Here is a 57671-nt window from a genome sequence, read left to right as displayed (position 1 = left end):
CCATGTGGTGGTTGGTGCCACCATCGGCCACCACGAAGCTCTCCCCCATGGAGTCCTTCACATAGCGGGCCCGGACGATGTACGTGCCCGCCGTAGCCGTCAGGAACCGGCCCAGCTCCATGATCATCCGGCAGTGGGGGTTGCGCGCGGAGAAGGAAGACAGGACTTCCGCCAGTCCGGTCTCCAACGCGGCGAGGTCCAGGTCCTCCTCGTTGTCGAAGTAGGCAACGCCGAGCCCGCCGCCGAAGTCCACGGTTTCCAGGGGAAAGCCGAGTCGTCCGGCCAGATCCTCCGCGGTGGCGAGGATCTGCCGGGTGTTGTGGACGACGTCCTCGTGGTTCAGAATCCGTGTCCCCATGTAGGCGTGCACCCCCTGCACTCGGATGCTGCGCAGGGCTGCGAGTCGGTGCTTGGAGTCACGCAGTTCGGCCTCGTCGATGCCGAACTGCCGGGGCTTGCCTCCCATGGCCAGTCCTGACCCCTTGCTGCCGAAGGCGGGGTTCACTCGCAGGAGCACCGGGAACGCGTCACGGCCGGCCGTTGCCAGCAGCGAGTCCAGCAGGTCGAGTTCGTCCAGCGACTCGCAGACAACTGCGCGAATTCCGGCCTCTACACAAGCGGCGAGTTCCTGTTCGTCCTTGCCGGGACCGAGGAAGATGATGTCCCGGGGCGCGACCCCGGCTCGTAGGGCGGTGACCAGCTCGGCATAGGAGGAGACCTCGGCCCCGCTGCCCAACGAGTTCAACAGTGCACAGACACTGATGTTGGGGTTGGCTTTGAGTGAGTAGAAAACATCGACATTCGCGGGGAGCGCGCCGCGCAGCTTGCGGTACGTGGCTTCCAGGATGTCCGCGTCGTAGATGAACAGCGGGGTGCCGAATTCCTCGGCGAGCGCTGACACCGCATTTCCCTGGATGTGAGCCTTCGAGGTATTCATGAAATCACTGCCATCCGCCGTCGTCGAGCCAGAGGTGCAGAACTCGCTTCAGTGCGAGTGAGTCGTCCGGGGTGGATATCTGGTCTCTCATCACTCACCTCTCTCGCTGGTTCGTCAGCCAGCTGTCTCGATTCTGTGAGCTTCAGCGAGGCGAAGGAAGAGATTTCGGGTGGACTGAATCGGACCTGACCTATTGAGGCCCGTAGCCGGATTCGATGTCCGACCGGTTCGGATCGTAGGGAACGAGAGGCACTTCAGCGCGTCGCAGGCGCCATTCGGCCAGCACGGGGCACGCGGCGGCAGCGCGTTCCCAGAGCCACCGCGCGGTCGTCTCGGCCTCGTTCAGGGAGGCGACGCGGAGGAAGAGCCCGGCGACGGGGTGAGGCCGTGCCCGCGGGTGCACGCTGACGTGTTCGAGAACGTCCGGTGCGGTGGCTTCGAGTACCTGCCTGATCTCCGTCGGCAGGGAGGCATCGCCCGGGGGAACAAGAGTGAGATGGACGAGGTACATGAGGTAACTGTCCCTCGGCCGCCCGTCGACCAGCGACCGTACGGACCATCAAGGCCGGAAGAGTCCTCGCGCGGCCGCGTGCACGCCGGCCTGGAAACGGCTTCGCGCGCCGAGGTGGCCCATGAGTTTCGTTGCAAGGCGGCGTGCCGTGCGAGCCGACACACCCAACCGCGCCGCGACGGACTCGTCGGTGTGCCCAAGGGACAACAGCCGCAGGGCTTCCATCTGCTGAGGGCTCAGCCCCTGTTCACCGGCGGGTGGGGCGGTCGCACTCATCGGCTGGGCGGACTGCCAGACGCTCTCGAACAGGGCGTACAGCGACGAGACCACTCCTGCCGTCCGCAGGACCACCGCTCCGGAGGCGGTGTCGTCGGGATCGGTGGCCACGACGGCTATCCTCCGGTCACAGATGATCAAGCGGTTCGGTAACGAGGGGACCGTACGAATTCGCCCGCCGAGCGCGGCCAGCCGATCCGCGTGCGCCACCGTGACAGGGTCGTTGCGGGCACTGTCCAGATACACCGTGCGCATCTGCACACCGTGCTCCAGCAGGTCCTCGGCGAGCGGCCGCGAGCTGCGCACATTGGCCGCCGTCTGGGCTCCGCCGGGAGCGAATGTCAGCAGCTCGTTCTCAACGCCGTCGTACAGGGTCGCCAGGTGATCCCGGACGGAGTCGACCCCCTTCAGGAAGAGCAACTCGTCTCTGAATGCTTCCTGAGTGAATTCCGATTTGATCTGTACGACGGCTGCCTGAGCCTCCTGCACGCGCTGCTGCTGCGCGGCGAGTTCGGCTCGTTGCCTGGCCAGCAGAATATCTACGGCGAGATGCGGGTCGACCGCGTGCAGATTCCGGGGGTCTTCGGAGGAATGCTGTACCAGAGCCAGTTCGCTGAGAGTGTCGAGTGCCTTCAGTACCGCCTGCTCGGTGAGGCGTAGGCGGCACCTCAGATCGGCCACACCGTCCTGCGGATGCGCGAGCATCTCGCGGTAGACCACCTCGGCCGTGGCGTCCATTCCCAGGACGTCGAACATGCGAAACACCTCTCAAACAGTCCGGCGGGCGGGCGGAAACCGGCGGGGGCACGCGCCGCTGGCTCATCCGTTACCGTGGTTGTCCTCCGACTCGGCGGACGCGCTCGTCAAGGGTGTGGAGGTGACGGCACTCAGGTGGACGGTCTCGGGCACGGCGGTGCCGGCAGAACTCGTGATTCCCCCGGCGAGAGCTCCGAGAGCAAGGGCAGCGGCGGCGATCGGAGTGGCGCGCATGAGTGAACTCCCTTGAAAGACGGATCTGTTCGACGCCGCTGATGCTGCCGATCCGTCTTCCTGGCTCGTTCCCCTCCTGACACCCGCCCGTTCCCCGCGCCGTGAGCCGCCCGGCGCACCCGGCTCACCGTGCCTTTTCCGGCACCTTCATGAGAGAGAAGAGGTTGTCCGCCGCTGCGCGGTGCTCCCGGGCCAGCTGCGCGTCCCCTTGAGCCTCCGCCGTACGGGCGAGGCCCCACAGCGCGCACGCCTCGTCATAGCGCAGCTCCATACGGCAGGCGATCTCATGAGCCAGAAGCTGGTGCTCCTTCGCCGTGTCCAGGTCACTCCGTGCGTACCTAACGCGCCCGACCGAGAGGTGCACGGCGGCCCGGTGGATGTCGCCGGTACTGCTGGTGGCTTTGGCGAGTGCGTGGTCGGAGCTGTCCGCCGCCGCCTCCAGCTCGCCCATGCGCACCAGTACGTCGGCCCTGCGGGCGAGGACGAGCGGCAACTCCGCGAGCATGTTCATGCGGCGGCACCGCTCCAGTGCCGCGTCGGTCCGAGCGAGCGCCTCCTCGAAGCGGCCCAGGCCCTCGATCGCCTGGGAGAGATAGCTCAGCGCGGACACGGAGAGCTGAACCTCCTTGATCGAGTCGAAGATGGCCACCGCCCGCTCCGCCGACTCCACCGCCTCTTCGAACCGCCCGAGCCGCACCTGAATCAGGCTCAGCATGCTGAGCGAAGAACCGTCGAGCCGGGTGAAACCGAGCTCCTGGGCACGTTTGCTGGCCTCCTGGCTCAGCAGCAGTGCGCGCTCCAGCTCCCCCATGCTGTTGTACGCCTGCCCGAGGCGGGCCCGGCACTCCGTCTCGCTGTGCTCGTCCTCCATCTGCCGGGACAGGTCGACGGCTTCCTCGAGGCGGGCGACCGCGACGCTCAGCTGCCCCAGCCGCCACTTGCCCATGGCCAGGTTCATCAGGTTCAGCCGGGCCAGCGACCGGTCGCCGAGCCGAGCGGACGCCTGGACACCCTTCTCCAGCGCTACGTTGGCACTGGCGTCGTAGCCGCGAATGCTGGAGTGGAAGCCCAACTCGCGTGGCAGTCGCGCGGCATGCCACAGCAGCCCTTCGTCGTAAGCGGCGTCCACCGCCGCCAGCAGACTCTCGCGGTGCTGGTCGAGCCACTGGAGCGCCCTGTCCTTGTGGCCGAAATCGCTGCGGGGCGTGCCTTCCTCGTCGGTTCTTCCGACGCGGCGCCGCCCGGGAAACAGTGTGTCGCATGCGAGTTCCGCGGTGCGCAGGTAGTGGTCGAGCAGTCGCTCCGTCGCCTGCCCGTCCTCCGGTGCCCGCTCACCCTGCGCGACCCGCTGGACGAAGCTGCGCACCAGGTCGTGCAGGGCGTACACCCCTGGCTCCCTGGCCTCGAGGAGACGGATGTCGACCAGTTCTTCCAGTACGTCCTCGGCCGTCAGGGCGTCGGTGTCCAGGAGCGCGGCGGCTTCGTCGGCGTCCAGATAGCGTCCCGGGTGGTGGCCCAGAAGCCGGAAGGCGGTTCGCTGCTCGAGCGGCATGGACTGGTACGACAGCAGCAGTGCACTCGCGACTCCCCTCCCTTCGCTGGAGAGTTCGTCCAGACGCCGGTTGTGGTCCCGCAGCCGCTCGACGAGTCGCTGGACGGTCCAGCGCGGACGGTTCGCCAGACGCGCTGCCGCGATCCTGACCGCCAGCGGGAGCCCGCCGCACAGCCGCAGGAGCTCACGGGCTGCGTCCGGCTCCCTCTCGACGCGTTCGGCACCGAGGGTGTTACGCAGGATCTGGTGGCTGTCCAGCTCCGGAAGGGCGCCCACGGAGAGCCACTCGGCGCCGTCCAGCCCCGTCAGTCGCGGGCGGCTGGTGATCAGGACCAGGCTGTCGCAGAAGGCGGGGATCAACTCCCGCACCTGCTCGGACGAGGCGGCGTTGTCCAGTACGACGAGCATCTGGCGGCCCCGCATGTAGGACTGCCACCGCGCGGCCCGTCCCGCCGGTACCGTCGGGATCTCCTCGCTGGGAATGCCGGCGGCCGCGAGCAGATCGCCCTGTGCCTGAAACGGGCTGAGCGGCGTCTGGCCCGGCGTGAAGCCGTGCAGGTCGATGAAGAGATTGCCGTGCGGGTACTGCTCGGCCAGTTGGTGCGCTGCCCGGACGGCGAGGGTCGTCTTGCCGCCGCCGCCCATGCCGTCGAGGGCCAGGACCGTCGGCGAGCCCTCCTGGGAGCGGCGGGCCGTCCGGCAGATCCACTGCAGCTCGGAGCTGCGGCCGGAGAAGTCGGGCACGTCGAACGGCAGTGCGTGCGGAGCCTTGGTCTCCTGGTGCGCGGCGGCAGGGGCCGCGGCGCGCTCCGGGCGGGAGATCGACGGGTCCTGGCGCAGGATACGTTCGTGGAGTCCGGTCAGCTCTGCGCCGGGGTCGATGCCCAGCTCGTCGGCGAGTTGCTCTCGAGCTCGGTTGAACTCGTCCAGGGCGGCGGCCTGTTGCCCGGAACGGTAGAGGGCGAGCATGAGCCGGCTGCGCAGCGTCTCGCGCAGGGGGTGCTCGTCGACCAGGGCACGCAGCTCGCCCGTGATCCCGGCGGCCTCGCCCGTGTCCAGGAGCAGACCGTAGAGCTGCTCTGCGGCGGTGAGCCGCTGCTCCTCCAGCGCGGTCGAAGCGGCGTCGACCACACGGCCGCCGGACCCGGAAAGCACCGGCCCCCGCCACAGCGCCAGCAATTCCCGGAACCGCGCGACCGCCTGCTCCTGCTCTCTCGCGTCCAGTGACGTCCTCGCCTGACCCAACAGCTGCTGGAAGCGGAGTAGATCGAGTTCTTCGGTGTCGACGACCGCCCGGTACCCTGACCCGTCGGTGACGATGAGGTGGTGGCCGTGCGGAATGCGGCTGCGCAGCTTGGCAACGGTCTTGCGCACCTGGTGCTCGGCGCTGTCCGGCGGTTCTTCCTGCCAAGCGGCCTCGATCAGGCGGGAGATGGGCACGACGCGCCCGGCTTCCAGGAGCAGCATCACGAGGACGCGTTGCTGCAGCGCACCGTTGAGGGGCAGGAGTTCGCCTTCGACGCTGACTTCCAGAGACCCCAGTACTGCGAACTTCGGTCGGCTACCCGCGTAGCCCTGAATGTTCTCTGTCGTCACGGCCCGCACCCTGCCTTCTCCCGTCAGCGGTGGGAATCAGACCGAAAAATTAGATCACCCTTGCGGAGCATGCGCCAGGGACGATCGGGCCGTCCCCTCCCTGTGGCTTTCGCGTGCCCCGGGAGGGGGGCATGGCCGCCCGGCGCGCTTCAGTGCACTGCCTACCGGAGTTGGGCGACCAGGTCACCTCGGGCCTTGGCGATCCGCTCGCGGGTGAGCTCCGGGGTGTCCCCCTCCACGACCACATAGGCGCGCCGTGCGCGGGGATCGCCGACAGGAGCGACCAAGTCGCCGACGGCGTAAGGGAATCGGGCGCCGCGCACCCACGGGGTCACGGCGATGTCCTCCATGCCGGTGAGCGTCTCCAACTGCCCTTCGGGCAGCAGGAAGAAGCCGATCTCCGCGTACTGGTACGCGTCCGGCACGATCGGGTGGTGGCCCAGGAGGCCGGAGAGGACCGCCGCCTCCAGGTCGAATCCGCGCGCGATCTCGCAGAGCAGGGGGATGCCGTCGGCACCCAGGTACGGGCGACAGGACACGATCCGCGGCCCCTGGGGCAGCAGCGCCACCATCGTGTGGGCGGGGCCGGAACGGTACCCGCTCGCCGTCAGCCGTTCCTGAACCGCCGCCTCGATGGTGCGGCGTTCGAAACAGGTCAACGGCGCCGGATGGAGGTAGCCCGTTACGTGGAAGTGCGGTGGTCCCGTGGTGCGTTGAGCCGTCATTCCCACCACGTTGTGGTTCCCGTTCACGGTCAGGGTCTCGACGCCTACTCTGGGAGCCGATGCGGGTTCCTGTCCGTCCCCTTCGAGGAACCGGAGGCGTTCGTACACCGCCGGCGGGTTCGCGGACAGACCCAACTGCCATGCCTCCCGGACCACCGACCGGGCGGGGTCGCCGTGTCCGCCGTGCAGCACGGCGTCGATGCCATGGCGTCGCGCAGTCCTCGCGATGGTCTCGCGCAGCCCGGCCTCGTCGGAGAAATCGGTGAGCAGCAGCTCTTCGGAGACCTCTTCGACACGAGGCGCGAAGTCGGCCTCCAGCTGCGACGGATCCCATATCGACCAGATGCGGAACCCCAACTCGGAGCCCTTTCGCACAAGTCGGTGGCTAGGCATCACCAGGAGCAGCTTGAGCTGCGAATTTCTCGGGAAGTGATCACGCATAAACGCCACCATATGGTACGGCCTTCCTGTCCTGTTCCCATTCTCTTCCTCGATACGAGTCGGCAGGACCCGGTGAGCGAGATACGCAGGGGTAACGGGGAAGGAGGCGGCGTAATGCGCACTTGCGGATGAGCTTTTCGATGATGCGCAGGGGGTTGAGGTTTCCCCCGTACAAGTGATGGTGGTCAGGGGGCAGGGCTTGAGCTCTTGCGCTTGTTGGCGAGGAAGCGCTCCTTCTTCTCGCGGTTCCCGCACGTGTTCATCTCGCACCATCTGCGTGTGCGGCCTCGGCTGGTGTCGAAGAACGCGGCCCGGCATGTGGGCGATGCGCACAAGGCGATCTTCCCGGATCGCTCTCCCGCGATGATGCTGATCGCATCGGCGGCGACCACGCTGAGAGCGTCTTCCACGGAACCAGAACTCAGCCGCCACCCCCAGCTGCCCTCGGGCGTCAGGACCGGCGAGGCCTGGCCGTGGGTACTGCAGTCATTGATCACCTGGATGGCCGGGGCGGGAAGGGGGGCCTGCTTCGCGACGGCGGTGGCAGCCGCGTGAATCGACTCCCGCAGTTCTCGAGCGTGGTTGAGCTGGGACTCGGTGCAGGAGTCGACCGCGAGCCCGTATACGGCCAACCAGTCCACGAGTCGGGATGGCACGGGAATGCGCTCCACCGGCTCGCCGCAACGCTCCGTCAGAGTCGCCGTGAAGCTGGTCGCCAGCACCTTGCCAAGGCGAAACTCGGGTATGTATACGACGGACATGGAACCACCTTAGCTGGTTTCGTTGCTCAGGGCAAGCGCGATGGAACCGGCATGGGGTGTTCTGTGGGCCGGGGATGCGGTGCCGGCGCGGGTGCACCGGCACCGGCGAGTCGAGACTTCGAGCGTCTCTCCGCCACGGGCCTCAATAGGCCAGGACCGCTTCAGTCCACCCGCCCTCTCTTCCTTCGCGGTGTGACAGCTCGCAGCATCGAGACAGCTGGAGAACGAACCGGCGAGAGGGGCCGGCGATGCAGGACCCGGGTCGTCCAGCTCTCGCATCGCCGACGCGCCTCGAGAACCAGGCCCGGGCATGGGTGAACCCAGCTGCCACTACCCGCGAAGGAGATCGACACATGAGCACCACTGTGCGCCCCGACCTGTATCCGACTCGAATCCTCGGTGAGCCCGTCCCCCGGCCGCGGACCGATCCGACGGTGTGGGGAGAGGCTCAGGGCCCGCTCAGCAGCGAGCAGTTGAATCAGTACGAGTCCAGTGGCTACCTGGTCCTCGACGACCTGCTGTCCGTGCAGGAGGTGGAGATCTTCCTTGCCGAACTGCAGCGACTTGGCGAGGATCCGGTGCTGTGCGCGAGTGAGCGCGTGATTCTGGAGCCGGATTCTGATCAGGTGCGGTCCGTTTTCGAGGTCGAGAAGGTCAGCGAACTCTTTGCCGAACTGCTTCGGTCCCCCCGGCTCACCGACATCGCTCGACAGGTTCTCGACTCGGATGTGTACATCCACCAGAGCCGGGTCAACTACAAGCCCGGCTTCGGCGGTGCTCCGTTCCACTGGCACTCTGATTTCGAAACCTGGCATTCCGAGGACGGCATGCCCCGGCCGCGTGCGTTCAGTGTTTCGATTTCGCTGACCGAGAATCACCCGTTCAACGGGCCGCTCATGGTCATTCCGGGTACCCACAAGTCGTTCATTCCCACGGTGGGGGAGACGCCGCAGGACTACCACAAGGAGTCGCTCCGTGTGGCCAGTCCCTCTGTCGGCTCCCCGGACCGGCGGCACCTGAGGCGAATGGCCGAGGAGCATGGGATCGAGCAGATCACCGGTCCTGCCGGATCCGCAGTGATGTTCGACTCGAACCTGCTTCACGGTTCCAACGGGAACCTCTCGCCCTTCGCGCGTTCCAACATCTTCATTGTGTACAACAGCGTGGAGAACACACTGGAGGCCCCGTTCTCCGCACCCAAGCCGCGTCCGCAGCACCTCAGCAACCGCGAGTTTCCGTCCACTTGAGCGACGTGGTCGGCGGCGACGGACCGTCAGCGCCGGCTTCTCCGATGTGACGCGCGGCGACATCGACGACTCCGCGGGTGGGTCAGGACCTGCTCGTCCTGACCCACCCGCGGCGTGTGCCCGGCCCAGCTCGCCGCCGGCTCCGAGACCGCACGCGAAGGCCGTTCTCGTCCTTCACCTCGGAGAACGAGCAGGACCACCCGGCCGGTTGCTCCTGAAGTAGAGCCATGGTAGAACCTTCTCAGGTGGTTCGAACCGTCTTAGGTGGTTCTTTCTTCACTCATCACAGATCGCCTACCAAGACGAGGTCTGCCATGTCCGGAAGCACCCTTTCGCCAGTGCGGCCCACTGTGTCCAAGAGGGTTCTTTTTCCACTTCTCTTAGTTCCCATGTTCCTCGGCGGTGTGGACTCCACGCTGTTCAACTCGATCGCCTATGACCTGCCCGTACTGACCGATTCTTGGCGTCTGTGGTTCATCGACGGATACACGATCGCCCTCGCCTCATGTGTTGTCCTCGGGTCCCGCCTGGGTGCGCGGATGGGCCCCGGCGTGACATTGGCGATCGGGCTTTTCGTGTTCGCGGTCGCGGGTGCTGCTCCGGCGCTACTGGATTCACCGACGTCATGGACGGCGACTCGGTTCGTGCAGGGCTTCGGGTACGCGCTGATCGTTTCCAGCGTTGCCTCGGTCATCGGCGGGCTGCCGAACACCGCGGAGCGCACGCTGGGTTACTCCCTGTGGATCACCACGTACAGCATCGGAGCCGGCGCGGGACCACTGCTCGGCCGGGCGATCGTTGATATCGGCGCATACAATCTGCTGTTCTGGTTGCCGGCTGCGATCGCTCTGTTCTGCGGCTGGCTTGCGGCGCTGCTGCTGCGCGACATCGATCTGGGGCAGGCCGCGTCCACGAAGATCGACGTCGCTTCCTCACTCCTGGCTTTCCTTGGCTTCGGGCTCTTCGTGGCAGGTCTGCAAAGTCATGGCGAGGCACTTGGGCGCGTGCTGGCGACCCTCGCCGGTTGCGGCATCCTGGCAGTGTTCTGCCTGCGTCAACTCCGCTCCCGGGACCCGCTCATCGATGTGCGAATGCTGCCCTTCTCCCGGCTGGGTGCCTGTTCGCTGGCGCTCGTCTCCGGTTCGGCGTGCTACACCGGATCGGTCTTCCTTTTCAGCTCGGAGGCCGACTCCCTGCTGTCCATTCTGCCGGTTTCTGTTCTGGCATTGTGGGTGTCGCTCGGAGGGTTCGCCTTCCATAAACTGCAGGCCCGGTTCTCTCCCGTGCACATGTTGCAGGTCAGCTTGGCCACGTGCGCTCTCGGTCTCGTCGTAGCCGCCTTTGTCGGCCTGTGGCCCGCCAGCTTCCTGATCGGCCTGGGAGTGGGGGTCTCCATGGCGTCCGGAGACGCGTACCTGCTCGGGAGCGTTCCATCCAGGGACGTCGCACGCGCCGCAGCCCTCCAGGAGACCAGCCTCGCAGTGGGTGCGGCTCTGGGAGTGGCCGGGTTCGGCGGCACTTTCGCCGCTACCGGTTCCGTCGGCGTAACGTCCGTCATGACAGCACTTCTCGTCGCCGTGGTCGTGTGGACTCTTCGCTACAACCGCGGTGTTCTCACGGCGTAGTCGGACCAGTCTCGCGATGCCTCGTTCGACCGGCGCCCGCGCCGCTGACAGGGCCCGGTTGGCCGTCTGCTGTGTCGTGGTGAGGTCCCGGCCGGGAAGCCGTCCGATCGGGGTGGTCACCCAAGCGCAGGCGCCGAGGTACGCGCGGTCGGCAGGAACGGGAACACGACGAGGAGCCTCGTGCGTTGTGCGACGCCACCTCCTCCCCCGGTCAGCAGCCGCTCTGAGAAGGCTCGATGTCTACGGGGCAACGTGGACCCGGAGCTCACCGCACCGTCAGGCCGCGCCGCGGGGCATCGGCCCCGCGCACCAGCCCCGACACCGACAGCGCGCCCGGGCCGAAGAAGACCAGCAGCAGGAAGCCCCAGCAGAACAGGGCCGGCGACAGGCCGCCGTTCTGGAGGGGGAAGAGGCCGTCCTGCTGGTGTTCGGTGAAGTAGGCGAAGGCCATGATGCCGGAGCTGAGGAACGCCGCGCTGCGGGTGGCGACGCCGAGGAGGACGAGGGCCCCGCAGACCAGCTCGATCACCCCGGCGTACCAGAACGGCCAGTCGCCCACCGGGCTGCTCTCCCGGTCCAGGACCCCGAAGACCGTGGCGGCGCCCTCGCTGGCGAACAGCAGACCGAGGACGATGCGGAACAGCCCGAGGACGAGGGGCTGGTGGTCCGTCAGTCGGTCGCTCAGGGGCGGCGCGGATCTCATGGGCGGGTACTCCTCGAATCGGTCGCGGCGGCGTTGCGGGAGAGGGAGCAGGACGATCGGGCGACAGCCCTGCTCCACGCTCCCTAACGTGCGCGCGGCGCGGCCCGTTCAAGGGAGCGGCCGTGTGTTTCGCCCCTACGCGTACCGCAGTTCCCCCGGACCCACCGACCGCCCCAGCAGCGGCAGGGCCGTTGCCGCGGACAGGAGACAGAGGGCGTAGACGGCCGGGGGGACCAGGAAGGCCGTGAGCGGGAGGGAGCCGGTGCTGCCGAGGCTGGCGTACCAGGTGCCGATCGCCGTGCCGCCCGCGCCGGCCAGGAGGAGGGCGGGGGCGAGTGGGAGGGCCGTCTCCAGGAGCAGGGCACGGCGCAGGACCGTGCGCGGCACGCCCGCGGCGACCTGCGCGGCCAGGGCGCGGCGGCGGGTGGACAGGGACTCCGCGGTGCCGACCGCGAGGCCGGAGAGGGTGATCGCGAGCGCGACGAGGACCGCGGCTCCGGTGAGGTCCAGGCCGGTGGTGTAGAAGTCCGTGTCCGCCGCGAACGGCGGGTCGGCCCGCAGCCGGACGAGCATCGCGTGGCGGATGCACAGGAACGCCGTGCCCGCGGCGGTCACCAGCAGCACCGCCGCATGGGTGCGGGACGCCGCCCACGGGTCGTCGCGCAGCCGTTCCGCCGCGATCAGCGTCGCCGGGCGTCCGGTGCGCGCCGCCAGCAGCCGCCCGGTGAGCCAGGAGACGGCCCCGGCCAGCCACACCGCACCCGCGCCGACGGCCAGGACCAGGCCGAACACGGTCAGCGGGCCCTCCGCCCGGTCCCGGTTGCCGGAACCGGCGGCCGTACTGGTCACCGCCGGCACCGCCGCCACCGCCAGCACCAGCAGCCCGGCCAGGAACAGCCGCCCCGGCCCGCGACCCGTCGCCGGCCGCACCCGGCGCACCCGGCCCAGCGGGGACGCCACCACCCGGCGCAGGGCGAGGGCACCCGCCAGCGCGCCGAGCGCCGGGACCAGCACGGCCACCAGGGTGATGCCCGTCCAGGTCAGCGCGGTCGGCCTGCTCCACAGCCGCAGCAGGAGCAGCACCGAGAAGACCGTCGTCACGGCCGACCCGGCCAGACAGGCCAGCCCCGTCTCCAGTGCCGCGATCCGCCGCACCTGCCACGGCGTCGCCCCGGCCAGCCGCAGTCCCGCGAGCCGCCGGTCGCGGTGGACGGCGCCGATCCGGGCGCACTGGCCGAGGAAGCCCAGTACCGGGACCAGCAACAGCAGCAGGCCGGTGATCACCCCCGCCCGGGTACCGGGCTCGTCCAGCAGGCCGTGGGCGAGCGACACCGACCAGCGGCCGCGCACCGAGGCGAGCGTCACCGCCGCCAGCGCGAAGCCCGTCGCGAGACCCGCGCCCGCCGCGGTGAGCGCGATCCGCCACCACTCCCGCCGGTCCGAGCCGCGCACCAGCTGCCAGGCCAGCCGGGCGTCCGACCGCAGCCCCGCGCTCATGCCGTCACCTCCTGCGCCGCCACGATCCCGTCCCGCAGCCGCACCTCACGGTCGGCGTACGCCGCCACCTGGGCGTCGTGCGTGACCAGCAGCACCGCCGTGTCCGACTCGCGGGCCGTGTGCGCCAGCGCCGTCATCACCTGCTCGCTCGCCAGCGAGTCCAGCGCACCGGTCGGCTCGTCCGCGAACACCGCCTTCGGGCCGGTGACCAGGGCCCGGGCCAGCGCCGCCCGCTGCGCCTGACCCCCGCTCATCTCGCCCGGCCGCAGCTCCTGCTGCCCGCGCACCCCGAACCGCTCCAGCCACTGCCCGGCCCGCTCCCGCGCCTCGGCCCGCCCGGTGCCCGCCAGCATCAGCGGCAGCGCCACGTTGTCCAGCGCGGTCAGCTCCGGGATCAGCTGACCGAACTGGAACACCACGCCGAAGTCGGTGCGGCGCAGCTCGCTCAGCCGCTTCTCCGGCAGTGCGTCCAGCCGCTCCCCGTCGTAGGTCACCGCCCCCGCGTCCGGCCGGACCATCCCGGCCAGGCAGTGCAGCAGCGTCGACTTGCCACTGCCGCTCGCGCCGGTCAGGGCGAGGATCTCGCCGCGGTGCAGTTCGACGGAGGCGCCGCGCAGGGCCTCCGACCGGCCGTACGTCTTCACCAGGCCGCGGCCCGCGAGCAGCGGCCGGCCCGGCACGCGTCCCGTCGGGTCCGTGGTGTTCGTGGTGTTCGTGTCCGCGTCGCTCATGTCCGCGTCGTTCGCGTTCCCGTTGCTCACGTCCTCGTTGCTCATGTCCCCGTTTCTCATGCTGCTTCGACCTCCGCGGTCAGGGTGGTGAGCCGGGCCGCCGTCGTGGTCATCCAACGGAGGTCGGCGTCCAGGTGGTTGAGTGCGTAGTCGGCCGAGAGCACGGTGGCCGGGTCCGCCCCGGGGGCCGTCTTGACCGCGGTCAGCTCCCTCATCCGCTCCATGTGGGCCGAGCGCTGGGCGTGCAGGTAGGCGGCGGGATCGCCGCCGGACAGGATCGAGACGACGACCTTGGCGAAGAGCTCGTTCGCCACGAACGGCGCGGGTGGTGCGATCTCCGCGGCCCACCGCGCCATTTCGCACCCCCCTTCCTCCGTCGCGCGGTACGTCGTCCGCTCCGGGCCGCCGTCGGCCTCCGTGCCCTCGATCTCCGCCAGGCCGTCCCGGACCAGGCGTTGCAGGGTCGTGTAGACCTGCCCGTAGGCCAGCGGACGGGCCTGCGGGAAGCGTTCGTCGTGGCGTCGCTTGAGGTCGTAGCCATGGCTGGGCCCCGAGGCGAGCAGCCCCAGCAGGATGTGACGGGTGCTCATGGCCCCATTATGCACTCAGGATATGTACTGAGTGCATAGTCGGGCGAGGGGAGGCGCGAGGAGCCGGCGGCACAGGCACCCCGCCCGGATCCTCGCTCACTCCGCGACCGCGTAGGCCTCCACCGACCACAGCGAGTACCCGAACCGCGTCGCCCGCTTCTCGCCCTGCACGCGTACGAACTTCACGTCCCGCGCGTCCATCCGGACCGACTCCCGGCCGCCCCGGCCGTCCCGCACGGACGCCGCCGTGCGCCAGCGGCGGCCGTCCTCCGACACCTGGATCCGGTACGCCGACGCATACGCCTCCTGCCAGCGCAGCACGACCTGCCCCAACCGCACCGGCCGCGCCAGCTCCACCTGCCACCAGGCGCCGTCCTCCGCCGGGGACGACCAGCGCGTCTCCGCGTCGCCGTCGCTCGCCGCCGACGCCGGGAAGTCGGGCGTCTCGTCGGCCGATGAGGTCGCGGTTCCGCCGCGGGCCAGGTCCGGCCCCGCGGTGCGCGGGAAGGCGCGGACCGTCAGCGCGCGCGTCGCGTCCCCGAACGACAGCCGTACGTCGTACGACCGCGCCGGTGTCCCCGGTGCCACCCTCACCTCGACCGGTACGTCCACCTCCTGGCCGCGCGGCAGGGTCAACGGGTCCTCGGGCACCCGCACGTCCACGCCCTCGGGAGCCTCGGCGGTGAGCCTGCCCCGCACGTCCTCCGGGCGCTGGGAGCCCAGCCGGACCGTCAGCCGTTCGCTGCCGCCGATCTCGGTGTCCGTCTCGGTGCGGGCCGGCTCCAGCGAGGCGCCCGCCGCGTCCGCGAACCACGGCACCACATGCCGCAGCCGGCCCGGGTCGGTGCCGGTGACCCGGACGGCGTCCGCCCGGGCCCCGGCGGCGCCCGGCGCCACCTCCGTCGCCCCGCTCGCGTCCAGCGCCCCGGTCCGGCGCCAGCCCTCGCCGGGCACATGCACCTCGACCTCGCCGCGCGTCCCGGGTTCGGCGAGCACCGTCACCGCGGACAGCGCACGCGCGCGCGGGAAGCGGACCGTGCGGCCGTCCTCCGCCTCGCCCGCGCTCGCCGCCGGCTCCCGGTCCAGTCCCGCCCAGGCCGCGTACGCCTTCTGCGCCCGCTGCAGAAACGGGTCCAGCACACCCTTGCCGACCGTCACCCGCGCCGACGCCAGCCGCTCCCGCTGCGCGCCCAGGCTCCGGTACGCCGTCCAGGCCGCGGCCGCGTCACCCGCGCGCTGGGCCCGCAGCATCTCCAGCGCGGTCCGGCCGGCGTCGCCGTACCCGGCCAACTGCCGCGACCACGGGGCGACCTCGGCGCCGAGTGCGCCGGACGCACCGGGCGCACTGGACGCACCGGGCGCACTGGACGCACCGGGCGCACCGGACGCACCGGACGTCAGTCGTCCCGGCAGCTCGCGCAGCACGGCGAACTCCTCGGCCAGCCGCTGCTCCGCCGTGCCGGCGCCCGCGCCGGCCTCCCGATCACCGGAGGCCCGTCCGTCGGGCCCCTGCCCGTCAGCCGTCCGCCCGTCAGCCGTCCGCCCGTCGGAGGTCTGTCCTGCGTGCTCCCGCCAGAACGCCTTCAGCAGCGGTCGCAGATACGCCGACTCCTCGGCGCCCAGCACCGACGACGCGTCGTTGCCGGCCAGCGCCGTGAGCGCCTCCTCGCGGCGCCGGTCCCCGTCCGCGAGGGCGTCGATCGCGGCCCGCCAGGACTCCTGCGGCCGGTAGGCGCGCGGGTTCCAGGCGTAGTCGGCCGAGGTGAACAGCGGGATCCGGGACGCCTCCGGCTGCTCCATCGCGTTGGCGAGCAGCGCGGCGGAGCCGGTGGCCACGGCGGGTTCGCGGCCCTGGTAGGGGCCGAGAAAGAGCCGGCCGGGCGCGTAGTCGTTGACCGGGTAGTTGTCCACGGTCACCAGAGGGTGCCCGAAGACCTTCCGAGCCTCGGCGAACTCCCGCCCGGTGATGGTCCGCGGCACCACGCCCACCCCGGTCCAGGCCACCTGCACGGATCCGTCCAGCGCCGTGGCCAGCGCCCGCCGGTAGTCGGTCGCGCCGTCCTGGTAGTACTCGGTCGGCATCACCGTCACGTCGGCGGCCTCCGGGTAGCGCTCGGCGAGGTGCCGGGCCACCGCGTTCGCCACCCGCGCCTGCGCCCGCGCCGCCGCCCCGGGACCCGACCCGAACCGCTCGGCGTCCGCCGCGCAGTGCCACTCGCTGTAGCTGACGTCCTGGAACTGCAGCTGGAACGCCCGGAAGCCCAGCGCCCGCATCGCGTCCAGCTTCCGCGTCAGAGCCCGTACGTCGTCGTCCGAGGAGAAACACATCGCCTGCCCCGGCGCCACCGCCCAGGCGAGCGTGACGTGGTTGCGCCGGGCCCGCTCGGCCAGCTCGCGGAACCGGGCCCGCTGGTCCGCCGGATAGGGCTCGCGCCAGCGCGCCTGCCGGTGGAGGTCGTCGCCCGGCGCGTACAGATAGCGGTTCTGTTTGGTGCGGCCCAGGAAGTCCAGCTGCTCAAGCCGCTGCCGGTGGGTCCAGGGGGTGCCGTAGAACCCCTCGGCGATGCCGCGGACAGCGGTGCCCGGCCAGTCCCGTACGGTCACGGCCGGGATGGTGCGGTCGGCGCGGATCAGCTGGCGCAGCGTCTGCACCGCGTGGAACAGCCCGTCCTGGCCCGCGCCGGTCAGCGTGATCGTGGTGACCGTGTCGCGTTCGACGGTCAGCCGGTAGCCGCCGGAGGGCAGGCCCTGCCGGGTGTCACCCAGGGGGCGCTCGGTGTCCATGCGCACCACCAGCGCCCCGGCGGGCGCCCCTTCGCCCGCCGCCGGGGTGGTGATCCGGCCGACGCCCGCCCCGCCGAGCAGCGCGCGCAGCGCCTCGACGGCGTACGGATCGGCTCCCGCGCCGAGGAACAGCGCGGCCTCCTCCGGAACCGGAACCGGGGCGCCGTCCACCCGCAGGGACTGCGGACGCGGCCAGACCGCGACCTCCGCCTCCGCCGACTCACCCGTCTCGGCCGCCGTCTCCGTCGTCCCGGTGGTGCCCGGCGACGGCGGTACGGACGGCGCCGACGGAGCCGCCGCGGCCGGTGCGCCGCCCAGTGCACCCGCCAGCATGGCCAGAGCGAGGGCCGCCGCCCCCTTCCTGCGCCGTGACTGCACGGCCCCCTCCTGATCGCTCGACTTCCGGCATCCCGTCCCGGCGGTCAAGTCCGGGTAACAGAGTCATCACAGAGAGGTCGAGCCCACCACTCGTCCACCGAACGTGTCAACGACGGTGCCTCCAGTGACGGAATTGCCCTGATCCGCCGAGCCGATACCGGGGAAGAATGTGAGCAGGAGCACGTTGTCCGCTCGGTTACGTCTGCCCTCGCGTCCGCTGGGTAGGGCTGCAACGGACCGCAGAAGCCGTGCTCGACAAGGAGACCCCGTGACTGCAACGGCATATCGTCCGCTTCCGGCTCCGTCCAAACCCGTGGCGGAGCCGTCCGCCGACACCGACAGTATCGACATGTGCGCGTTCAGCGCCGAGAGCACCTGCGCCGAGGCGCCGCTCACCAGCGAGCCGCCGCTGCCCGACGCCGAGCCCCTCACCAGCGAGTCGCCGTTCGCCGACGCGATGCCGCTGACCAGCGAGTCCTCGCCCGAACTCACGGCGGTCGTGCCGGAGCAGGGCGCCCCCTCCTTCGAGGTCCCGGAACCCACCAGGCCCTAGACGACTGCTGCGAGGTCGTAGATGACCGCTGCCCGGCCGGCCGAGCCCCTTGGCGAGGATCTGTCCCGGCTCGCCGCACTGCACGGCGTCGCCACCTCCTACAGTCCCTCCCCGGACCGCACCGTGGCGGCCTCGGCCACCGCGGTCACCCTCGCTCTGGCTGCCCTCGGCGTCGACGCCGGCAGCCCGCGGGCCGTGCGCGCCGCGCTCACCGCGCGCGAAGCGGAACTACGCGCCCGCCTGCTGCCGCCCACCGTGGTCCGCTGGAGCGGGGGCGGCGCCCCGGCCCCTTGGGCCGCACTGCCTGACGGCACCCGGCTGCGCATCGACACCGAACAGGGCGACACCTGGCGGGGCGAGATCGCGCAGGGCGAGATCGTGCGGGGTGAGGTCGCCCCTGACGACACCGCGCCGGACCGGACCGCGCGGGGCGGCACGGCGACGCGCGAGGTCGCGCAGGGCGCCACCCGCGCCGTCCGCCCTGGCGGCCCCGGCGACCTCCCGCCCGGCGTGCACCGGCTCACCGCCACCGCACCCGACGGCCGCACCGCCCACTGCCACCTCGTCGTCGCCCCGCCCCGGCTGCCCGGCCCGCCCGGACGCTCGTACGGGCTGCTCGTCCAGCTCTACTCGCTCCTCTCCCGCCGCTCCTGGGGCATGGGCGACCTCGGCGACCTCGCCGAGCTGACCGCCTGGGCCGGGCGCACTCTCGGCGCCGGGTTCGTCCAGGTCAACCCGCTGCACGCAGCCGTACCCGGCGCCCCCACCGACCCCTCGCCGTACCGGCCCTCCTCCCGCCGGTTCCCCGACCCCGTCCATCTGCGGATCGAGGACGTCCCCGAGTTCGCCTACCTCGACGAGCCCGGCCGCGACCGCGTGCGCACCCTGCTGGAGCGGGCCGGGCGGCTGCGCGGTGCGGTACTGGAGAAGGGCGCCCTCATCGACCGGGACGCGGTGTGGGAGCTGAAGCGCGAGGCGCTGGAAGTGCTCCACGCGGTGCCGCTCGGCCCCGGCCGCCGAGCCGCCTACTGCGACTACCTCGCCGAGCAGGGCCGGGCCCTGGAGGACCACGCCACCTGGTGCGCGCTCGCCGAGGCGCACGGCTCCGACCGGCACCAGTGGCCGGACGGACTGCAGGATCCGCGCTCGCGCGCGACCGACCGGGCCCGCGCCCGGCTCATGGACCGGGTCGACTTCCACTGCTGGCTGGCCTGGCTGACCGAGTCCCAGCTCAGCGCGGCCCAGTACACCGCCCGCACGTCCGGCATGCCGATCGGCGTCGTGCACGACCTCGCCGTAGGCGTGCACCCCGGTGGCGCCGACGCCTGGGCGCAGCGCGACCACTTCGCCGCCGGCATGTCGGTGGGCGCCCCGCCGGACGCCTTCAACGCCCGCGGCCAGGACTGGGGGCTGCCGCCCTGGCGCCCCGACCGGCTCGCCGAGTCCGGCTACGCCCCCTTCCGCGACCTGCTGCGCACCCTGTTCCGCTACGCCGGTGCGCTGCGCATCGACCATGTGATGGGCCTGTTCCGGCTCTGGTGGGTCCCGCAGGGCCACCCGCCCACCGGGGGCACCTACGTCCGGTACGACGCCGAGGCCATGCTCGCGATCCTGGTCCTGGAGGCCTCCCGCGCCGGGGCCGTGGTGATCGGCGAGGACCTCGGCACCGTCGAGCCAGGGGTGCGCGACGCACTGCGCGAGCGCGGAGTGCTCGGCACCTCGGTGCTGTGGTTCGAGCGGGACTGGGAGGGCGACGGGCGCCCGCTCCCCCCGGACCGCTGGCGCGCCGACTGCCTGGCCACCGCCACCACCCACGACCTGCCGCCCACCGCCGCCCGCCTCACCGGCGGCCACGTCGACCTCCGCGACGGCCTCGGACTGCTCGCCCGCCCGGTCGAGGCGGAGCGGGCGGAGGCCGCCGCGGACACGGGGGAGTGGCTCGCCCTGCTCGCCCGGCTCGGCCTGCTGCGCGGCACCGGCGGCGGGGCCGACACCGCCGCCGAGGAGGCCGGGATCCGGGCCCTCCACCGCTATCTGCTGGCCACCCCCGCCCGCCTGGTCGGCATCTGGCTGCCCGACGCGGTCGGCGACCGCCGCCCGCAGAACCTCCCCGGCACCTGGGACCAGTACCCGAACTGGCGACTGCCGATCGCCGACGCCGAGGACCGCCCGGTCACGCTGGAGGAACTGGCCGCCTCACCACGGCTGCGCGCGCTGCTGGACGCGGTACGCGCGGACGCCGGCCGCTGAGCACCCGAGCGCTCGTACGGCACCCCGGACGCGCGCCCCCCGCGGGCGTTCGCTACCTTGTGGACCGTGGACAAGAAGAACGCCCTGCGCGCCGGCACCCTGGCGGCCGGTACGACGCTGATGATGCTGCTCATGTCGTCCCCCGCGCTCGCGCTGACCCGCGACGACGGTGACGACCCCGGCACCGGCCTGAGCGTCATCGAGACGCTGGGTCTGTTCGTGTTCGCCCCGATCGTGCTGTTCCTGGTCATCGCGGGCATCACCATGGTCCTCGACCGCTCCAAGCCGGAGCACCGGGTGACCACCCGCCCCACCGGGAGCAAGGCTCCGGTCAAGGCCGACGCGAAGGTCTGACCGGACGCCAGCCTTCCGGCTCCGGGAGTCCCGCACTTCACCGAGGGCGCCGACCCCGCCGCACGTACGCGCATCCGCCGTACGTGGGCGAGGCCGGCGCCCTCGGTGTTGTTCCCGGCAGGTCAGACTGTTCAGGTCAACTGAACAAACAGCTCGAAAAGATTCGATGGACGTGACAGGTGCCCCGCTGCGACGGTGGATCCACGGCGATCACCGACCCGCGAAAGGACCTCTGTGCCCGCAGTCCACGACCGGCCCACCACCCCCGCAGCCACCCCCGAGGCCCCACCCGCAACGAACCCCGGGACCTCTCCCGCAGCCACTCCGGGGACCGCTTCGGCGGCCACCCCGGGGACCCCTCCCGCGACCAGCGCCGCGGCCGGTTCCGACGTGCCACCCGCCCGGAGGGCGGGGGCTCCTCGGCGGCCCGTCGCCCTCGGTCTCGTGCTCGCCGCCCTCGCCACCCTCGTCTGGTCCGGCAGCTTCGTCACCTCCCGCGCCCTCGGCGACAGCGTGCCGCCCGTCCAGCACGCGTTCTGGCGCTGGGTGATCGCGCTGGCCGCCGTCGCCCCGTTCGGCGCCCGGCAGGCCTGGCGGCAACGGGCCCTGATCCGCCGTCACCCCGGCTTCGTGCTCCTCGCCTCCCTGCTCGGCGTGGCCGCCTACAACACCCTCGTCAACCAGGCCGGGGTCACGACGTCCGCCGCCAACATGGGCGTGATCATGGCCGCCGCGCCGGTGCTGATGGCGCTGTACGAACGGGCGAACGGCACCCGGCTCGGAGTGCGCCGGACCGCGGGGCTGGTCACCGCCTGCGCCGGAGTGCTGCTGCTGGTCGGCGGCGGGGCGGCGGTCACGCCCGGCGACCTGTGGATGATCGCCGCCGCCTGCTGCTTCGCCGGCTACAGCGCGCTGCTGCGCCGCCGGCCGGCCGGACTGGGCGGCGCCGCCTTCCTGTTCACGACCTTTCTGCTCGGCACGGTCATGCTGCTGCCCGCGCAGGGCGTCAGCCTCGCGGTCGAAGGCGGCTTCACCCCGGCCCCCGGCACCGTGCTGCCCCTCCTCTATGTCGGCATCGCCTCGTCCGCCCTGGCCTTCTTCGCCTGGAACCGGGCGATCGCCCTGATCGGTGCGGCCCGCGCGGGCATCGTCTACTACCTCCAGCCCGTCTGTGTCGCCCTGCTGTCCTGGGCGCTGCTCGCCGAGCCGGCGGGCTGGGCACAGGCCGGCTGCACAGCCCTGATCCTGGGCGGCGTCGTCCTCGGCGCGGGGGCGCGCGGGTGACGGCCGGGCCACGCGGCTGAGCGCTCCGCCGGAAGTGCCGCGCCGGAAGCGCCGCGCTGTGCCGTTGCTCGTCCGCGGCGCCGTCGTGGCTGGTCGCGCAGTTCCCCGCGCCCTTCAGGGCGCTGCCGAACCGCAGCGGACTTCGCCCGACCTGCTTGGATTGCCGCCATGGCCGCCGAGTGGGACATCCGGAAACTGCAGATCCTGCGGACGCTGCGGGAGCGCGGCACGGTGACCGCGACAGCCGAGGCGCTGCGGATGACGCCGTCGGCGGTCTCCCAGCAGCTGTCCAACCTCTCCAGACAGCTCGGCGTGGAGCTGCTCCAGGCGCAGGGCCGCCGGGTCCGCCTGACGGACGCGGCCCGGCTGGTGCTGCGGCACGCCGAAGCCGTCTTCGAGCAACTGGAGCGGGCGGACGCCGAGTTGGCCGCGTACGTGCACGGCGAGGCCGGTGAGGTCCGGGTCGGCGCCTTCTCCACCGCCGTACCCGCGCTGGTCGTGCCGGCCGTGACGGCGCTGCGGGCCGGCCATCCGGCGGTGTCGGTGCGGGTGCGGGAGGCGGAGGCGCAGGAGGCGTACGAGCTGCTGGCGGCCGGTGAGGTGGATCTCGCCCTGTCGCTGGCCGCCCAGGCGCCGACCGCGGCCGACCCGCGCTTCACCCGGGTACCGCTGCTCGCCGACCCGCTGGACGTCGCCCTGCCCCGCGGCCACCCGCTGGCATCCGCGGAGGGGCTGCGGCTGGCCGATCTCGCCGCCGAGCCGTGGATCTTCGGCGGGAGCGGGCCCTGGTCCGACATCACGCGCGCGGCATGCGAGGCGGCCGGGTTCCGCCCGCACCAGGGACATGCGGCGGCCGGCTGGACTGCGATCCTGGCGATGGTCGAGGCCGGTATGGGCGTCGCCCTCGTCCCCCGGATGGCGGCGGCACGCCGCGACGGCGTGACGATGCGCGAACTCGCCGCCGACCGCCCGGTGCGGCACGTGGTGGCAGCGGTACGCAAGGGCGCCGGGGACGGCCCGGCGGTGGGCCGGGTACTGGACGCCCTGCGCACGGCGGCGGATGCGTAGACCCCACGAACAGCGGACGCGCAGGCCCCGCCGACAGGAAGCTCGCCGCGGACGAGAACCCCGCGGACAGGAGAGCCCCGTAGAGAGGGGAGCCCGCGGAGAGAGAGGGGGGAAGCCCGTTGACAGGGGAGCCCGCCGTGGAGTGAGGGGCAGAGGGGGAGCCCCGTGGACAGGGCAGCCCGCCGCTGAGAGGGGCCCGCGGAGAGGGGGAGCCTCGTGGACAAGAGGGCCCGCGGAGAGAGGGAGCCCCGTGCACAGGGGAACCCGCCCGCTGAGAGCGGGCCCGCGGAGCGGGGGAGCCCAGCGGACAGGAGAGCCTGCGGCGAGAGGAGCCGCCCGGGACAGGAGAGCCTGCGGAGAGAGGAGCCGCCCGGGACAGGAGAGCCTGCGGAGAGAGGGGCCGCCCGGGACAGGCACCCCCCCCGGGACAGGCACCCCCCCGGGACAGGCGCCCCCGGGACAGGCGACTCCCGGGACAAGCGGCCCGAGGGACAGGCACCCCCGGGACAAGCGGCCCGAGGGAACGGGGGTGCCCCACGCGGACGCAGGAGCAGCCCCTCCCCGCGGACGAGGGAACGCCCCCCGGCGGACCGGGGAGCCGGGCCGGGGCACCCGGCGCCACACGGCACCGGGCGCCCCGCGGAAGCGGCTACGCAGCCGCCGCGTCCGCGGCCTGCGCCCGCAGCGCCCGCTCCACGCCCGACCGGGACTCGGAGACGAGGCGGCGCAGCGCCGCGCTCGGCTCGGCGTCCGCCAGCCAGGCGTCCGTCCGGTCCAGCGTCGCCTGCGCCACCTGCACCGACGGGTACAGACCCACCGCGATCTGCTGGGCGATCTCGTGCGACCGGGACTCCCAGACGCCCTTGAGCACCTCGAAGTACCGCTGCGTGTACGGCGCCAGCAGCTCCCGCTGGTCGGTCTGGACGAAGCCGGAGATCACCGCCTCCTGCACCGCGTTGGGCAGCTTGTCGGACTCCACGACCGACGCCCAGGCCTCCGCCTTGGCCTCCTCGGTCGGCCGCGCCGCCCGGGCCGTGGCGGCGTGCCGCTCACCCGCGGCCGTCTTGTCCCGCTCGTACTCGCCGGCGATCTCCGCCTCGTCGAACCGGCCCACCGCTGCGAGCCGCTGCACCAACGCCCAGCGCAGCTCGGTGTCCACGGCCAGGCCCTCGATCTCCTGGGAACCGTCCAGCAGCCCCTCCAGCAGGTCCAGCTGCTCCGGCGTCCGGGCCGTCGCCGCGAAGGCCCTCGCCCACGCCAGCTGGTGGTCGCCGCCCGGTGCGGCGGCGCGCAGGTGGGCCAGCGTCGCCTCGGTCCAGCGGGTGAGCAGCGCCTCGCGGGCGGACGGGGCGGCGTACAGGTCGATGGCGAGCTTGACCTGACGCTGCAGCGACTGGACGACTCCGATGTCCGACTCCTTGCCGATGCCGGACAGCACCAGCGAGAGGTAGTCGCGGGCGGGCAGCTCCGCGTCCCGGGTCATGTCCCAGGCGGACGCCCAGCACAGGGCCCGCGGCAGGGACTGCTCGAAGTCGCCGAGGTGCTCGGTGACGAACGCCAGGGACTGCTCGTCGAGGCGGACCTTGGCGTAGGAGAGGTCGTCGTCGTTGAGCAGGACCACCGCCGGGCGGGGCTTGCCGACCAGCTGCGGCACGTCCGTCAGCTCGCCGTCGACGTCCAGCTCGATGCGCTCGCCGCGCACCAGCCTGCCGTCCGCGTCGAGGTCGTAGCAGCCGATGGCGACGCGGTGGGGCCGCAGGGTGGGCTCACCCTTGGCACCGGCGGGGAGCGCCGGGGCCTCCTGGCGGACGGCGAAGGAGGCGATGTTCCCGTCGGAGTCCGTGTCGACGACCGGGCGCAGGACGTTGATGCCGGCCGTCTCCAGCCACGCCTTCGACCAGGTCTTCAGGTCCCGCCCGGAGGTCTCCTCCAGCGCGCCCAGCAGATCGGACAGCCGGGTGTTGCCGTACGCGTGCCGCTTGAAGTACGCCTGCACGCCGCGGAAGAACTCGTCCTCGCCGACGTAGGCGACGAGCTGCTTCAGCACGGAGGCGCCCTTGGCGTACGTGATGCCGTCGAAGTTGACGAGCACGTCGTCCAGGTCGCTGATGTCCGCCATGATCGGGTGGGTGGACGGCAGCTGGTCCTGGCGGTACGCCCACGTCTTCATGGAGTTGGCGAACGTCGTCCACGAGTGCGGCCAGCGCGAGCCCGGCGCCGCCGCCTGGCAGGCGATCGACGTGTACGTGGCGAACGACTCGTTCAGCCACAGGTCGTTCCACCACTCCATGGTGACCAGGTCGCCGAACCACATGTGGGCCAGCTCGTGCAGGATGGTCTCCGCGCGGACCTCGTACGCCGCGTCGGTCACCTTGGACCGGAAGACGTACTGGTCACGGATGGTGACCGCGCCCGCGTTCTCCATCGCGCCCGCGTTGAACTCCGGTACGAACAGCTGGTCGTACTTCGCGAACGGGTAGGCGTAGTCGAACTTCTCCTGGAACCACGCGAAGCCCTGCCGTGTCACCTCGAAGATCGCGTCGGAGTCCAGGTACTCGGCGAGGGAGGGCCGGCAGTAGATGCCGAGCGGCACGGACTGCCCGTCCTGCTCGTACACGCTGTGAACGGAGTGGTACGGGCCGACGATCAGCGCCGTGATGTACGTCGAGATCCGCGGCGTCGGCGCGAAGGCCCAGACGTTGTCCTTGGGCTCGGGCGTGGGCGAGTTGGAGATGACCGTCCAGCCCTCGGGCGCCTTCACGGTGAACTGGAAGGTCGCCTTCAGATCCGGCTGCTCGAAGCTCGCGAACACCCGGCGGGCGTCCGGCACCTCGAACTGCGTGTACAGGTACGCCTGGTCGTCGACCGGGTCGACGAACTTGTGCAGCCCCTCGCCGGTGTTGGTGTAGGCGCAGTCGGCGACGACCCGCAGGACGTTGCGGCCCGGCAGCAGCCCGGGCAGCGCGATCCGGGAGTCCGCGAACACGTCGCCGGGGTTCAGGGAGTCACCGTTGAGGGTGACCTCGTGGACGGTCGGAGCCACCAGGTCGATGAAGGACTCCGCGCCGCTCTCCCCCTCGCTCCCGCCTCCGTTCTCCGCCACGTCGAAGCGCACGGTGGTCACGGACCGGAAGGTGTCGCCCTCCTGCGCGCCGGAGAGATCGAGGTCGATCTCGTACGAGTCAACGGTGAGCAGCTTCGCCCGCTGCTGCGCCTCTTCGCGAGTCAGGTTTGTGCCAGGCACGCGGTCATCTCCTCGTTATGTGTGGGTTGCGCCATCCTTCCACGGCGGGCGGGGGGAAAGCGATGTCCGTCGCTGCCGCCTGGGACGCAGCAAACCGGGGAGCGTGCGGCCCCGGTGCCGTACGCACCGTTGCGCCGCCGGGCCGCGGCGACCTGCACCGATCCCGGGGCATACGCCGCTGCTCCACCGACGGTCGGATCCTCGGCGGACGCCTGGCGGAGCCGGCCTCGGCGGCGGTCCCGGGTGGCCTTCGACGACGCCCTCGCTGAAGCCTTCGACGGCCCGGACATGGTGGTCGTCCATGTCCGGGCCGTCGAGTACGGCGGCTTCCTGTACGAGGTACCCAGGCCCCGGTGACCGGGCCGTCTCCGCGCCGTCTGGCGGCGGTGCGCCGGGTCAGAGGCCGGCGCAGATGTCGCGGGCCTCGGCCAGCTTCTTCTGCACTTCCGCATCGACCTCGAAGACCTGGCGGTGGCGGTTGAAGGCCCGGGTGACGGCCTCGGCGAGCGGCTCGTAGGACGAGTCGCCCGCGGCGGCGGACTCGGACAGGCTGTAGGCGCCGGCGAATCGTCGCATCGCCTGGTCGCCCGCCGTGCCCTCCGTCGCGAGCTCCGACTCGTCCAGGCCGGCCAGGGCGCTGCATGCACCCCTGGCGTCGGCCTCGGTGCCGCCCTCGGGGGACGAGCCGCCGGACAGCGCCCACGCTGCCCCTACGCCCCCGCCGCCCACCAGCAGTCCGGCCAGCAGAGCGGTCACCAGCGGACCTCGGCCGCGGGCGGGCGCGGACGACGGAACCGGGGCCGCGGGCGGTGGGACGGGGGCCTGGGACGGCGGCTGCATCTGCATGGACACGACCATAGCGAGCACGCGACCGCCCGCCACGGCCGGTCGTGGGCCCCTTGTGGTCGGGAGGCCCTCATGGTCGCGTGGCCCTCACGGTTGCGTGGCCCTGGCGGTCGTGTGGCCCTCACGGTCGTGTGACCCTAGCGGCCTGGGGCCCTTTACGAGCCGCTCAGCCCTTCAGCTCCTCGGCCACCAGCTCCGCGATCTGCACCGCGTTCAGGGCCGCGCCCTTGCGGAGGTTGTCGCTGGAGAGGAACAGGGCCAGGCCGTTGTCGACGGTCTCGTCCTTGCGGATGCGGCCGACGTAGGAGGCGTCCTGGCCGGCGGCCTGCAGCGGGGTGGGCACGTCGGTGACGACCACGCCCGGGGCCCCGGACAGCAGCTCCTTGGCCCGCTCCACGCTGATCGGGCGGGCGAACCGGGCATTGACCTGCAGGGAGTGGCCGGTGAAGACGGGCACGCGCACACAGGTGCCGGAGACCTTCAGTTCGGGGATCTCCAGGATCTTGCGGGACTCGTGGCGGAGCTTCTGCTCCTCGTCGGTCTCGTCCAGACCGTCGTCGACGATCGAGCCGGCCATCGGCAGCACGTTGTACGCGATCGGCGCCACGTACTTCTCCGGCTGTGGGAAGGTCGCCGCCGCACCGTCATGGGTGAGCTTCGGCGCGTCCTCGCCGACCTTCCTGACCTGCTCGAACAGCTCGTCGACACCGGCGAGACCGGAGCCGGACACGGCCTGGTAGGTGGCGACCACCAGTGCCTCCAGACCCGCCTCGGCGTGCAGCGGGCGCAGCACCGGCATCGCGGCCATCGTGGTGCAGTTCGGGTTGGCGATGATGCCCTTGGGGCGGTCGGCGATCGCATGCGGGTTCACCTCGGAGACCACCAGCGGCACCTCCGGGTGCCGGCGCCAGGCCGAGGAGTTGTCGATCACGACCGGGCCCTGCGCGGCGACCTTCTCGGCCATCGCCTTCGAGGTCGCGCCGCCCGCGGAGAACAGCACGATGTCCAGCCCGGAGTAGTCGGCGGTCGCCGCGTCCTCCACCGTCACGCCGTCCAGGTCCCGGCCCGCGGAGCGGGCGGACGCGAACAGACGCAGCTCGTCGACCGGGAAGTTGCGCTCCGTGAGAATCCTGCGCATGACCGTGCCCACCTGACCGGTGGCTCCGACGATTCCGACCCTCACGACGACTCCCTTTCGTGACTTGCGTGTGCCCGCCCGGTGCGGCTCAGGCATTTCCATCATGCGGCCATCCCCGGTCCACCTGTCCAATTCTTTGCCGGGTGAGCCCGAGGACTGGGACGCGGCGGCCGGGGCGGCGGTTGCGGTCCCTGCGCCCGCCACCCCGCACGGCTGCAGGAAATCACCCGTACCGGGCCCCGCGCCGCAAGCTGTGCTGCCTCGGTCCCTGCCCCCGTCCGACCGGCCCACACGCGGTGTGACGTATGCCTCGATCCGGCCGGCGGACCCCGCGGCGGGCGTCGGCGGGCGTCGGCGAACGTTTCGGCGCCCTCCGGCGTCATAGGGGAGACGTGCCGAGGGGAGGGGTGGCTCGTGCTGCGCAGAAAGGCCCGCAGGGGCGGGGCGGAGACGGCGAAGGCGCCGGGGGATCCGCTGGACGCGGTCCAGGAGCGCCGGGTCCGGGCGGTGCTCGCCCTGGGCGGAGTACCGCAGGCGGACCTGCCGGACGGGGTACAGCAGGTCCGCCTGCGGTTGCTGGAGCGGGCCGCGACCGGGCGGGACGCACCGCGCGACGTCTCCGCGTGGGCCGCGGTCGTCGCCTCCAACCTGGCCATGGACTGGCACCGCGCCAAGCGCCGCCAGGAGCGGCTCGGCGAGCGCCTGGCCGCGCTGCGCCAGACCGAGCACCCCTCCGGCGAGGAGACCAGCGTGCTCTCCCTCGCCGTCGCCCAGGGCCTGGACGAGCTGCCCGCCGCCCAGCGGCAGGTCGTCGTCCTGCGCTTCTACGCCGACCTGCCGGTGCGCGGCATCGCCGAACAGCTCGGGGTCCCGGAGGGCACGGTCAAGAGCAGGCTGCACACGGCGGTACGGGCGCTGCGCACCCGGCTGCACGAGGACGAGGTGGTGTGACATGGCCGCCGAGCGGGAGCAGAACGCCCGTCACGAGCGGGACGCGCGTTGCGAGCAGGATGCCCGTCGTGAGCAGCATGACCGGCGTGAGCAGCATGACCGGCGTGAGCAGGACGGCGGTCCGGGCGGGGCGGTGCTTGAGGGGGCCGTGCCCGGTGGGGCGGATACGGACGCGCTGATGGCCGCGATCACCGGTGAGCCGGCGGCCACCGGGGCCGGTGCGGACGTCGCCGTGGCCGCCGAGCACCGGGCGGCGGCGGCCGACGTGGCGCTGCTGCGGGAGCAGCTGCAGCTGCTCGGGGACGCGCTGGCCGACCCCGTGGAACCTGTGTCCGCGCCCGCGCCCGGGCTCGTGTCCGCGCCCGTGTCCGGGCTCGTGCCCGAACCGGCGCACGGGACGGCAGCGGCACCGGCACGGGCCGTTCGCCCACGCCTCCGCACCGGGACCCGCAACCGCACTCGCACCCGCCCGTTCTCCGTCGCCCTCGGCGTCCTCGCCGTGGCCTGTGCCGGTGCCCTGGTCGCGGGCCTGGGCTGGCTGGCGGTGCAGGCAGGGACCGGGGGCGGCGAGGACACGGCGAGCAGCAGTGCGGAGAAGGGCGTCGCACCGGACGCGGGAGTATCCGGCGACACCGGCGACACCGGCGCGGGATCCGGCGACCCGGAGGACTCGGGCGGCTCCGGCGTCGCCTTCGGCAGTCCCCGCTATCTCGCGTGCGCCGCCGTGGTGGCCGAGGGCACGGTGACCGGCGCGGAGCCGGTGCGCGGTGCCTCCGGCGCCGGGGTGCACCGGATCACCCTCGAGATCACCCGCGGGTACAAGCCGGACCCGCCGGACCCCTCCGACCCCTCCGACCCCTCCGACCCGTCCGCCCCGGGCGGTGCGCGGCGCATCACGTTCCTGCTGGACGACACCACCGCCCGGCTCGGCACCGGCGACGCCGCCCTGGTGGGCATCCCGCAGGTCGGCGGCACCCCGGACACGGTGATCGTCGGCGAGCGCGCCATCGCCCCCGAGCGGGCCCGGATCCTCGCCGCACTGCCCGAGTCCCGCACCCTCACCTGCGACTGAGCGCCGCGGCCGGAGCGGGGGAAGGCGAAGGGCGGGCGCCCCGCACGGCTCGGAAGAGCCGGGAGAGCGCCCGCCCCGGTACTGCGGCCAGGTGCCGTGGAGCTGCTACGGCACGACCTTCTCGATCGCCACACTGCCGGTGCCCGCGACCGTGCCGCGCGCGTTGACCAGCTGGACCTGTCCGAAGAACGCGCGGCCCTCCGGCGCGGCGGCCCGCACGGTGACGCTCGCCGAGACCGTCGCGGACTCGCCCTTGTCCAGCTGCACGGGCGCCGACCCGTCCACCGTGACCGTGCCGAGGGAACCGGCGAAGTACACGTCCCGGTAGTCGTACGCCGTGCTGCCGGCCGGGACCCCGTAGCCGTAGACCTCGACCGTGTACGTGCCGGCGGCCGGCTCGGGCACGGACACGGACTCCTCGGAGTCGCCGTCGGCGGACTGCCCGACCACGTTGCCGTCCTGGTCGAAGACGGTCAGGTCGAGGTCGGCGGCGGTGTCCGAGACGCCTCCGATGGCGACGTCCAGGGACTCGGCGCCCTCCGGCACCACGACGGTGGTGGTCCGGGTCTCGCCCTGCCCGATCGACGGACGGTCCGACTTGGCCGAGCCCAGCGGACCGCCGGCCAGCTTGCCGTCGATCGCGCCGAACTCGTTGGTCACCGTCCAGGAGGCGTCGACCGGCGTGCCCACCTTCGCCTCCGGCACCGTCACGACCTCCGGCTCGAACGCGGCGCCGAGAACGGTGACATCGAGCTCGTACCGGTTGAACAGCAGCGGCGAGGTGCGCCGCGACTCGACCTCGATCTCCCACACGCCGGGCTGCGGGTCGGCGTAGGCGCGCACGTCGGGCCGGCAGCCGTTGCCGTCGAGGTAGTTGTTGTAGCAGTACGGCGTGGAGGTGGTGTCGACCGGAACGCCGTACGGATGGATGGAGATGAACCGGGTCTGGCTCTTGCCGAGCAGCCCGCCGATCGCCACCTCCAGCGTCTTCGCGCCCTCGGGGACGGTCACGAAGTACGACTCGGTGCTGTTGCGCTCCACCCAGTTGCGGACGGAGAAGCCGCGGTCCAGCGACGCGGACGCCACGACCGTGGTCAGCACCTGCTTGTCGACGCCCTCGGTGCGCGGGTCGTCGACCTCCAGGATCGCGCTCTTGATGCCCTCGGAACGCGGCTTGGCCTGCACCTTGACGGTCACCGGCTCGTTCAGCGGCAGCCGCACCTCGTCGGATCCGACGATCCGGAAGGTCCGGCCGGCGTTGTTCGCGAAGTGCAGCTGGTGCCGGATCGCCCGGTCCGCACCGGAGGTACGGGTGAGGGTGATCTCGTACGTCTTCTTCTGACCCGCTTTCAGGCCGCCCTCGCGGTCGTACAGACCGGTGCCGTACCCGGGCGTCTCCAGGTACTCCTCGATGGCGGTGTCCACCGGCGCCTTGACCGTGTACTCGTGCGCGGTGGCGCCCTTGCGGATCGCCTTCCAGGCGTCGGGCACGTTGATCAGGCCCGCGCCCTCCTCGTACGCCTGCACGCCCCGGATGTGGTCGGCGGTGGAGGTCAGCGCCGTGCGCAGGGTCGCCGGGGTGAGGTCCATGCCCTTCTGCTTCGCCGCCGACAGCAGCAGCGCGGCGGCACCGGCGGCCTGCGGGGACGCCATCGAGGTGCCCTGCAGCATGCCGTAGCCTGCGGGCAGGTCGTAGCCCGCCTCGGGGACCGCGGCGCCGGGCGCCCAGGTCTGGATGGTGTTGATCGCGGCGCCGGGCGCCACCAGCGTCGGGGTGAACCCGCCGTCCTCACGCGGACCGCGCGAGGAGAACGGCATCATCTGGTTCTTCTTCCACACCACGGAGCCGTAGTTGGCGGCCCAGGTCTCGCGGGAGACGGACGCGCCGACCGAGATCACCTTGTCGGCCAGCGACGGGTCGCCGATGGTGTTGGCGCCCGGGCCCGAGTTGCCCGCGGAGATCACCAGCTGCACGCCGTAGGTGTCGATGAGCCGCGTGTACAGCTCGGCGCGCGCGTTGTTGCCGTCGTTGAGCGCGGGGAGGCCGCCGATCGACATGTTGACGATGTCGACGCCGCGGTTGACGACCAGGTCGATCATGCCCTCGGTGAGCGCGACGTTGGTGCAGCCGCCGCTCCAGGTGCAGGCGCGGGAGGAGACGATCTTCGCGCCGGGCGCAGCACCGTCCATCCGCCCGCCGAACAGGCCGTTGGCGGCGGTGATACCGGCGACGTGCGAGCCGTGCGAGCCCTCGATGACACCGATGTTGACGAAGTCGGCCTGGTCGCCCGCGCCGTTGTACACGACGTCCTTGCGGATCTCGACGACGAACGGCTGCCGCTCGGCCACGTCGGTGGCCGGGTCGTCGGTGCCGAAGTAGCCGATCTGGAAGCCGTCCTTGTACGGCTTCATCGGCGTGTCGTCGGTGAAGTCGTTGTTGTCGTTGAGGTCGACGCGGACCGTGCCGGCCGCCGCGTCGTACAGCACGCCCCAGACGTCGGTGGTGTCGCCGTCCCGGTTGGCGTCGCCGCCCGCGTCGCCGCCGACGGTGTACGACTCCCGGAACGCGTTGATCCGGTAGGAGCCCTCGGGTGCCGTCCAGGACTCGCCGCCGTAGGTGAACGTGGGCCCGGAGACGGAGGTGAGCATCGGCCGCCAGGTACGGTCGCCGTCGACGACCGGGTCGGTGGCGGTAACCCAGTCGACGATCTTCCGCTCGCCGGTGGTGGTCTTCTGCAGCGCCGGGTGCGCGAGGTCGACGCCGGAGTCGAGGATGCCGATGGTGATCCCGCGGCCGTCGGCCTTCGGGTTCTTCCGGACGAAGTCGACGGCGCCCGTCTCGTGGGACGGGTTGTACGGGTTCTCGGCGGGGGTGTGCCGGCCCGGCCCGCCGTACCGGCCCTTGGCACCGGCCTTCGGCGCGCCCTCGGCGGTGTCCGCGGCGGGCGTCGGGTCGTCCAGCGGGATCTCCTCGCGCAGGTCGATGCCGTGCACCGAGGAGAGCTTGGCGGCGGCGGCGATGGCCGCGTCCGCGCGCTCGGTGGGGACGGTGGCCCGGACGTACCCGAGCTTGTCGTGGGTCAGGCCCACGGCGCCGCCCGGAACCGCGTCCAGTTCCTTGGCCACCTGCTCGGTGTCACCCGGCTTCGTCGCGACCATCATCGTGACGCTCTTCTCGCCGCCGGCCTTGGCCTCGGCGAGCAGTTCGGCATCGTCCGGACCGAGCTTGTCGTGCGCCGACTTGGCCTTGTCGTCGGCCGGTGCGGTGTTGGCGGCCGGCGTACCGCCGGCGGCGGGACCGTCGGCGGCGAAAACCACGGGAACCGGCCCGGCCGCGGCCAGCGCGGCGACGAGCCCCGCGGCCACGGCTATGCGGGCCGCGCGTCTCGCGCCCGGTATCGGTTCGCTCTGGGGGGTGGGGTTCATCGACATCCCTTGTACGTAGGGAACGAATGAGGACGACCGGGGCCGACCGGCCCTGGCCGCGGAAGTCCGGAATGCGATCCCGGACGACCGCTCAGCCTGACGCAAGGGGGCGATGTTTGTGGAGAGTTGATCGAGGCGGGTTCAGTGCATGGCGTACTTCCGCCATACGCCACGGGGGACGTTCCGGGCAGGCTGTGACAATCCTGTGGGCGGTGGGGAGAGTTCCGCTTCACCGGTCAATGGCGTGGGCCGCTGGAGGTGTTGGTGTTTGCAGTGGTGCCCGCATAGTGATCTCGCGGTGTCGCGACGGTTGCCCAAGCGTGATCGCGCCACGTACAACCCCCGCCAAACGTAATGATCACCACATCACCTTCCTGTGGTTGGCATGTTGTTGTCCGTTTCCTGCCCGTTGACCTGCCGTTCTGCCGAGGCTTGGGTTGCTGGCGGCAATTCCTGTGAGCTTTCTGGGTGGGTGTGGCGGAGATGTGGATCCGGTCGAGGGGTGGGGACTCTGCGGCGTCCGGAGCGGACGGCGGCACCGGAGGACAGGACCGCCCGGACCGCCCGGACCGCCCGGACCGAAGACGGTCCCGGCGGCGGACCGCCGGGCTGACCGCGGCGGTCTGCGCCGCGGTGGTCGCCACACTGGTGCCCGGCCCGGTGGCCCTCGCTACCGACCCGGAGCCCGCCACGGCGCCGTTGTCGGAGGGGCAGCAGGCGCTGGAGGAGGCACAGAGGACCGGCCGGCAGGTCGAGGTGACCCGCGAACGCACCGAGCGCACCACGGTGTTCGCCAACCCGGACGGCGCCACCTTCACCCTGGAGGAGTCGTCCGTCCCGGTCCGCGCCCCGGCCCCCGGTGGCGGTTGGCAGGCACCGGACGCGACGCTGGTGAAGCGGTCGGACGGCACGGTCGGCCCGAAGGGCGCGGCCGTGGAGATGACGTTCTCCGGCGGCGGGGACGAGGACCCGCTGGCCAGGATCGAGGACGAGGGCCGGTCCCTCGCCCTGGACTGGCCGGGCAAGCTGCCCGTTCCGACGCTGGACGGCCCCAGCGCCACGTACCCCGACGTCCTGCCGGACGTCGACCTGAAGCTCACCGCGACGCCGGAGAGCTTCCAGCACGTGCTGGTGGTCAAGACGCCCGAGGCGGCGGCCAGTCAGGACCTCGAGAAGCTCACCTTCGGCCTGAAGACGGAGCACCTCCACGTTCAGGAGGGCGCCGTGGGCAACCTCGCCGCGGTCGACGGCAACGGCGCCACCGTGTTCCGGGCGCCGCCGGCCCGGATGTGGGACTCGGCGGGACAGGACGACACCGGTGGTCCTCAGCCGCAGATGGTCACGACGGCGGCGACCGGGGACGGCGCCGCCACCGACGGCCCGGTGGATCCGGCGGACCCGGCGGACCCGGTGGACCCGGCGGATCCGGCGGACCCGGCCGAGACCGCGCCGTCCGGCTCTGGCCTGGAACCGGGCCAGGGCGACACGGTGACCCGTATGGACGTCGAGGTCGGGGACGACTCGCTGTCGGTCGTCCCGGACGCGGTGATGCTCACCACCACCGACGAGTCGGTGTTCCCGCTCTTCATCGATCCGACCGTGAGCTGGAGCGAGTCGGAACGCACCCTGCTGCGCAGCGACGGCTACGAGTCCTACGGCTGGGGCAACGGGGACGACAACCGGGGCAAGGGCGTGGGCAAGTGCGGCACCTGGAACGGCTACAAGTGCGGTCCGGGGTATGTGCAGCGCCTGTACTTCGAGTTCTCCCCGGCCAGCCTGAAGGGCAAGAAGATCCTGGACGCCACGTTCCGGGTGACGGAGTCGTGGGCGTTCCAGTGCAAGGCGCGCGTGGTGGACCTGGTGCGCACGAACAACATCTCCTCGTCCACGACGTGGTCGTCGCGGCCGAAGGAGCTGGACTGGATGGTCGACCGGTCCGTGTCGGCCGGACGCGGTTCGCTGTGCGACCCGGACTCGCCGGTTGCGGCGATCGAGTTCAACGACAATCCGGGGGAACCCAACGAGAACCTCACCCCCACCGTACGGGACTTCGCGGCCGGCAAGTTCTCCCGGCTGACCCTGCAGCTCCGGGCCAACAACGAGTCGGACACCTCCGCGTGGAAGCGGTTCCGGAACGACGCGGTGCTCGCAGTGGACTTCGTCGGGCTCCCGGACAAGCCCACCGACGTCGGCCTGCAGGGCGGCGGCAGCAGCAGCGCGCCGGTGTGTGAGCCCAACGCGAGCGACCCGGCGATCGTGTCGGACCCCACGCCGACGCTGAAGGCTACGGCGCAGACGGAGTCGGGCGGCGCGGACGAGGCCCAGCTGCGGGTCTACTTCGACATCGACGTGCAGAACGCCGATCAGACCTGGACCGACGTCACCCCGCCGGCCAGTGGCTCGCTCAGCCCCACCACCGGCTACGTCGGTGACGATCGCGCCCTGTCCATGAACTGGTCCAAGCTGACGGACGGCAAGCTGTACCGGTACCACGCGTGGACGTGGTCGTACTACGGCTCCAACCACCTGAGCAGCGCGGCCTCCGACGGCTTCTGCTACTTCCGGGTCGACTCCGAGCCGCCCAGGCCACCGCAGATCACCATCGACGGTCCGTACACCGAGTGCACCGCAGACGCCTGTGTGGCCGGCGGCGGGCCGGACGTGACGGCGACGCTGAGGTTCAAGCCCGCAGCCGGGGACACGAACACCGCCTACCAGTACAAGCTGTCGTCCGGTGCCGCATGGTCGGCCGAACTGACGGGCGCGACGGCCACGGCGGAGATCACGCCCACTCGTGGCGGTCTGTACCGGGTGTACGTCCGCGCGAAGGACAAGCTCGGCTGGGGCGGGCAGTCCGTCACCGACTTCCTGGTCGACTCCGGTGACGAGCCCGTCGGGAAGTGGCACTTCGACGAGGAGTCCGGGGTGGCGGTCGACTCGGCCACCGTCGACGGCCGCGACGACGCGACCCTCTTCGGGGGAGCGGCACGGGACGACCGCGGACGCCGCGGTGTGATCACCCACGACGCCGACGGCACTCTGCTGGGGACGCCCGTCACGGACCAGGGCCTGGCGCTGAACGGAACGACGGACTACGCGGCCACCAGCACCGCTGTGGTGGACACCCGTGCCTCGTACACGGTCTCCGCCTGGGCCGTGCTCGAGCCGGGCGTCGCGCGCAACCAGACCGTGCTGGGCCAGGACGGCGACGTCTACAGCGGCTTTTACCTCACCTACCGGGAGGCGGACAAGACCTGGACGCTGAGCACCTCGCCCAAGGACGCCACGGACGGCAACATCGGCGAGCAGAAGGTGACGGCCACCCAGCCGGCCGCACGCGGGGTCTGGACGCATCTCGCGGCGGTGTACGACGCCGAGGACCAGCAGATCCGCCTGTACGTGAACGGTCGGCTGCAGGGCAGTGACACCGTCTCCGCGGTGTGGGCGGCCGAGGGGCCGATGCAGATCGGCAGGGTGTGGTGGCGCGGCAACTACACCGACTACTTCGCCGGTTCCATCGACGAGGTCACCGCCTGGCAGCAGGCCCTGTCCGACGACCAGATCGCCGACGAGGCCCAGCCGATGAACTCACCGAACCGCGCCGCGGTGGAACTCGTCGCGGACTGGGCGGCCGAGCGGGGGAGCGGCACCACGGTCCCCGACACCATCTCCGGCTACGGCCGGTCCCTGTCCCTGACGGGCGGTGCGGCACTGGACGGCGAGGCGATGGTCTTCGACGGGACGGACGACGCGGCCACGGCGTCCGGGCCGGTGGTCGACGACACCGGCTCTTTCACGGTCACGACGCTGGCCGCGCTGGACTCGGAGAAGCTCGCCGCCAAGCCGGTCGGCTACACCGGCCAGGTCGTGGGCCAGCGGACGGCCGACGGGTCGGCCTGGGGCATCTGGTACGAGCGGACCGGCAGCACCACCGTCTTCGACGAGGAGACGCTGGAGGACAAGACCGTCCCCGAGGGCTACTGGCGCTTCGGCAGGCTGAACGCCGACGGGACCTTCTCCGCGGTGACCTCCGAGCAGAGCGCTGCGATGGGAGGCATGGTCCGCCTCACCGGTGTCTTCGACGCCGCCAAGGGAACGATCAGCCTCTACCTGAGCAACGGCCAGAACGGGGACTCCACGGCGTTCACGGCGAAGGTCGGATCGGGCGACTTCGCCGTCGGCAAGGGCCTCTCGGACGGCACGTGGCGACACCACCTGCCCGCCAGGGTCGCCGAGGTGCGCGTGTGGGCCGGTGCGATGGCCACGTTCGAGCAGGTGGGCGAGACCGTGGGCGACTGAGGACAGCCCGGTGAGGACATCCCGGCGGTCCTGATGTCCTCACCACACCGGCCGATGGCAGACGCAGCGACGGCCCGCGTCAGACGAGCGGACTTCTTTCTCAAGGGACTGGGTGGAGCACAACCATGGTCTTTGGCATAGGCACCTCAAGGCGATCGGGTGAGGGAGCGCGACGCCGCGCGAGCCGCCTTCTGGGCCAGTCGCTCGCCCTGGCCCTCATCGTGCCCACGGGGCTGGCACAGGTCGCCCAGGCGGCGGAACCCGGCGGCCTGGGCCGCCCCGATGTGCCGAAGTCCCCGGTGACCAAGGTCAAGGCCTTCGACGGACCCGGCGCCAAGAAGGCACGGGCCAAGGTCGCCAAGGAGCGCAAGGCCAACGCGGCGCAGGCCGAGCAGGCCGACGGAGACCGCAAGGCCCGGTGGCCCGAGCGCGGCTCCGCATCGCTCACGCTCGAGCAGGGCTCGGACCGCACGGCGAAACCGGGCGGCATTTCCGTGACCGTGAAGCCGGCGCCCTCGCCCACCTCACGCCCCGCGGCGGACTCCCCTGCGGCGGCCGGTGACGCACAGGTCACGGTCCTGGACCAGCAGGCCGCTCGGAAGGCGGGCGTCACGGGCGTGCTCCTGACGGTCGCGGCCGACACCCCTGGCCCGGCCGACGTCAAGGTGGACTACTCCGGTTTCGCCTCGGCGGTCGGCGGCGGCTGGTCCCAGCGGCTGAAGCTGGTGCAGCTGCCTGCGTGTGCGCTGACGACACCGGACAAGGCAGAGTGCCGCAAGCAGAGACCACTCCCGTCGCACAACGACATCGACGGCCAGAACGTGACCGCCAAGGCCCACCTCGACCGCTCGACCCCGTCCGGCCCCTCCACGCAGCTCATGGCCGAGGCGGGCACCGCCGTCTCCGGCGCGACGGTTCTGGCCGTCACCGCCGCCGCAGCAGGCTCCGGCCAGTCTCCCAAGGGCACGGGCGACTACTCGGCGACGAAGCTGTCGGCGTCCTCCTCCTGGGAGGCCGGCGGCAGCTCGGGCTCCTTCACCTGGTCCTACGACTTCACGCTGCCACCCGCCGCGGCGGGCCCGGTGCCCCCGCTCTCGCTGTCCTACGACTCGGGCAGCATCGACGGCCGCACGGCGACCACGAACAACCAGACCACCACCGTGGGCGAGGGCTTCACCCTCACCGAGTCCTACATCACCCGCAGCTACGGCAGCTGCGACGACGACGGCCACGACGACGTCTTCGACCAGTGCTGGAAGTACGACAACGCGAGCCTGGTCCTCAACGGCCGGTCCACCCGGCTCATCAAGGATGACGACAGCGGCCAGTGGCGTCTGCAGAACGACGACGCGTCGAAGGTCACCCGGTCCACCGGCGCGGACAACGGCGACAACGACGGCGAGTACTGGACCGTCGTCACCGGCGACGGCACCAAGTACGTGTTCGGCCTGAACAAGCTGGACGGAGCCGGCGCCCAGCGCACCAACTCCACCTGGACGGCGCCCGTCTTCGGCGACGACTCCGGCGAACCCGGCTACTCGGGCGGCAGCGCCTTCGCCGACCGCGCGCTGACACAGGCCTGGCGCTGGAACCTGGACTACGTCGAGGACACCCACGGCAACGCGGTCACGTACTGGTACACCAAGGAGTCGAACCACTACAAGAAGAACAAGGCGACCAAGGCCGACGCCTCCTACACCCGCGGCGGCTACCTGAACCGCATCGAGTACGGCCTGCGCAAGGGCGCCCTCTTCACCGACAAGGCCGACGCCAAGGTCACCTTCACCTACGCCGAGCGCTGCACCGCCGAAGACTGCTCCAGCCTGACCGAGGACACCGCGGAGAACTGGCCCGACGTCCCCTTCGACGCGATCTGCTCCAAGGACGACGACGACTGCAACGCCGCCGGCCCCTCCTTCTTCACCCGCAAGCGGCTGACCGGCGTCGACACCTCCTCCTACAACACCACCAGCGACGCCTACGACCCGGTGGACTCCTGGGCCCTGAGCGGCCGGTACCTGGACGGCGGTGACATCGGCGACAGCTCCGACCAGGTCCTGACCCTGGAGTCGATCAAGCGCACCGGCAAGGCGGGCGACACGTCGATCACAGTCGACCCCGTTCGCTTCACGTATCAGATGCGCCCCAACCGGGTCGACGCCACCGACGACATCCTCCCGCTGACCCGCCCGCGCATCTCCACGATCACCACCGAGACCGGCGCCATCACCGATGTCACGCTGTCCGCCCCGGAGTGCAAGCGCAGCGAGGTCCAGGGCGCGGCGCCGGACACCAACACCCGTTCCTGCTATCCGCAGTACTGGCACATCAACGGTGCACAGAACGCGTCGATCGACTGGTTCCACAAGTACCGGGTCCTCGCCGTGGGCGTGCACGACGCCGCCGCGAACAACCCTGCCGTGGAGTACGCCTACGCCTACAGCGGCGCCGCCTGGCACCACCAGGACGACCCGTTCACGCCGAAGGACGAGCGGACCTGGTCCGACTGGCGCGGCTACCGCACCGTCACCGCACACACCGGCGCCGCAGGGGGCACCCGCTCCAAGACGGTCACGCGCTACTTGCAGGGCATGCACGGGGACAAGAAGCAGGACGGTACCACCAAGTCCGTCACCGTCCCCCCGCTGCTCGACACGGACGTCGACTTCGGTGCGGCGTACGACAGGGACCGCTGGAAGGGGCAGCCACGCCAGACGGTCACCTACAACGGCAACCAGCCCATCAGCAGCGAGTTCTACAGCTACACGTACAAGAACACCGCCGGCCAGACGGTTCCCGACGCCGCCGACCACGTCGCGCTGTGGGTCAGGAACACCACGACCTACACCAGTACATACCTCACCGCCCCCGACGGCTGGCGGACCCACGCCACCACCAAACGCTACGACGACCTCGGCATGATCGAAGCCGTCGACGACTGGGGCCAGGGCGGTGTGGGCGGCGACGAGACCTGCACCCGCACCTGGTACGCCCGCAACCCGGACGCGGGCATCACCAGCCTGGTCTCCCGCACCCGCACCGTCGCCAAGCCGTGCTCGGTGTCCGACGCGAGCCTGAACCTGCCCGCCACCAGCAACACTCCGGGTGACGTCCTCGCCGACGCGGCCGTCGTCTACGACAGGACCGACGCCACGACCTGGCTCGCCAACCAGAAGCCCACCAAGGGCGAGGCCACGTGGACGGGCCGCCCCACCGGCTACACCACCACGCCCGGCCCCGACGGCCAGCGTCTGCCCGCCGACTGGCAGACGACCGCAACCACCACATACGACACGCTGGGCCGTCCCGTCACCGTCACGGACACCGCGGGTGAGACGACCACCACCGCCTACCGCCCTGCTGAGGCAGGCCCCCTGACCAGAACCCTCACCACCAACCCGAAAGGCCACTACTCGGTCAGCTACCTCGATCCGCGCCGAGGTCAGCCACTGCGCACCTACGACACGAACGCCAAGAAGACCGAGCAGCAGTACGACGCGCTCGGCAGGCTCACCGGCGTATGGCTGCCCAACCGGTCGAGCAGCAGCCAGGGCCCGAACGTCAAGTTCGGCTACCACCTGGACAACAGCAAGCCGTCCTGGGTGTCCACCGGAACCCTGACGAACTCGGGCACGTACAACACCGGTTACACGCTGTACGACTCCCTGCTCCGCCCGCTGCAGACCCAGTCCCCGACCCCCGAGGGCGGACGGGTGCTGACCGACACCCGCTACGACACCCGCGGCCTCGCCTACGAGACGTACGCGGACATCTTCGACAGCGCCAGCACCCCCAACGGCACGTACACCCGGGCCGAGTACGGACATGCCCCCACCCAGACGGAGACGGATTTCGACGGCGCCGGACGCCCGACCACGAGCACCCTCTACGTCAACGGCACCAAGAAGTGGGCCACCACGACCAGCTACACGGGTGACTCCACCGCGACCACTGCGGTCCAGGGCGGAACGGCCCAGCGCACGATCACCGACATCCGCGGTCGGACCATCGAGACCCGCGACTACGCGGGCACGAGCCCGGCAGACCCGGCATACGGCACCGGCCCCGGCCCGACGTACACATCCACGAAGTTCACGTACGGCCTGGACGGCCGACAGAAGACGATCACCGGCCCGGACGGTGCGACCTGGTCCTACGGCTACGACCTCTACGGCCGCCAGACCAGCGCCGACGACCCCGACAAGGGCGCGGCGACCACCGAGTACAACGCCCTCGACCAGGTCGTGAAGGCCACCGACTCACGCGGCAAGTCGATCCTGAGCGCCTACGACGAGATCGGCCGCCCCACCGCCACCTGGGCGGGCTCGAAGACCGACGCCAACCAGCTCACCGGCTACACGTACGACACGGTTCTCAAGGGTCTGCCTGCCACCTCCACCCGCTACATCGGCGGCAAGACGGGAGAGGCCTACACCCAGGCGGTCACCGCCTACGACAGCATGAGCCGCGCCACGCACACCGAACTGCGGCTGCCGGACAGCGACCCGTTCGTCAAGGCGGGCGAGTCCGCCACCCTGCAGTTCGAGACGCAGTACAACCTCAACGGCACGGTGAAGCACACCGGGGACCCGGCACTCGGCGGCCTGGAACACGAGTTCACCGAGTACGGCTATGACGGCCTGGGCAACCTGACCGAGATAGGTGTCTACCTGACGGACATCGACTACTCGGCCCTGGCGGAGCCGCGCCAGCTCACCTACGGCACCAACGACAAGGTCTACGTCAACAACGACTTCGAAGCGGGCACCGGCCGCCTGACCCGCAGCTTCGTACAGGACGAGACCCACCCCTACCAGCTGCAGAGCCTCAACTACACCTACGACCAGGCCGGCAACGTCACGTCCATCAGTGACCCCACCACCCTGGGCGGCACCAGCAGCGCCGAGACCCAGTGCTTCACCTACGACGGCCACCGCCGCCTGACCGAAGCCTGGACCCCCGCCTCCCAGGACTGCGGCGACGAACGCGACGCGAACGCACTCTCCGGCCCGGCCCCGTACTGGACGAGCTACACGTACAACACGGCAGGCCAGCGCACCACGGCCACCGAGCACACCAGCACCACCACGACGAAGACCACCTACTGCTACAAGGACCCCGACCAGCCCCACGCCCTGACCGGCACGACCACGGGGACGGACTGCGCCACCCCGGAGCGCATCTACGCCTACGACACCGCCGGCAACACCACGAAGCGCCCGGGCGGGTCCACCGGCACACCCCAGACGCTGGCCTGGTCGGAGGCGGGAAGGCTGGCCCGCCTCACGGAGGGCGGTGAGTCCACCGACTACCTCTACGGCGCCGACGGCACCCTGCTGATCCGTGCCACGGAGAACGGCGAGCGCGTCCTCTACGCAGGGGCCACCGAGCTCCACCTCCGGGCCGACGGCACGACCTGGGCCCAGCGTTACTACGCCGCCGGCGGCCTCGTCGGGGCCCTGCGCACCAACGAGACCGGCGACAACAAGGTCACCTTCCTCTTCGCCGACCACCACGGCACCTCCCATCTGGCCGTCGACCGGATCGGCCAGGCCTTCACCAAGCGCCGCACCACCCCCTTCGGCGAGGACCGCGGCACGCCCGTCCACGGCCCCTGGCCCGACGACAAGGGCTTCCTCGGCAAGACCCACGACGCCAACACCGGCCTCACTCACATCGGCGCCCGCCAGTACGACCCGACCCTGGGCCAGTTCATCAGCGTCGACCCCCTCCTGCAAACCGGCATCGGGCAGACCCTCAACGGCTACAGCTACGCCGCCCAGAACCCGCAGACCGTCGCAGACCCCACCGGCCTCGGTGTCCCCGGATGCCACACTGGCGAAATCAAGAACTGCCGCAACGGCGTCCCTGTCAGCAGCGGCAAGAAGGCCAGCAGCGGTAGCGAAGGTCCGGTCCGCGCCTGCCGCTGCGGAACACGCCCCCCACTCGTCAAGGGCATGAAGACCACCGGCCTCGGAGGAATCCCGGGGAGCCGCGATCTCGACCTGCCCTCGACTCCGGCTCCGAAGGGCTGGCTGGAGACCACCTCGCGGCCGAGCTCCGGCACCAAAACCAACATCAGTCCCGACACCAAGCCTGAGACTCAAAAAAACTGGTTGGGTAAGTTGCTCGACGTCGTCGGCATCGGGAGTGAGCCCAATACGTGGGGCGGCTGCCTAAGTGTTTCTGGAGGTGTGGGACTCATGGGGAGTCTGGAGGGCTGCGTCATGGTGAGTCGGAACGCCGATGGTGAATGGGATCTCGGCGTAACTGGTTCACCGGCGATCTCGGGGGTCGGTGCGGGCCTGTCCGCTGACCTCACCGGGCTGAGCAGTAACGCTGACTCGCTGGACCAACTTCGGGGTTGGGGATGGGACAAAGAGATCTCCGCCCACTATGGTCTCGGAGGCGTCGCCAGCCATGAATCCAGCTTCAATCTCGACGGCTCGTGGGTAAGGAATAGCAAGGGTGAACTTGTATGGGCTACGCAGGTCGGTGGTGGACCTGGAATCGAGGGCGGAATTGAAACGGGCGTCAACTACACATGGGGTTGCTCGCTGCGGCTAGGCTGCAGCTAGTGTACTCGTCGTCGTCAGCCCGAAGGTTTGACGCCTCTCGAGCCGACGACCCTAGTCTCCACAATAGTAGAGGTTACTTCATATGTTCATTATGCCCCTAATCCTCGGGCTCTCCTGCTTGGGTTTCGGTGTCGCAATTGTGGCCAATCATCGCGGACTCAGAGACCGGCTGGAAGCGTCCCCTATCAATCTCGCCCCAGGAGACGGAAGGGCTACTGGAACATTCAAAGCCGTCGGTGTAATGGCAATTACACTAGGAGTTTTCATGACTGCTTTCGGTGTCGTTTTCGTGATCCTTTCGTGAATTTCCGTATCTGCCTGTGAATTCGCAGGTCGCCTGAATGGGTGTGGGTGAGGTGCCCTTTTTGTTCGCGCTCATATTTCTTGTCGTGGGTCTTGGATTCTTAGCTGCTGGAGTCCTCGTGTTGCTAGGCGGGAGGATTCCAAGAGTTCTGGTACGGCAGGATGTGCTGGCAAAGTCGACAGTCGCGGCTCGAATCGTTGGTAGCCCGTTCTTCCTCGGGGTTGCCTGGATCTTTATCGGGCTTTTTGGTCTGCTGTTTGGAGCCTGCTTCGTGATCTGTTTGCGGGTCGAAGGATGACGGCGTAGTTGGTGATCCGTACCAGGTGTCCATTTGACAGGCCGGGAAATGTGAGGCGCCCTTCTGCTACCGGGACGTCAAACTCCCCGAACCCGCTGAATTCCCAGGGTCAGCCGGTTGTCCCCGCTGTTCCTTCGCGAGCGCAGTCAGCGGTAAGCATCTGGGCGTGAGTCGTCCTGTTCGCCATCCGCGTCCTTCAGGTGGTCCGCGGCGTCGGGATCGTCATCAGCGGGTGTTTGTAGGCGTGCGCCGCGGCTCACGGCGATGCGGTGCACGCTGCCGAGGGCTTCAGTCAGTTGGACTGCCAGCAGATGCAGCTCGCCCGGCGTCCATTGTCGCTTCTCCAAGGCGTGCTTGGCCTCTTGGAGGAGTTCTTCGGCAAGGCCGAGCTGAGTTGCCTCCATGCTGTCGGCGAGCCGGGACAGGTATCCGGTCCCGTCGCCTGAGAGATAGCACGGCTTGCCTCCGGGCTCGGCCCACGGCAGCAGGCGCAGCTGTCCGGTACCGCTCTTACATGCGGGGACCTCCGCTGCGTGGATGAGCCGGTGATCGATGTCGATGCCGCGCACAGCCAGCCGGAGCGTTCGACGGCGGGCCTGCCGCTTCTGCTCCTCCCGTCTATCGTGCGCGGCCAGGTACGGGCGAACCAGCCCGGCGTCCTCACCGCGCAGTACGGGGGCGGCCGGTGCGGGCGATACGGTCGACGCCTCTACAAGGCTGGCGGACGGGTGATCAGGTCTGCGATGGCGGCCCGCTGCCGGCCGGAGCAGCCGGAGCAGCGGCTCGCAGATGCGGGCGATACGGTGCGGCACGTCGACGCTCCCTGTCAGCATTGGTCATGCCCTCGGACCGTTCGCCCGGTCGCGGGGGTCCTGATGAGACGTCAGCCTGCCGATCGGTGATGCACTGCAGTTGCACCGAAGAGTGCAACTCCTCCCGCCGGAAATCCGCTATATCCCGACCCACTCTGCATACTGCGCCAGCGAGCCGCTTCGCGTCCGCTCCTGCCTCTTGAGGGCGAGCACGGTCTCTCGCACGGTCGGGTGGTAGCGGGTCTGCTGCGGTGCGGTGCGCCGTGCGTGGTACAGGCAGTCCAGTGCCTGTTCCAAGCGCCCTGACCAGGCGTGGGCCCGGCCGAGGTCCATCCAGTGGTGCCCGGCGCGAGACCGGGTCCAGCCGCGAGGGACGCGTACGTTCTCGGCGAGTTCGATCGCGCGCCCGAAGTCGTCGGCCTCTGAGGCGATGGCCACCGCGTGCACCCCGACGTTGACCGGTCCCCAGGTGACGCCGAAGTCGGGCAGCTCCCCTGTGGTCTGGGCAAGGGCACGGGCCTCGGCCAGACGCGCGTCCGCATGGGATCGGTCCTTCATCCGCCCGGCGATGGTAGCGGCGCGCAAGTGCAGCATGCCCCGCATCGCCTCAATGCCCGCAGGGCGGCGCGAGTCCTGTCCGTCGAGGTCGCGCAGAGCACGGTCGACGACCCGCAGACCCAGGTCGTAACGCCCCGACGACAGCGTGGTCTGCGCACGCAGGAAGGCATGCATGGCGGCCAGCCCCGGCTCGTCGGCGTGCGGCGCGGTCCACGCGAGCCGGTCCAGGGCGACGGTCGCGAGGTCGAGGAAGCCGAGCTTCCAAGCCACGGTGAACACACAACGGAACGTCTCCGCCAGGCACTCGTAGGCCAGCCGCTGCTCCTCCCCGGTACTTGTGTGCACTGCGTGCACCGACTCGTCGATCAGCACGGGCAGATCGCGCACCATGTCCGTGTACTGCGCCTGCCTGCGCTGCTCCAGAGCCCGCTGGACATCCACCCAGATCAACGCGGCCGGGCGCGGAGCGGTCTCCCAGTCCAAGGCGATGTCCCAGTTCTCCAGCCCCTCACGGATCGGCTGGATCAGCGAGTCCATCCGATCCCTGCGGAGTTCCTCGGCGTAGGGCTGCCCCAGCAGCTCGGACGTGGAGACTCCCAGCACGCGGGCGCAGGCGGCGACGAGAGCCGGGGAGGCGGGCTTCTGCCCGCACTCGGCCTTCGACAACAGCGACTTCGACACGTGCGCCCGCATCGCCAGCCCCTGCTGCGTCAGACCGCGCTGCTTCCGGATGCGGGCGATCCGAGCGCCGGTGTGCTCCTCGATGCTCTGCGACACGGCGAACTCCGTTCTGCGGCAACGCTTCGACGGTACCGTTGGCACACGGCCCCGGATCAGCCGAACGGTGGACTCTCGTACGCCGTGGCGGTGCGAACTGTCCGTCAAGGGCTTGATGACCGAGCCCGGCCGACCAGCTCCACGCTCTGACCGGCACGACCACGGGGACGGACTGCGCCACCCCGGAGCGCAGCTACGCCTACGACACCGCCGGCAACACCACGAAGCGCCCGGGCGGGTCCACCGGCACACCCCAGACGCTGGCCTGGTCGGAGGCGGGAAGGCTGGCCCGCCTCACGGAGGGCGGTGAGTCCACCGACTACCTCTACGGCGCCGACGGCACCCTGCTGATCCGTGCCACGGAGAACGGCGAGCGCGTCCTCTACGCAGGGGCCACCGAGCTCCACCTCCGGGCCGACGGCACGACCTGGGCCCAGCGTTACTACGCCGCCGGCGGCCTCGTCGGGGCCCTGCGCACCAACGAGACCGGCGACAACAAGGTCACCTTCCTCTTCGCCGACCACCACGGCACCTCCCATCTGGCCGTCGACCGGATCGGCCAGGCCTTCACCAAGCGCCGCACCACCCCCTTCGACGAGGACCGCGGCACGCCCGTCCACGGCCCCTGGCCCGACGACAAGGGCTTCCTCGGCAAGACCCACGACACCAACACCGGCCTCACCCACATCGGCGCCCGCCAGTACGACCCGACCCTGGGCCAGTTCATCAGCGTCGACCCCCTCCTGGAAACCGACAAACACCAGACCCTCAACGGCTACAGCTACGCCGCCCAGAACCCCCTCACCTTCTCCGACCCCTCCGGCCTGGGCCTCGCCTGCGGCTCCGGCGGCAATCCAGGGTGCCCCACCCGCCACGACGGAACAGCAGGAAACGGCCGCCCCAACGAGGGAGCCGCCCCGAAGAATCTCTGTGTTGCCCCTTGCGGAGCAGTGTCCGGAACCGCTGCTGTGGAAAGTAGCGGCGGGGGACGCTTCGGTTCCTGTTCAGTGCTTCAGGGAAACTGCACGCACGATGCACTGAGTGCAGCGGCAGTAGAGGGGCCCGGTCCACTTGAAGCGGTCATTACTGGCCTAGCATCGAACGCTGTTTACGCCCTCGACGGCACGGCCTGGATGTGGGACGACGGATGCTGGGGTGACGGAGGGTGGGGCCAGCCCGGCTTCGGCTTCGGTCCCGGATACGACGAGCACATGGCCGAAGCCGGTATCAATACGGCGAGTGGCTATTATCTGGTCCCTGGTATTCTGGCTTCAGTTTTCGCCCATAAGCCGATGACTGCGTCAGGCAAGCCTACCTACGGAGACAGGAAAGCGCGGGACCGGAAAGGTTCCATAACAGGTAAGACCATTACGAAGACACACTGGGCCAGGGTGGAGGTGACCCGAGACGGTCAACTGGTCGTCAGTTATAGCCTGAGAAGCGGCAGCATGAGCAGCGGGGAGAGTCAATCGAAGTCCCATACGGAGACTCGGGTGATCCGAATGTCTGGTACCACCAGCATGGACATCAATGGGGATCCCTACTCAAATCTGGCACCCATCAAGTCGGGCGACAGGGTAACCATTCATGGACTGAATCCACCATGCCAAAATTGCCAGGCGCGCATGGAGCAGGCGGCCCGGGAGCTGGGGGCGACTTTCGTGTACAAGCAAGGTAAGAAAGAATGGTGTTGGGGCAAATGACTCACCCATCCCCCTACTGGACGATCGCGGCACTAGTCGTCGGGGAGGCAGTTCCTGGTGCGACTTTCACCGTTTTCATTGGTGACGGGGAAGATGCGGAGAGCGACGGCTATTACTTTGACTTCCAGCGTCGTCTGAGTGACGAGGTGAAAGAACAAGACGTGAGGAACGAGACCGACAGTTACTGCGTCGTGAACGAGAGCGGAGGTGTGTACTATGGCGGCCTTGAAGAAGTTTCCTTGCTGCAGGATGTCCTCTGCCTACGCTTTGACGATGGAGCAGTTGAAGCACTAGGCTTGCCCTCTAACGTCGTACCGTTGAACATCGCCTCCGGCATCGACATTCATGAGATGCGGGCCGGCCTGAGAAGAGTCATGTCGTACGGAAACCCTGCCAAGATTCCGAGCATGAACCTTTAGCGGGTCTTCGAACTTAGCGGGGGTGCGGCGGTGATGCGGAGGACGCTGGCTTCGAGGTCCTCGACATGAACGACGGCAGAGGGCCAGGGTTAACCGGCGCCACCGCGTACCAGGTGACCCATTATGCCCGGTGGTGAACGGCGGGGCGAGAAATGGCGCCAGCGCCAGCCCCTGGCGACGGTCGCGACGCAGTAAACTGTACTGCGAGCTGTAACGCGCTGGCGGGAATCTGACTGAGGCCGAAAGTCAGGTGAATAGCGAGAAGCCTCGCCAGAGTATTCTGGCGAGGCTTCTGCGGTTCTTGACTGCAACGTCGGCGGACGACGGCTGCGGCGGGTGGGTCGTCAGGGTCGTCGTCCTGACCTGAGAAAGCAGAGACTCAGAGGCCCAGTCTGTCACGGGCGGAACCGACGTATTCGCGCCTGGTCATATCGGTGAGTTATACTCCCTCAAGGAGCACAAGGAACGGCAGGACAAGGGACGCGAGACGGCAGGGCCGGACTGGAAAGACAGCGGCTTCGTCTTCACCACCCCAACGGGCGGACCTCTCGACCCGGCCAACCTCACCCGACGCTTCCGCAGCTTCCTCGACCGATCCGGGCTCCGGCGCATCCGCTTCCACGATCTCCGCCACTCGACCGCCACCCTGCTCCTGGAGCAAGGCGTTGACCTCGTCGTGATCAAGGAACTCCTCGGCCACGCTCACATCGGCGTCTACGCGCACGTCCGCCTCCGCCTCCAGCGCCAAGCCATCGACACCCTGAACGACGCCCTCAGCTGGACCAACGAGGCCCCGGACGACCCGCCCGCCTCGCCAGTTGTCCGCTGACGTTGCCGTCATCGCTGCCGTCAAACGGCACAGGAGCCCCATCGAGCGTAACTCGGTGGGGCTCCTGTTTTCAGCTCTTCTGTGAGGCGATAAATCCGATCAGCCCGATCGAACGAGGTCGGCAAGTTCGATTAGATACCTGTTAAACCTCAAGTCGCCATGAGCGGAAAAAAGCACCTCAAGGGCTGACTGAAGAGCCCCGATTGGGGCCTCCTTCAAGTCACGCAGAGAGACCGTTGAAACCACACTAGAAAAGCTGTAGGAGAGCTCCACCACATCCCCGACCCTCATGGCTGTAATCGAATCCTGAGTTTGCGAAGACTCCACAACTGATTCACCGGACGATACGACTTCACGGCACAGTTGAACAAGCATCAGGACAAAGTCCACGACGGGGAGGCCAGGCGTCCTCAATTGAACCTCGTTACACCCATCACCGATCACTACGTCGGAGCTGAAGTAGCGAAAAGTTAGGTCATCGGCCGTTAGCATGCGGGCCGAGAGCCCCGACAGGCCATCAGCATCCCAGGATGAATCGTCGGTGCGAGGCATGAATGTAAACGAGATCATTTCATCCCCTAGTACATGAATTTCGGCATCGCGGTGACGAAGTTCCCCGCACCATCAACGGCGATCCTCATTCCATTCTGGCCCATCGCACCGACTTCCACGTCACCGAAATCGTAGTCGATGTAATATCCGCCGCGAGGGTCAGACTTAGACCTAGGAACCTGCGTCCCGTTCTTGATCGCCTCATCCACCATCCTCCGGAATCGAGTCTTGTCGATGCCATCGGCAAATACATTCTCCACCTTTCCGGCCTTATGGTAGGCCCCTCCAGGTGAATGCTGGTCCCAAGCGTGGTCAAACTGCCGGGTTCCTACAATGCAGTTTGCATTGTGAACCAGAACCGGCGTGGCCCCCGCCAGCACATAGTACGTGTGCTACGCAACCCCGCCCCACCTGCGGTTTCGCAGGTCATCAGCGGTTTCGTGCTCCGCCGACGTCCGTGGCTGTGCCCTGGCGTTCGCGCTTGTTGCCGTCACTACTGCCGTCAGTGGTCTACACCGCCTGGGGAATTCCAGGAATTCCGAATGCGTGTCAAGCGGCTTCGTCGTGCGGGGTGAGGCTGATGGTCAGGTCGGCGCCGAGAGCCTGAGCCAGGCGGCGCAGGAGGGGAAGTGTGGGCACGGTCCCGCCGCCTTCGAAGCGGGAGATCTGCGGCTGTTTCATCCCGCACCGCTCGGCCAGCTCGGCCTGGGACAGCCCGAGCTCGATGCGCCGGTCGTGGACGAGTTGCCCGAGCTCACGGGCGAGCGCGGAAGGCGGTTCCTGCATGGTTCCTCCCCGCCTCAGGCCGCTGGGGCGACGATGGTGACGGTGGGCTCGTCTCCGCCGGCGAGGTGCACGTCCACCGTGAGGTCCAATGCGCGGGCCAGGCGCATGATGACCGCGATGGGGGGCAGCTCGGTGGCCGTCTCGATGCCTTCGATGTCATCGACGTCGACGTGCATGCGCTCAGCGAGGTCGGCCTCGCTCAGGCCCAGCTGCTTACGCCGGTCGTAGACGGCTTTGCCCAGGGTCATGGCGAGGCCGGCCTCTTCGTAGACCCGGTCGTACTCGGGGTCAGCGTCCAGGTGTTCGCCCAGCATCTGGCGGTGGCGACGGGTCCTCCATTCGCTGTGATTCACCGGTTCTCCTTGAGATTGCGGCTGTAGAAGTCGTGCTCGGCAGCGGCTTCATGCTCTGCCTCGCACAATCGCTGTGCGGCGTGGGCGCGGTCCACTTCGGCCTGCTCGCGCATCTTGGTCTTGCGGAACACGGTGAGCAGCACGACACGGCGGTCGGGTGCGAGCCAGTAGGTGATGCGCTGGTGAGCATCGCCGAGGCGGAAGCGCAGCTCGCGGAGCTTGCCGCCCAGGTGGCGGGAGTGCGGTTCGTCGAGCGTGGTGGGCTGCTCGGCGAGCAGGTCGGCGACGCGTTCGGCCTGCTTGTAGTGCTGGGCGGGAATGTTCTCCAGCCACAGCCGTACCTCCGGCTCGATCTCGATCGAGTACCGCCCGCTGTCCATAGCGCCGATGATATATGGGCCGGGCTGGTGCGTCGCCCAGTTTGGCGGCGCGAGGCCGGGGCCGGAGGGGCCGCCGCGAGGGTGGGCCGCCGGGGCATCACTCCCCCACTGGAGGTGGTGCCAGCCACCGCCCTCGGTGAGCCTGCGCGACGCATGTGAAGGGTCGGCCCCATGGTCGGCCCTTGCCTGCGATCCGGCCGTAGGACGGTCGTAGGCGATAGCTTGCTCTGCCAGGAGCCCTGCCGGTCATCCCGGTGATCTGGCCGGTTGCCGCTCCCGCAGCCCGGCTGCCGCGTCGGCTCGGTGTCTCCAGTAGCGCCTGATCGCGGGAGCAGACGGCGGGGCCTGTCGGCAACGGCGGCCAGCCTTGGCGGGCAGGCCCGCCTTGAACCTCGTAGAGAAAATCTGAACGCACGCCCCGGAGCCCGTCTGGCGCGGCGGGTCAGTGGCCCTGCGCGTCGCCGGGCGTCTCCAGGGCCTGGACGCGGTGACGGAGGTCGGCGATCTCCTCGACGGCGTCGGCCAGGGCACGCTCCAGCGCCTCGACGCGGGCCGCCGTTCCGACTGCGGGTTCGGTCACCTTCCTGCCGTCTTGGTCATCAGCCTCGGCCTCACGGCCGGGGTGGTCGCGGTGGGTAACGAAGGCGCCCTTGCCGGGGCGGGAGACCGCCCACCCGTCGTCCTTCAGCACGGTCATAGCCTTCTGCACAGTCAGGCTCGACGCTCCGAACTCCCGCATCAGCACGGCCTGCGTCGGCAGCGGATCTCCCGGCCGCAGACCGCCTGAGCAGATCCGCTCTCGCAAGGTCTCGGCGATGACCTCGAACGTCAGCTGCACCCCGCCGCCCGCCGGCCTGCGCCCGCGTCGCCCCACCACCACGCCGGTCACCCCCGCCTTTCCGTGCCCCACTACCACCGGATTTCGGCCCGTCCAAACCCGGAAACCGGCCTCACACTACCCGCGTCCCACCCACCCAGCAGAAAGGAATCAGGAGGGATGCACTTGAATGCGCCGGTGAGGCGATGTTAACGTCACGCACCCGCCGGTGATCACCACCGCGCCCCGCCGACCAACCCCCGGTCCGGCCCCCGCGCGCACTCCGAGGCGCCCCGTTCATCTGTGAGCCGACGACTTCGGCCTGCCCACACCACCTCGCGCGTACCGCTTCCGCGCTCCCGCCGAAAGGCCCCGTTCCGCATGCCCGCACAGCTCTCACTCCCGTACCCCGCCAACGCCACGACCGCTTGCCGGCGGTCGTCTACGTTCGCCATGCCGACCGCGCCGCCGAACCCGGCCACCGCCGCGCCTGCGGGTGGGCGGTCGGCGCTGGACCGCCGCGCCAGGCTCACCGCCAAGCTGGCCAAGCTCGCCGCCACCGGCCAACTCGCACCCCTCGCAAACCAGATAGCCGGACTCGGCGGCTGCGCGCACCCGATCCGCCTGACCGGGCACCGCACCCGCCTGGACAGCGCGACCGGTGAGATCCTCGGCCACTTCGACTCCAGTCGGCTCCCGGCGGGCGAACTGCTGGTCCGCTGCGGCAACCGCCGCGCCACCCGCTGCCCCGCCTGCTCCACCGTCTACCGCTACGACACCTACCAGCTCATCGCCGCCGGACTGCGCGGCGGCAAGACCGTCCCCGCCAGCGTCGCCGCGCACCCGCGCGTGTTTGCCACCCTCACCGCCCCCGGCTTCGGCCCCGTCCACAACCAGCCCGACACCGGCCCCTGCCGCTGCGGCCATTCCCACCCGGACGACGACTCGCTCCTGGGCACGCCGCTCGATCCCGAGCGGTACGACTACGCGGGCGCGGTGCTGTGGAACGCGCAGGCTCCGGCCCTGTGGGCACGCTTCACCACCCACCTGCGGCGGGAAATCGCCAAGGCCGCGGGGCTGACGCAGCGGTCCTTGCGCGATCACGCCACGCTCTCCTACGCCAAGGTCGCCGGGTACCAAAAACGCGGCCAGGTCCACTTCCACGCCGTCATCCGCATCGACGGACCCACCGGCCCCGGCAGCACCCCGCCCGCCTGGGCCACCACCCAGCTCCTCGACCACGCGGTCCGCGCCGCCGCCGCTCGCACCCGCGTCCACCACGAGGGCGAACCGCCGAAGCAACGGCAGCCCGTTGGATACGTCTCCGCGTCCCCGCCCCAAGGCTCAGATCAGGCTCGGCGGTTGGTGTTCCGGTTCGGACGGCAGATCGACGTCCGCGCGATCCGCGGCACGGACTTCACCGGTGGCGGCCCGGTCACCGACCGGCACGTCGCTGGCTACATCGCCAAGTACGCCACCAAAGGCGCCGAGACCACCACCGGCACCCTCGACCACCGACTCCGCTTCCTCGCCGAACTCGCGGGCCTCGACATCACCGACCACGCCCGCCGCATGATCCACACCGCCTGGCACCTCGCCACCCGCCCCCAGCACGCCCACCTCCGCTTGCGGCATTGGGCCCACATGCTCGGCTTCCGAGGCCACTTCTCCACCCGCACCCGCCACTACTCCACCACCCTCGCCCACCTCCGAGCCGAACGCACCGCCTGGCGAACCCGCCGACCCGACCCCCAGACCCCATCCCCGGTCACCACGACATCACCGGTCGGCGCGTGGACTCGGACACGACGCTGGTCATCTCCCACTGGCAGTACGCCGGAACCGGCCTCCTGCCCGAACTCGAACACCTCGCCCACCTTCTGACCGCGACACGACAGACCCGACCTGCGCAACCGACCCGAACCCGGCGCTCCGACCGCGCCGGTCACTCCACCGGTCACTTGGTCGGTCACTCCACTGATCGGCTGCCCCGCGCTGTCCGGACGGGGGCCCTCGCGTGACCGCCAGCACCGAACTCCTCACCGTCCCCCAGGTCATGGAACGCCTCCAACTCGGCCGCACCGCCGTCTACGACCTCCTCCGCACCCGGCAACTCCCCTCGATCACCCTCGGCCGCGCCCGCCGCATCCCCGCCCACTCCCTCACCGACTTCATCCGCACCCACCTCGAACAGGAAGCTGTCTGATGGCCACGCCTCGCGATACCCCCGCCTCCCGCCGAACCCGCGCCAACGGCGACGGCACCGTCTACCAGCGCAAGGACAGCCGCTGGGAAGCCGCCGGATACGTCCTCGCCCCTGGAAACACCCGCCGCTGCATCCGCGTCTACGGCACTACGCGCAAGGAAGCCCTGGCCAAGCTCACCGAGAAGATCGCCACCAGCAATCGTGGCCTCCCTGTGCCCTCCGCACAGGGCAGCGTCGGCGCGTACCTGACGTACTGGCTGGCGAACGTCGCCGTCCACCACCTCCGCGAGAACACCCACACCCGCTACACCGCCTGCGTCGACCGGTACCTCGTCCCCGGTCTGGGCAAGAAGAAGCTGGCCAAGCTCACTGCCAAGGACGTCCGCACCTGGCTCAACCAGCTCCGCACCACCTGCCAGTGCTGCACGCGCGGCATCGACGCCCGGCGCGACCAGCCCCGCTGCTGCGCCGCCGGCCAGTGCTGCCACAAGCCGCTCTCCCCGCTGACGCTCACCTATATCCATTCCGTCCTCAAGTCCGCCCTGGAGCACGCCGTCCGAGAGGAAGAGATCCCGCGCAACGTCGCCCGCAACGTCCGCACCGGCACCCCACGGCCCCGACGCTTCGAACCCCTCACCGCCGACGAAGCCCGCCACCTCCTCACCGCAGCGCGCGGACACCGGTTGCGCGCGCTGTTCGAACTCGCCCTCCACACCGGACTCCGCAAGGGCGAACTTCTCGGTCTGCGCTGGGAAGACCTCGACCTCGACGCGGGCACCGCCGCAATCCGCCGAACCTTGCAGCGCACCAGCGCAGGTGGGCTCACCACGCTGCCCACCAAGACCCGGGCCTCCGAGCGCCGTATCGCCCTCCCCACCCGCTGCGTCCAGTCGCTGAAGCTCCACCACGAGCAGCAGCAGCGCGAGCGTGAGGCCGCGGGCACGACGTGGCGGCACGACGGGCACGTGTTCACTACGGTGCAGGGCCGACCGATCGACCCGACCAACCTCACCCGCGCCTTTACCACGCTCCTCCGCAAGGCCGGCCTCCGCCGCATCCGCTTCCACGACCTCCGGCACTCCACCGCCACCCTGCTCCTGGAACAGGGCGTCGAACTCGTAGTGATCAAAGAACTCCTCGGCCACGCCCACATCGGCGTCACCGCCACCGTCTACGCCCACGTCCGACTCCGCCTCCAGCGCGACGCCATCGACACCCTCAGCACCGCGCTCGTCAGCCGGGAGACCACCAAGACGGCACGCTCCGACGGCGACGAACCGCCACCCTGCGCCTCAGTCGTCCGCTGACGTTGCCATCAACTACTGCCGTCAGACCGCGCAGAAGCCCCGTCAGGACGCACCTGACGGGGCTTCGCTTTACTTGCGCGAACCTTCAACAACTATTCGAATAGCTCCGCCTCAAGGCGATATTCGCGTCTCAAGTCCTCCACCAGGCGCCTACGCGCAAATCTCACCACGCCGCGCGCCCACCAGGATTCCTCAGGGATCCTTGGAAACGCATCCGGAAGCAGGAGTGCACGGAATCTTGAGTCTACCGCTTCCACTTCTGCGCGAAGTAGCACAAGCTCGGGAAAGCTTTGCAGTTCCGCAGAACCCATGGCCCTCGCCAGAGAATCCCTCGACGTCAGATCATTGAAGTAGTCTTCGGCGTCACCCCGATAACCCTGTTCGCACTCTTCGACGAACGTCCTCCAGCGGGACAGGAGCGCCTCCGGCTCGACGTCACGCCACCGACCCGACTCCCTGACAAAGCTAGAGAACGCGTTGCGGAAGTTCTCAGTACCGTGAGTCATCGGGCCGCCTCCCGCTGGAAGTACGCGAGCGGATCATCTGGCCGGAAATAGGTAGTGATGGTATTTCCGTTCCTCATTCCTATTCTTCCCTGGGAATCCATTCGAATGATGACGCCATCACTTCTGACAGCTTCACGAGCGGCGGCAGGGCAGCTACCGGGACACATCAGCGCCTGCGCGTCCGCGACGTACCTTTCAAACCCATCATCCGTGTCATATTCCGGCATATCAGGCCTACGGGTGGGGTTTCCGGAATCATCGAGACCCAGGACGTGCTTGTCGTACTTCTCGTCCGCAACACCAATCTTGAAGTCGCAGTTGCTGTTGTGAACCAGGACCGGCGTCGAGCCCGCCAGCACATAGTACGTGTGCTACGCGGTTCCCCTCTACTTGCTTCTTCGCAGGTCAGCGCGTGATTTGCGTTCCGCTGGTGTCCGTTGTTGTGCGTGGAAATCCGTGATTGTTGACGCTGAGGTTGAAAGGGTGGGGTGACAGTCGGCGTTGGCGGTGCTACATCCTCGTCATGAGGTACGCGGATGGCGGCGGGCTGACCGCGGCGGGGCGGGCGAAGCGTGAAGTGGTGCGCTTTGAGGCCGTGGAGATGTTCGGGCAGGAGCTGCGGCCGCCGGAGGTGGCCCGCAGGTTACGGCGGCGTAC

General features: G+C 70.0%; 39 protein-coding genes and 5 pseudogenes (1 of these 44 running past the window's edge). 19 read left to right on the top strand and 25 right to left on the bottom strand.

Translation table 11 applies throughout. From position 1 onward, the window contains the following. From V5O46_RS13510 to V5O46_RS13485, 6 genes are all read right to left on the bottom strand, one after another. Positions 1 to 937, bottom strand: the 5' portion of a protein-coding gene (locus tag V5O46_RS13510; RefSeq protein ID WP_332884811.1) for a type III PLP-dependent enzyme domain-containing protein. Its footprint begins 350 nt before the window's first position; 937 of the gene's 1287 nt are visible here — the first part of the coding sequence; the start codon lies at positions 935 to 937; the stop codon falls past the left edge of the window. Positions 938 to 1127: 190 nt separating this feature from the next. Then, positions 1128 to 1448: a hypothetical protein gene (locus tag V5O46_RS13505; RefSeq protein WP_332884810.1), complete on the bottom strand. Its 321-nt coding sequence runs from the start codon at positions 1446 to 1448 to the stop codon at positions 1128 to 1130. A gap of 48 nt (positions 1449 to 1496) precedes the next feature. Then, positions 1497 to 2480, bottom strand: a complete 984-nt coding sequence (locus V5O46_RS13500) for a helix-turn-helix transcriptional regulator (RefSeq protein ID WP_332884809.1) — start codon at positions 2478 to 2480, stop codon at positions 1497 to 1499. A gap of 358 nt (positions 2481 to 2838) precedes the next feature. After that, on the bottom strand, positions 2839 to 5862 hold the full coding sequence (locus tag V5O46_RS13495; protein ID WP_332884808.1) for an AfsR/SARP family transcriptional regulator: 3024 nt from the start codon (positions 5860 to 5862) through the stop codon (positions 2839 to 2841). Between the two features lie 161 nt (positions 5863 to 6023). Beyond that, on the bottom strand, positions 6024 to 7028 hold the full coding sequence (locus tag V5O46_RS13490; RefSeq protein WP_332884807.1) for an ATP-grasp domain-containing protein: 1005 nt from the start codon (positions 7026 to 7028) through the stop codon (positions 6024 to 6026). Between the two features lie 185 nt (positions 7029 to 7213). Beyond that, complete coding sequence (locus tag V5O46_RS13485; protein WP_332884806.1) at positions 7214 to 7789, bottom strand: CGNR zinc finger domain-containing protein; 576 nt, start codon at positions 7787 to 7789, stop codon at positions 7214 to 7216. A gap of 353 nt (positions 7790 to 8142) precedes the next feature. Here V5O46_RS13485 and thpD point away from each other — a divergent pair, with 353 nt between their 5' ends. Next, positions 8143 to 9036 (top strand): ectoine hydroxylase, encoded by an 894-nt coding sequence (gene thpD / locus V5O46_RS13480; protein ID WP_332884805.1) that lies wholly within the window; start codon positions 8143 to 8145, stop codon positions 9034 to 9036. A 404-nt stretch (positions 9037 to 9440) separates the two neighbouring features. Continuing rightward, positions 9441 to 10661: an MFS transporter gene (locus tag V5O46_RS13475; RefSeq protein ID WP_332884804.1), complete on the top strand. Its 1221-nt coding sequence runs from the start codon at positions 9441 to 9443 to the stop codon at positions 10659 to 10661. A gap of 6 nt (positions 10662 to 10667) precedes the next feature. Here the strand turns inward: V5O46_RS13475 and V5O46_RS13470 are convergent. The 6 genes and pseudogenes from V5O46_RS13470 to V5O46_RS13445 form a co-directional block, all read right to left on the bottom strand. Further along, positions 10668 to 10826: pseudogene (locus tag V5O46_RS13470) on the bottom strand (transposase family protein); the annotation flags it as partial. Positions 10827 to 10926: 100 nt separating this feature from the next. Next, entirely contained in the window at positions 10927 to 11364 is a 438-nt protein-coding gene (locus tag V5O46_RS13465) for a DoxX family protein (protein WP_332884803.1), read from the bottom strand. A gap of 135 nt (positions 11365 to 11499) precedes the next feature. Beyond that, the gene (locus V5O46_RS13460; protein ID WP_332884802.1) at positions 11500 to 12861 is read right to left on the bottom strand and encodes an FtsX-like permease family protein; all 1362 of its coding nucleotides are present in this window, start codon (positions 12859 to 12861) and stop codon (positions 11500 to 11502) included. Further along, a complete protein-coding gene (locus V5O46_RS13455; RefSeq protein WP_332884801.1) occupies positions 12858 to 13637 on the bottom strand; it encodes an ABC transporter ATP-binding protein in 780 nt (259 codons plus the stop codon). The genes V5O46_RS13460 and V5O46_RS13455 overlap by 4 nt, the downstream gene beginning before the upstream one ends. A gap of 11 nt (positions 13638 to 13648) precedes the next feature. Beyond that, positions 13649 to 14182: a PadR family transcriptional regulator gene (locus tag V5O46_RS13450; protein ID WP_332884800.1), complete on the bottom strand. Its 534-nt coding sequence runs from the start codon at positions 14180 to 14182 to the stop codon at positions 13649 to 13651. Positions 14183 to 14278: 96 nt separating this feature from the next. Beyond that, positions 14279 to 17344 carry a beta-N-acetylglucosaminidase domain-containing protein gene (locus tag V5O46_RS13445; protein WP_332884799.1) on the bottom strand — a complete coding sequence of 1022 codons (3066 nt, stop codon included), beginning with the start codon at positions 17342 to 17344 and terminating at the stop codon, positions 14279 to 14281. 268 nt (positions 17345 to 17612) lie between these two features. Between V5O46_RS13445 and V5O46_RS13440 the strand changes: the two genes are divergently transcribed. The 5 genes from V5O46_RS13440 (at position 17613) to V5O46_RS13420 (ending at position 22853) form a co-directional block, all read left to right on the top strand. Continuing rightward, positions 17613 to 17897: a hypothetical protein gene (locus tag V5O46_RS13440; protein ID WP_332884798.1), complete on the top strand. Its 285-nt coding sequence runs from the start codon at positions 17613 to 17615 to the stop codon at positions 17895 to 17897. Positions 17898 to 17918: 21 nt separating this feature from the next. Then, entirely contained in the window at positions 17919 to 20147 is a 2229-nt protein-coding gene (gene malQ, locus V5O46_RS13435; protein WP_332884797.1) for a 4-alpha-glucanotransferase, read from the top strand. 66 nt (positions 20148 to 20213) lie between these two features. Next, positions 20214 to 20501 (top strand): hypothetical protein, encoded by a 288-nt coding sequence (locus V5O46_RS13430; protein WP_332884796.1) that lies wholly within the window; start codon positions 20214 to 20216, stop codon positions 20499 to 20501. Positions 20502 to 20945: 444 nt separating this feature from the next. Then, positions 20946 to 21785, top strand: coding sequence for a DMT family transporter (locus V5O46_RS13425; protein ID WP_408648987.1), 840 nt, complete (start codon positions 20946 to 20948; stop codon positions 21783 to 21785). A gap of 168 nt (positions 21786 to 21953) precedes the next feature. After that, positions 21954 to 22853, top strand: coding sequence for a LysR family transcriptional regulator (locus V5O46_RS13420; protein WP_332884794.1), 900 nt, complete (start codon positions 21954 to 21956; stop codon positions 22851 to 22853). 649 nt (positions 22854 to 23502) lie between these two features. On the opposite strand, the gene pepN is transcribed toward V5O46_RS13420, so the two are convergent. From pepN to V5O46_RS13405, 3 genes are all read right to left on the bottom strand, one after another. Continuing rightward, positions 23503 to 26097, bottom strand: a complete 2595-nt coding sequence (gene pepN / locus V5O46_RS13415) for an aminopeptidase N (RefSeq protein WP_332884793.1) — start codon at positions 26095 to 26097, stop codon at positions 23503 to 23505. 396 nt (positions 26098 to 26493) lie between these two features. Then, positions 26494 to 26943: a hypothetical protein gene (locus tag V5O46_RS13410; RefSeq protein WP_332884792.1), complete on the bottom strand. Its 450-nt coding sequence runs from the start codon at positions 26941 to 26943 to the stop codon at positions 26494 to 26496. A gap of 166 nt (positions 26944 to 27109) precedes the next feature. Further along, the gene (locus V5O46_RS13405) at positions 27110 to 28126 is read right to left on the bottom strand and encodes an aspartate-semialdehyde dehydrogenase (RefSeq protein ID WP_332884791.1); all 1017 of its coding nucleotides are present in this window, start codon (positions 28124 to 28126) and stop codon (positions 27110 to 27112) included. 369 nt (positions 28127 to 28495) lie between these two features. Between V5O46_RS13405 and V5O46_RS13400 the strand changes: the two genes are divergently transcribed. Together V5O46_RS13400 and V5O46_RS13395 are read left to right on the top strand one after the other, a co-directional pair. Continuing rightward, positions 28496 to 29032 (top strand): sigma-70 family RNA polymerase sigma factor, encoded by a 537-nt coding sequence (locus tag V5O46_RS13400; RefSeq protein WP_332884790.1) that lies wholly within the window; start codon positions 28496 to 28498, stop codon positions 29030 to 29032. Between the two features lies 1 nt (position 29033). Then, a complete protein-coding gene (locus V5O46_RS13395; RefSeq protein WP_332884789.1) occupies positions 29034 to 30104 on the top strand; it encodes a hypothetical protein in 1071 nt (356 codons plus the stop codon). A gap of 105 nt (positions 30105 to 30209) precedes the next feature. Here V5O46_RS13395 and V5O46_RS13390 read toward each other — a convergent pair whose 3' ends face one another. Further along, positions 30210 to 33530, bottom strand: coding sequence for a S8 family serine peptidase (locus V5O46_RS13390; protein ID WP_332884788.1), 3321 nt, complete (start codon positions 33528 to 33530; stop codon positions 30210 to 30212). 939 nt (positions 33531 to 34469) lie between these two features. On the opposite strand from V5O46_RS13390, the gene V5O46_RS13385 reads away from it, so the two are divergent. Beyond that, on the top strand, positions 34470 to 37829 hold the full coding sequence (locus V5O46_RS13385) for a LamG domain-containing protein (RefSeq protein ID WP_332884970.1): 3360 nt from the start codon (positions 34470 to 34472) through the stop codon (positions 37827 to 37829). Between the two features lie 125 nt (positions 37830 to 37954). Beyond that, positions 37955 to 44407: an RHS repeat domain-containing protein gene (locus V5O46_RS13380; RefSeq protein ID WP_332884787.1), complete on the top strand. Its 6453-nt coding sequence runs from the start codon at positions 37955 to 37957 to the stop codon at positions 44405 to 44407. Between the two features lie 748 nt (positions 44408 to 45155). Here V5O46_RS13380 and V5O46_RS13375 read toward each other — a convergent pair. Both V5O46_RS13375 and V5O46_RS13370 read right to left on the bottom strand, forming a co-directional pair. Further along, positions 45156 to 45821 carry a hypothetical protein gene (locus V5O46_RS13375; protein ID WP_332884786.1) on the bottom strand — a complete coding sequence of 222 codons (666 nt, stop codon included), beginning with the start codon at positions 45819 to 45821 and terminating at the stop codon, positions 45156 to 45158. A gap of 138 nt (positions 45822 to 45959) precedes the next feature. Further along, complete coding sequence (locus tag V5O46_RS13370; protein WP_332884785.1) at positions 45960 to 47156, bottom strand: helix-turn-helix domain-containing protein; 1197 nt, start codon at positions 47154 to 47156, stop codon at positions 45960 to 45962. 131 nt (positions 47157 to 47287) lie between these two features. Here V5O46_RS13370 and V5O46_RS13365 point away from each other — a divergent pair. The 4 genes and pseudogenes from V5O46_RS13365 to V5O46_RS13350 form a co-directional block, all read left to right on the top strand. Next, a pseudogene (locus V5O46_RS13365) lies at positions 47288 to 48061 on the top strand (RHS repeat-associated core domain-containing protein); the annotation flags it as partial. Positions 48062 to 48367: 306 nt separating this feature from the next. Next, entirely contained in the window at positions 48368 to 48859 is a 492-nt protein-coding gene (locus V5O46_RS13360; RefSeq protein WP_332884784.1) for a hypothetical protein, read from the top strand. Further along, positions 48856 to 49278, top strand: a complete 423-nt coding sequence (locus V5O46_RS13355) for an Imm10 family immunity protein (protein WP_332884783.1) — start codon at positions 48856 to 48858, stop codon at positions 49276 to 49278. The genes V5O46_RS13360 and V5O46_RS13355 overlap by 4 nt, the downstream gene beginning before the upstream one ends. 439 nt (positions 49279 to 49717) lie before the next feature. After that, a pseudogene (locus V5O46_RS13350) lies at positions 49718 to 50107 on the top strand (tyrosine-type recombinase/integrase); the annotation flags it as partial. Between the two features lie 99 nt (positions 50108 to 50206). Here V5O46_RS13350 and V5O46_RS13345 read toward each other — a convergent pair. The 6 genes and pseudogenes from V5O46_RS13345 to V5O46_RS13320 all read right to left on the bottom strand — a co-directional run bounded on the left by V5O46_RS13345 (position 50207) and on the right by V5O46_RS13320 (position 53067). After that, complete coding sequence (locus V5O46_RS13345; protein WP_332884782.1) at positions 50207 to 50659, bottom strand: hypothetical protein; 453 nt, start codon at positions 50657 to 50659, stop codon at positions 50207 to 50209. 26 nt (positions 50660 to 50685) lie between these two features. Next, positions 50686 to 50919 (bottom strand): hypothetical protein, encoded by a 234-nt coding sequence (locus V5O46_RS13340; RefSeq protein WP_332884781.1) that lies wholly within the window; start codon positions 50917 to 50919, stop codon positions 50686 to 50688. 289 nt (positions 50920 to 51208) lie between these two features. Continuing rightward, positions 51209 to 51424, bottom strand: a pseudogene (locus V5O46_RS13335) (helix-turn-helix domain-containing protein); the annotation flags it as partial. Positions 51425 to 51459: 35 nt separating this feature from the next. Continuing rightward, the gene (locus V5O46_RS13330) at positions 51460 to 51798 is read right to left on the bottom strand and encodes a helix-turn-helix domain-containing protein (protein WP_332884780.1); all 339 of its coding nucleotides are present in this window, start codon (positions 51796 to 51798) and stop codon (positions 51460 to 51462) included. Then, entirely contained in the window at positions 51795 to 52178 is a 384-nt protein-coding gene (locus V5O46_RS13325) for a type II toxin-antitoxin system RelE/ParE family toxin (protein ID WP_332884779.1), read from the bottom strand. Before V5O46_RS13325 ends, V5O46_RS13330 begins: the two co-directional genes overlap by 4 nt. Positions 52179 to 52620: 442 nt before the next feature. Further along, a complete protein-coding gene (locus tag V5O46_RS13320; protein ID WP_332884778.1) occupies positions 52621 to 53067 on the bottom strand; it encodes a GntR family transcriptional regulator in 447 nt (148 codons plus the stop codon). Between the two features lie 381 nt (positions 53068 to 53448). Between V5O46_RS13320 and V5O46_RS13315 the strand changes: the two genes are divergently transcribed. From V5O46_RS13315 to V5O46_RS13305, 3 genes are all read left to right on the top strand, one after another. Beyond that, positions 53449 to 54879, top strand: coding sequence for a replication initiator (locus V5O46_RS13315; RefSeq protein ID WP_408648986.1), 1431 nt, complete (start codon positions 53449 to 53451; stop codon positions 54877 to 54879). Between the two features lie 133 nt (positions 54880 to 55012). Continuing rightward, on the top strand, positions 55013 to 55201 hold the full coding sequence (locus V5O46_RS13310) for a helix-turn-helix domain-containing protein (protein WP_332884777.1): 189 nt from the start codon (positions 55013 to 55015) through the stop codon (positions 55199 to 55201). Continuing rightward, on the top strand, positions 55201 to 56508 hold the full coding sequence (locus V5O46_RS13305) for a tyrosine-type recombinase/integrase (protein WP_332884776.1): 1308 nt from the start codon (positions 55201 to 55203) through the stop codon (positions 56506 to 56508). Before V5O46_RS13310 ends, V5O46_RS13305 begins: the two co-directional genes overlap by 1 nt. 502 nt (positions 56509 to 57010) lie before the next feature. Here the strand turns inward: V5O46_RS13305 and V5O46_RS13300 are convergent. Continuing rightward, positions 57011 to 57373 carry a hypothetical protein gene (locus V5O46_RS13300; RefSeq protein WP_332884775.1) on the bottom strand — a complete coding sequence of 121 codons (363 nt, stop codon included), beginning with the start codon at positions 57371 to 57373 and terminating at the stop codon, positions 57011 to 57013. Between the two features lie 164 nt (positions 57374 to 57537). Between V5O46_RS13300 and V5O46_RS32070 the strand changes: the two are divergent. Continuing rightward, a pseudogene (locus V5O46_RS32070) lies at positions 57538 to 57671 on the top strand (IS630 family transposase); the annotation flags it as partial.

The organism is Streptomyces poriticola (assembly GCF_036689765.1).
Taxonomy (GTDB): domain Bacteria; phylum Actinomycetota; class Actinomycetes; order Streptomycetales; family Streptomycetaceae; genus Streptomyces; species Streptomyces poriticola.
This window is presented reverse-complemented; position numbering and strand designations above follow the sequence as displayed.

Coding starts and splice junctions, on each gene's coding strand:
- V5O46_RS13505 (WP_332884810.1), bottom strand. CDS start 1,448: ATGTACCTCGTCCATCTCACTCTTGTTCCCCCGGGCGATGCCTCCCTG.
- V5O46_RS13500 (WP_332884809.1), bottom strand. CDS start 2,480: ATGTTCGACGTCCTGGGAATGGACGCCACGGCCGAGGTGGTCTACCGC.
- V5O46_RS13490 (WP_332884807.1), bottom strand. CDS start 7,028: ATGCGTGATCACTTCCCGAGAAATTCGCAGCTCAAGCTGCTCCTGGTG.
- V5O46_RS13485 (WP_332884806.1), bottom strand. CDS start 7,789: ATGTCCGTCGTATACATACCCGAGTTTCGCCTTGGCAAGGTGCTGGCG.
- thpD (WP_332884805.1), top strand. CDS start 8,143: ATGAGCACCACTGTGCGCCCCGACCTGTATCCGACTCGAATCCTCGGT.
- V5O46_RS13465 (WP_332884803.1), bottom strand. CDS start 11,364: ATGAGATCCGCGCCGCCCCTGAGCGACCGACTGACGGACCACCAGCCC.
- V5O46_RS13460 (WP_332884802.1), bottom strand. CDS start 12,861: ATGAGCGCGGGGCTGCGGTCGGACGCCCGGCTGGCCTGGCAGCTGGTG.
- V5O46_RS13455 (WP_332884801.1), bottom strand. CDS start 13,637: ATGAGCAACGAGGACGTGAGCAACGGGAACGCGAACGACGCGGACATG.
- V5O46_RS13450 (WP_332884800.1), bottom strand. CDS start 14,182: ATGAGCACCCGTCACATCCTGCTGGGGCTGCTCGCCTCGGGGCCCAGC.
- malQ (WP_332884797.1), top strand. CDS start 17,919: ATGACCGCTGCCCGGCCGGCCGAGCCCCTTGGCGAGGATCTGTCCCGG.
- V5O46_RS13420 (WP_332884794.1), top strand. CDS start 21,954: ATGGCCGCCGAGTGGGACATCCGGAAACTGCAGATCCTGCGGACGCTG.
- V5O46_RS13410 (WP_332884792.1), bottom strand. CDS start 26,943: ATGCAGATGCAGCCGCCGTCCCAGGCCCCCGTCCCACCGCCCGCGGCC.
- V5O46_RS13395 (WP_332884789.1), top strand. CDS start 29,034: ATGGCCGCCGAGCGGGAGCAGAACGCCCGTCACGAGCGGGACGCGCGT.
- V5O46_RS13390 (WP_332884788.1), bottom strand. CDS start 33,530: ATGAACCCCACCCCCCAGAGCGAACCGATACCGGGCGCGAGACGCGCG.
- V5O46_RS13385 (WP_332884970.1), top strand. CDS start 34,470: ATGACGTTCTCCGGCGGCGGGGACGAGGACCCGCTGGCCAGGATCGAG.
- V5O46_RS13380 (WP_332884787.1), top strand. CDS start 37,955: ATGGTCTTTGGCATAGGCACCTCAAGGCGATCGGGTGAGGGAGCGCGA.
- V5O46_RS13360 (WP_332884784.1), top strand. CDS start 48,368: ATGGCCGAAGCCGGTATCAATACGGCGAGTGGCTATTATCTGGTCCCT.
- V5O46_RS13355 (WP_332884783.1), top strand. CDS start 48,856: ATGACTCACCCATCCCCCTACTGGACGATCGCGGCACTAGTCGTCGGG.
- V5O46_RS13345 (WP_332884782.1), bottom strand. CDS start 50,659: ATGCCTCGCACCGACGATTCATCCTGGGATGCTGATGGCCTGTCGGGG.
- V5O46_RS13325 (WP_332884779.1), bottom strand. CDS start 52,178: ATGGACAGCGGGCGGTACTCGATCGAGATCGAGCCGGAGGTACGGCTG.
- V5O46_RS13315 (WP_408648986.1), top strand. CDS start 53,449: ATGCCGACCGCGCCGCCGAACCCGGCCACCGCCGCGCCTGCGGGTGGG.
- V5O46_RS13305 (WP_332884776.1), top strand. CDS start 55,201: ATGGCCACGCCTCGCGATACCCCCGCCTCCCGCCGAACCCGCGCCAAC.